Below are 57,671 nucleotides of genomic sequence, written 5' to 3'. Positions count from 1 at the left end.
CGTCAAGCTCGCCATAATACTTCCACCTGTACAACTTTCCACCGTCCCGACAGTTTCTCCTTTTTCCAGTAATAATTTACCTATCACTTCCGGCAATGACTCCTCATCTTCACCATACAGGTATGCAGGAATCATACGCTTCAATTCTTCACCATAAAATGCAACACGCGATTGATTTCCGGAACTGGAACTGATTCTCAACTTAACCATCCCTGGAGAAGGTAAATATGCCAAATCCAATCCCTCTTCACGCAATTGGTTTTCCCAATCAGTTAATCTATCAGCCAAAAATGACTCCCCGATTCCCTGGGTCAAATAGGTCTTCTGAATCAGTTTCTTTACAGGATACCGTTCAATCAATCGAGGAATAACATAGGTTTCCACCAGGTATTTCATTTCATAAGGAACTCCGGGCATCGAGACGAAGATAACGCCCTCCTTTTCGAACCACATCCCCGGAGCCGTTCCCTGCTCATTGAACAACACTTCACAAGCTTCGGGAACCATTGCCTGCAGCTTATTCACCTCCAGCATCGGACGGTTCCTTTTGATGAAGAACGATTCCACATGGTTCAGCACATTTTGATCCAATACCAACTTCGTATTGAAATAAGAACACAGAACCTGTTTCGTGATATCGTCCTTTGTCGGTCCCAAGCCTCCGGTAATCAAAACCACCTGACTTCGTTTGCCGGCATCTTCCAAAGCAGTAGTAATTGCTTCCCAGGTATCCGATATCGTTACAACATGAGAAACCTTGATTCCATTACCGGCTAACTGAGCCCCCATCCATGAAGCATTCGTATTAATCGTCTGTCCAATTAAGAGTTCATCTCCGATAGAAATAATTTCAACATTAATCATGGTACTGTTTTTGAACTATGGACAAAATTATTCTTAAGTTTGAACATAAAAAATAATCCCATGAGAAAATTCACTACAATATTGGCTTTAAGTAGTTTTATAATCGTTTTATCCGGATGTGACACGATAAAAGAAGCTGCAAGTACGATCAATAACGGTGGCACGAGTACAACTCCGTCTTTAACGAACACGGAAGTGATTTCAGGTTTGAAGGAAGCATTGACAGTTGGAATTCAGAACTCAGTGAATTTAACCTCTATAACAGATGGTTTCTTGAAAAATGATGCAATCCGTTTACCTTTCCCTCCGGATGCTTTAAAAGTTCGTGAGAAAGCCATGGATTGGGGATTGGGATCACAAGTTGAAAAATTTGAGACAACTTTGAACAGAGCCGCTGAAGAGGCAACAAAAGAAGCTTTACCGATTTTCAAAGATGCAATCCTGAATATGAGTATTTCAGATGGATTCAGTATACTGAATGGTGGAGACGGAGCTGCAACACGCTTTCTAAAGGACAACACTACCTCCAAATTAGTTACAGCATTCTCACCAAAAGTGAAAGAGGCTATTTCAAAAGTAAAACTGACTGAATACTGGAACCCTATCATCACGAAATACAATAATGCAATGAGTCTGACGGGAGGAGCAAAAATCAATCCTGACCTGAACCAATATGTTACTGAAAGAGCCGTTGCCGGTTTATTTCAGATGGTTGAAAAGGAAGAAAACAAAATTCGCAAGGACCCTGCAGCACGTGTAACGGATTTATTATCCAAAGTATTCGGAAGTATCGGGAAATAATTGAAAGGGACTTCGACTCCACACAGTCACCTTATCGATTTTGAATTTTGCAATTTGAATTTTGAATTATTATGAAGTATCCTGCATCAGAATTGGTATTAGATTCAAAGGGACATGTCTATCATTTAGGTATTTCCCCGGATGATCTGGCGCACACCGTTTTATTGGTTGGGGATCAGGATCGCGTTGCTGCAATTTCAGCTTTTTTTGACGAGATCACCCATAAATCAAAGCACCGTGAATTTGTTTGTCACACCGGAACTTATCGCGGAAAACGGATCACAGCGCTCTCAACAGGCATTGGAACAGATAATATCGACATTGTCATCAATGAACTGGACGCACTGGTGAACATCGATTTGAAAAATCGGGAAAACAAGACCATTACGACTTCCCTAAATTTAATTCGTATCGGAACCTGTGGAATTCTTCAAGCGGATATTGATGTTCACAGTTACATCTTATCGAGTCATGCCGTTGGAATTGATAACGTAGCTCATTTCTATCCCATCGAATTCAATGCAGAGGAAAAATCCATCGCAGATTCCCTGGATTCCTTTGTCGGATTTCCAACCGAAATAACCCCTTATTGTTCTGCAGGTTCGGATGCCCTGTTAGAAAAGCTGGACGGTGAAAAAGTGCATAAAGGCATTACAGTAACAAGCTCGGGCTTCTATGCTCCGCAAGGAAGATCACTTAGATTGGGGACGAAAACACCCGAAATCAATGAGAAACTCGAACAATTCTCATTCGGAGAAACCCGCATCGTCAATTTTGAAATGGAAAGTTCCGCCCTTTTCGCTCTGGGAAAAGCAATGGGGCATGAGTGTATCACCATCTGTTTGGGAATTGCAAACAGACCACGAATGGAATTCAGTAAGGGATATGAAAAAGAAATGAATGCGCTGATTCAATACGTCCTGGACAGAGTCTGAACATTATTTAACCGGATTCTTCTCTTGATAATCCTCCGGGCTTAAATTTTCACCACTCTCGTCATCGCGTATCAGCACTTTGAACGTCTTCTCATGCACTGTAATATTCATCTTCACTATCGTAGAGTTCCCTACATGTTGAACAACCTGAAACCAGTAGAATCCATTTCCCTTATTTAGCAAATCCTTACTCAGTTTCAACGAAATCGATTGATTCTTCGCCTCCGCACTCGCCTGAAGGTCTTTTACTATTTTCAGATTCTGAACCAAATCATATGCTTTGTACTCAGGTTTCTTTTGATCCACTTCAGTTTTCGCTTTCTCTTCCTTAGCACCACAAGAAACAGCACTCCCAATCAACAATACACCAACCGCAATTCCAATTAGACTCTTCATCTTTTCATTATTTGATTACAAAATAGGGAATAAATTTCAAATGAAACGGGCTTCAACTGTTATCAAAAACTAAAAAAGGCTTCCGTCAATTGACAGAAGCCTTCCTTGATTATTCAAATTTGTCTTTATTGTTTTACCAACGAATACACTTTGGAGCCATTCTTAACCAGATAAACTCCGGATCGCAATGAAGAAATATCCAAAACCAATGTTCCATCCCCTTGTTTGTAAGAAGTTACATTCAAGCGAACATCCTGTCCCATTGCATTCAGTAACTTGAAGGTACTTAAGGAAACCAGATCTCCTTTCACAGTTACCAAGTCCGTTGCAGGATTCGGGAACAACACCAAATCCCCCACTCCTGCAATGTCAATGTAAACAGACTCCATTTCATGAACCCGCTCCTGACCATTGTAATCCGTTTGTTTCAATCGGTAGTAAGAAACACCGCTCAATGGCAGATTATCCATCATTGAATAGTCCTTCGGTGTTTCAGAATTTCCTGCCCCACTAACAATCCCGATTGCTTCCCAGCCATCAGATCCGCTTAATGATCTTTCAATTGTGAAGTAATCATTGTCTTGTTCTGAGCTTGTTTCCCAGTTCAATCTTACCGAGTTATTATCCAAAGCAATCGCTTCGAAACTAACCAATCCGATTGGAAGTGAAGTTCCACAGTTCACGGTAATACATTGAGGTTGTGTATAAGTACACCCGAAATTATCCGTAACACTGTAAGTGAAACAAGGAGTTCCTTGATTGGTCGGAGTCACGTTTGCGTTTGTAGCATTCACGTTAGAAAGCGTTGGCGCAGCAACCCATCCTTGTGAAACAATGGTCGGTGTAAAGGAAGATGCAGATAATAATGCCGCACTGAAATTGATATCCCAGTTAAAGATATATCCGTTATCGGATGCCAAATTATCAGTTACCGAAATCGTCCAGCTCCCGTTGAGCGGACAACCGATCAAACCGGCAAAACTTTGCATTGGAGCATAGTTTCCTGCAGGCATATAAGAATCGGTATAGGTTGAAGGACCATTACCACTTAAAAAAGTCCCTCCTGTTAGTGCTCCGGTAGCCCAGGATGCACCCCCGGTCGTAAAACAGTAAGTTGCTCCTACTCCCGGTGTGGTCGTTGATGAACTTCCATCTACAGTAGCCGTTGCCCAAGGAGTTCCTAGATTAGCCGACGACGTCCCGGCCGGGTAAGTAATCAAACTGACACTTTGTCCATTCGGACAGATAATCTGCATGGATAAATCACCGGAATAGGAATGCTCCATATTCAAACAAATGTTTGTGATATCTGTCTCAGCAGTAACTGTTGCCGTCGGACTATAACAATTGGTTGTAATTGAAGTGGAATAAGAAGCTCCTGAACCATCCGGTAAGAAAGTAGTTCCTGAAACCGGCGGTGTACAATTGACCGTATAAGGATTCATTGTAACCGTAGCTGCTAAGGCCGAGGTCTGATTCGTACAAAGTGTAGATGGTGTTGCAGAAGTCGTAATGGTTGGTGTCGTAGAAACTTGAATATTTCTGTTGATGGAATTCGTATTTGTACATCCATTTGGATCCGTAATAACCAAGTTCGCTAAGTAACTTCCAACAGCCGGATAAGTGTAATTGATATTTGCACCGCTCACGGTCACACCGTTCCCCATTGTCCAGGAATAGGTTGCTCCTGTTGCAGAAGTACCGAAAGTTCCACTACCAACCAAATTGACACTTTGTCCCTGACAAATACGGATCACACCGTCTCCCATTGGTGCCTCATTTGAACTCACCCAGTTGGAGGTGATTGTCTGACAAGGTATTATACATGAAATTGCTGCAACCCAACCAGAATAAACTATTGAAACATCTGAGGTAAATCGGAAAGTTAAACAACCACTCGCATTACTTGGTGTAGCCTGAACCGTACCCGGACTGGTTGTTCCCGAAAAAGTTCCCAAAGATGGCGCTGCAACCGAGTTCCCATCAAAAATTTCCAAATAATCCACACTTTCCGTTTGGAAAGCACTAAAGACCAATTGCAATTTTGCTCCGGCAGTTGAAGGACAAATGGTGAAAACACGCGTATCTGAATTGGAATAATCAGATAATCCTCCACCATCGTAAAAGTTTCCACTGCATGCAGTTGTACTTCCAGATGTTGGCATTACAATGGATCCCGGAGGCATTACAGCCGGAGCGGTTAAGCACATACTAAATGTTCCTGTTGCAGATCCTCCATAAGCCCAAACTCTTATGTAATAAGTAGTTCCCGCAGTTAACGAGGTTGTGATCATAGACATCAAACCATTGGGTGAACTGTCATCATCACACGAAATCTCAGTTAGTGAGTTACAAGCCGCACCACCATAAATTCCCATACCACTATCCGTAATACCTCCCGTATTCAAATCAATGGTGTAATTCCCTGTCGCAGCTGCGGTAAACACAAACCAAACATCGGGTGCACCCGGACTACCGCATGAAGGAGTCCCTCCATTATTCGCATTCGTCTGATAGGTTGCACCAACTGTTGTTCCACTAATACTATATGAGCATGATGCAGACTCAGTTATTGCAGTTGCCGTACAAGGTGTGTTTCCACCTTGTGACCAACCCATATTACCAAGAACAACCAATCCAACAAAAAGAACCAGTTTAACTCGCAAGGCTCTGAAGTTATTTAATGTATTTCTCATGGCTAGTTTCTTGTGATAGGTTTAATGATCATGATGTAGTTCGTATTATCAATACGCATTACTTGGATCTTATCTGAAAAGAATTCAAGATTGTACACCAATGGATTGAATGTACCCAGATTGAAATTGGCAAAATTCGCCCCTTGAATTGCCGGATTAGCTTTTGCCATCAGCGGAAAAGAAGAAAGCAAAGGATACTTCTCATCTTGCGTTTGAGGAGAGATACTATATTCAATGCGATGTCTCATCACATCTCCCAATGCAGTAACAAGTGTCGGATTATTCAGAACAAAATCATTTCCGTGCACATACGCAACCCGATTTGCAATTTCTTCTGAATTCAATTGTTGGGAGACAGTTTGCCCGAAGGACAGAAAACTCATCTTTACCAACAGGAAGGTGAGAGCTCCCTTTAGTAGTAGTAATTTCATAAGTAAATAGTTCTATAACGAGTTAAATATAAATGAAATAAACTGTAAAGAACTATAACTAAAATGTTAAAATTAAGAACTCATTTTGATCTAATTTTGAACATAAAGAAATAATCGACCAATGTTATAAAACAATCATCAAAAAGCTAATTATAAAAAAAATCAACAACTTTGTTCCTAAAATTAACAGGTAAAATAAATTCAAAATAATTTCCTGATCAATCAATTTTGATCCAAAAAAGGGTTAATCTGCCATCACAGATCAACCTTTTATATGAAGTTATTTCTATTGCTTTATTAAGGAATATACTTTTGAGCCGTTTTTAACCATGTAGACACCAGATCTTAACGAAGAAATGTCCAATACCAAAGTTCCATCCCCTTGTTTATAGGATGTCACATTTAATCGAATATCCTGTCCCATGGAATTCATCAATTTGAAAGTGCTTAAGGAAACCAAATCTCCTTTCACGGTTACCAAGTCCGTTGCCGGATTCGGGAACAACACCAAATCACCCACTCCTGCAATATCAATGTAAACAGATTCCATCTCATGGATGCGTTCCTGACCATTGTAATCCGTTTGTTTCAATCGGTAGTAAGAAACACCGCTCAATGGCAGATGATCCATCATTGAATAGTACTTCGGTGTTTCAGAATTACCTGCTCCGCTGACAATCCCGATTGCTTCCCAACCGTCAGATCCGCTCAATGATCTTTCAACAGTGAAATAATCATTGTCTTGCTCAGAACTTGTTTCCCAGTTCAATCTTACCGAGTTATTATCCAAAGCGGTCGCTTCGAAATTGACCAAGCCAACTGGTAAAGAAGCACCACAGTTCACCGTAATACATTGAGGTTGTGTATAAGTACATCCGAAATTATCCGTGACGCTATAAGTAAAACAAGGAGTCCCTTGATTGGTCGGAGTCACGTTAGCTGTTGTTGCACCCGTATTGGAAAGTGTTGGAGCGGCCACCCAGCCTTGAGAAACAATTGTTGGTGTAAAGGATGCTGCAGATAAAAGAGATGCATTGAAATTGATATCCCAGTTAAAGATATAACCGTTATCGGCTGCAAGGTGATCCGTTACCTGGATGGTCCAATTCCCATTTAGCGGACAACCGATCAAATTGGCAAATGAGTTAACCGGCATATAATTTCCAGGAGTTATGGAATTCCAGGCGGGATTACCTGCTGTCACGGTTCCACCACTTACCAATAACACACTAGCTGATGGAGTAAAACAATAAGTAGCTCCGACTCCCGGTCCTGTTCCTCCATCATCCAAAGCACTACCGAGGTAAGTACCACCTCCTCCGGGATAATCTTTTAAACTGATAGATTGTCCGTTCGGGCAAATCAAACGGATATCCAAATCTCCCATATACGAATGTTCAATATTCAAACATACGTTCGTAATATCTGCTGCTGCAGTTACCGTTGCGGTCGGACTATAACAATTGGTAGTGATTGCAGTCGTGTAAGAAACCCCCGATCCATCGGGTAAAAATGTAGTACCGGAAACCGGTGGTGAACAATTCACATTATAAGGTGTCATCGTGACATTGGCGGCCAAACTAGCCGTCTGATTGGTGCACAATGTTGATGGTGTTGCAGAAGTTGATATAGTGGGCGTGGTGGAAATCTCAATATTTCGATTGATGGAATTGTTATTCACACATCCTGAAGGGTCCGTAATAACTAAGTTAGCCAAGTAGCTTCCTACTGCAGGATAAGTGTAATTGATATTGGCACCGCTCACAGTCACACCGTTCCCCATCGTCCATGCATAAGTGGCTCCTGTTCCGGAAGAGCTAAATGTTCCGCTCCCCTCCAAGTTTACACTTTGACCTTGACAAAGCCGGATAATACCATCCGGTTCCGGAGCCTCATTCGAACTTACCCAGTTAGATGTGATCGTTTGACATGGGACAATGCAACTGATCGTTCCTAACCAACCTGCATAAGTAGATGTAAAAATAAAGTTTCCATCAGAAGTGAATCGGAAGGTTAAGCAACCGGAAGCATTACTCGGTGTGGCTTGTACAATACCCGGACCGGATGTTCCGGAATAGGTACCAAGAGAGGGGGCAGAAGTATTTGCACCGTCATAGATATACAAAAAATCATATCCGTTCTCTGTGACAAATGATGTAAAATTCACCCGGACTTTATTTCCGGCAACACCCGGACAGATGGTATATGTACGGTTCTGTCCATAACCATAATTAGATCCGGAACCTCCGGAATCATAGAATGTTCCATTACAGGTACTCACCGTATTGGTACCTGAAGGCATATTGTAGACCTGTGAGAATGAACTCGCTAAAGTGGATGAAAATCCCAAAATGAGTAGTAGCTTTTTCATGATTAGTGTTTTGTGAGGATAGGGTCAATGACAATAATGTAATCCGTTCCATCCACTCGAATGACTTGTTTTTGGTCACTGAAAAATGGAAGATTGTACGTAATCGGAATAAATGTTTCCGGGTTGAACTGGCTATAGTTAATAGCCACAATCGTTGGATTGTATCGGTTCATTAAAGGAAACGATGAAAGCAAAGGATACTTGTCATTTACTGTCAAAGGTTCGATTTGATACTTCATCCGATTGGTGAAACAATTCTCCAGAGCAATCACCGCTTCGGAATTGTTCGCAACCCACGTATCTCCATAAACCGAGGTTATTGCAGGAAGATAAGATGGGACATTTGCTAATTGTGGAGGAACCATTTGATCCTGAGCGGACGCTTTGGTCCACGCGAAAGCCCAAAATAGGCACGCAAGAGTAGTAAGTAAGTTCATGTTTTAGTGTTTGAAACAAAAGTATGTGAAACTATTGTTCCAAAAAACACCTCAAAATGAGCTAGTTAAATTCTCAACTAACTAACCTTTTAGTAAATTATACATATTCAGCAGACGATTATAAATATTCGTCAGGTTGTACAAAATTTTAAACCTTCACAGATTTATCAAAAAAATGAACCGTTAAATAAATTACTTAAAACTATTAATTAACAATTATTCCAAACAAAAATCCCTTCCTCTAACAGTGCAGAAGAAGGGATTAAATTACTTAAAGTGAATAAATTACATGTTTCGTCTGTATTGTCCACCAACTTCAAATAACGATTTCGTTATCTGACCAAGCGAAGCATATTTACATACTTCCATCAATTGTTCGAACAAATTCTTATTCTGAATAGCCGATCGTTGAAGTTCATTCAACAACTCATCCAATTTATCCTTGTGGCTTGTATGAAGGATCTCCAACATCGTGATCTGATACTGTTTCTCCTCTTCTGACGCACGAATAACCTCTTTGGGTTCAACTGTTGGTGAGCCTTTCGAACTCAGGAAGGTATTCACACCAATGATCGGGAATTCGCCATTGTGTTTCAACGTTTCATAATACAAGGATTCTTCCTGGATTTTGGATCGTTGGTACATTGTTTCCATTGCACCTAAAACTCCTCCACGTTCTGTAATGCGATCGAACTCTGTCAGTACCGCAGCCTCAACCAAATCCGTCAATTCTTCGATAATGAAGGAACCTTGCAATGGATTTTCATTTTTAGCCAACCCTAACTCCCGGTTAATGATCAACTGAATGGCCATTGCTCTGCGAACAGATTCTTCCGTAGGAGTCGTAATTGCTTCATCGTATGCATTGGTATGCAATGAATTACAGTTATCATAGATCGCATACAATGCTTGCAAAGTTGTACGGATATCATTGAAATCAATTTCTTGAGCATGCAATGAGCGCCCGGATGTCTGAATGTGATACTTCAGCATTTGTGCACGCGGATTCGCCCCGTATTTCTTAGCCAATGCCTTTGCCCAGATTCTTCTGGCAACACGACCGATTACGGCATATTCAGGATCAATTCCATTGGAGAAGAAGAACGATAGGTTCGGTCCGAAATCGTTGATATCCATTCCACGACTCAAATAGTATTCTACATATGTGAACCCATTTGCCAATGTGAATGCCAACTGCGTAATCGGATTTGCTCCTGCTTCCGCAATGTGATAACCTGAAATGGAAACAGAATAGAAATTACGTACTTGTTTCTCAATAAAGTACTGCTGAACATCACCCATCAAGCGCAATGCAAACTCAGTGGAGAAAATACAGGTGTTTTGAGCCTGATCTTCTTTCAAAATATCCGCTTGAACCGTTCCACGAACCTGTTTCAGGGTTTCCACTTTGATTTCATTATAAATATCCGCAGGAAGTACCTGGTCACCTGTTACTCCTAACAAGAATAATCCCAGACCGTTATTTCCTTCCGGAAGCGGTCCTTGATAACTTGGTCGCTCTACTCCTTTTGACTTATAAATAGCTGCAATCTTTGCCTCCACTTCTTTCTCCAGGTCGTTTGCCTTGATGTATTTCTCACAATTCTGATCAATCGCAGCATTCATGAAAAAGCCCAATAACATGGGTGCAGGTCCGTTGATCGTCATCGAAACGGAAGTAGCCGGGTGCGACAGATCGAAACCTGAATACAGTTTTTTCGCATCATCCAAACAGCAGATCGACACTCCGGAATTTCCTACTTTACCGTAGATATCCGGTCTCAAATCCGGATCATTTCCGTATAAAGTAACGGAGTCAAATGCCGTAGACAAGCGTTTTGCCGGCATTCCCAAACTCACGTAATGGAAACGACGATTGGTTCTCTCAGGACCTCCTTCACCGGCAAACATACGTGTCGGATCTTCCCCTTCCCTTTTAAAGGGGAACAAACCGGAAGTATATGGGAATTCTCCCGGAACATTTTCTTGCAATGACCAACGTAAAATATCTCCCCAGGATTTATACTTAGGCAAAGCAACTTTCGGGATTTGTGAATGCGACAACGATTCTGTATGCGTCGCCATTCTCAATTCCTTATCTCGCACCTTAAAGATAAATTCAGGAGCTGTATACGTTGCTTTCTTAGCTTCCCAATTTTGGATAATATCCCAATTATGCGGATCCAAATTTCGTTTTTCATTTTCAAGCGCTTCTTGAACGCCCTTCACCAAACGATCCTTGTCATCCATGGAACTCGCCGAGATCGTTTCAATTGATTTTGTCAATCCATACAATCTTTCAGCAACTTCTACCTGTTTGTCAACCCATTTATCAAAACTTCGGTTATTCTCAGATATTTCAGAAAGATAACGGGTTCTATCCGGTGGAATCACAAAGATTTTTTCAGACATTTCCTTGGTGATCTCAAATTTAGAATCCAATGGAGCCTTTGTCTTCTCCTTCACTTTATCCATGATCACTTTATACAAAGTATTCATTCCCGGATCGTTGAACTGGGAAGCGATCGTACCGAAAACCGGCATTGAATCTACTGGTTCCTCCCAAAGATTGTGGTTGCGTTGGTATTGTTTACGCACATCTCTCAATGCGTCCAATGCTCCTCTTTTGTCGAATTTATTCAATGCAATAACATCTGCAAAATCCAACATGTCAATTTTTTCCAACTGTGTTGCAGCTCCGTATTCCGGAGTCATCACGTATAAAGAAACATCCGAGTGATCCAGGATCTCCGTATCGGATTGACCGATTCCGGAAGTCTCCAAAATAATCAAATCATAATTAGCTGCTTTCAAGATTTGGATCGCTTCAGCCACATGTTTGGACAAAGCCAGATTCGATTGACGTGTAGCCAACGAACGCATGTAAACGCGGCTGTTTTTAATGGCATTCATTCGAATTCTGTCTCCCAACAAAGCACCACCTGTCTTGCGTTTCGATGGATCGACAGAAACCACCGCGATTTGCTTATCTGTAAAATCCATCAGGAATCGACGAACCAACTCATCGACCAAAGATGATTTACCGGCACCACCGGTACCTGTAATTCCTAATACAGGAACCTGATTTTTCGCAGCCATCTGGTGCACTTGCTCCATAACCGGAGCAGCCATCTGCGGATAATTCTCCGCAGCAGAAATCAAACGAGCAATCGATGGAACATGCTTTTCTGCCAAATGGTTGATTTCCCCATTCAATACATCCCCAACAGGATAATCGGAACGCTCCACCAAATCATTGATCATTCCTTGAAGTCCAAGTGAACGACCATCATCCGGGTGATACAAACGTGTGATTCCGTAATTTTGTAATTCTTCGATCTCAGAAAGGAGAATCGTTCCTCCTCCTCCACCGAAAATCTTGATATGCGGCGCACCTTTTTCCTTCAATAAATCGTGCATGTATTTGAAGTATTCCGTATGCCCACCTTGATAAGATGTCATCGCAATTGCCTGTGCATCTTCCTGAATTGCCGTATCAACAACCTCTTCCACAGAACGGTCATGTCCCAAATGAATCACCTCACAACCCGTAGATTGAATAATTCGGCGCATGATATTGATTGCCGCATCATGTCCGTCAAACAACGACGCTGCTGTTACAATTCGGATATTATTTTTTGATTTGTAGGGTGCTTGTTGTTCCATCTAATCGCTTTTTGTTTTTTATAACCCTTCAAAGATAATCCAAATTAAAAATTCTCTTGTCCGGATTTGATGGAATACACTAAAAAAAATCATAGAAACGAGCTAAATGGTCATTTCATTCATTAAATGGTCATTTTAAAACCAGAGGATGTAGTCTATTTGTGACATCAAAAGGTGAATCAATTATACCTCTACATAAATACCTTCATTCACTTTCAAAGAACCACTACCTAAATCAAACGCAAGAGACGATAAAAACTATCGTCTCTTTTTAGTAATCTTGTATGGTGAAATTAATCTATCTCATAATTCTATTCTTTCTGCTTGTTCGCCCCGCAAAAGGGCAAGAATTGTATGGAAAATTTCTAGATCAGGAACAAGGATTATTATCCAATGAATGTTATGACATCAATTACGATGAAAAAGGCTATTTGATTGTCGGAACACAATACGGTCCGATGAAATACGACGGGGAAAAGTTCATTCCTATTTGTACCAACCTTCCCATAGAAAGACGAATCATGTATGATTTTGAAAAAGATCCACATGGAAACACCTATCTTCTTAATTCGCAAAATGAACTCTTCAAATTGCAAAATGACAAAGCGATTTGGATCGGACCAAAAAATTTATCCGAATTCAAATCACCGGAACTCCGTTTTGCCAAGTTAAATTGGACTCCTAATGGTATCTACATTTGCACCTTCTCCGATTTTTTAAAATATTCTTTTAAGAGCAAAAAGATTCTGCATTACTATGAATTCGAGTATTCAAAAACCGGTCCATTCAAATTTGTATACAATTCAAAAAAAAGCTTCCCATTTACCAGATATCAAGGAAGCAGATTCGCAAAAAACTCCAATGATATAAACATTGAATTCCCTGAAAGTAAGCAAGCCTTTCATTTCAAAAAAATATTTACTCCCGATTCAAGAGAAAGTCAAATAAAGGTCGGAAACAAAACCTACCTGCTGATTTGCATGAAACTGTTCAAAAAAGAGGACAACCATTTAACCGCTTTAGACTTTAGCCGTGTTTTGTTCTTCGAATGTTTTCATAACCGATTATGGCTTTGCACATTTAATGGTTTGATGGAATTAGATTTGGAAGGCAATCTTATTCATCATCATTTCAAAGGTGAGATCATAGGAGGTGTCGCTCCGTTAAGATCTGGCGGAATTGCGGTTTCATTTAACAGCAAAGGTGTTTTTATCTCTTCAAACATTCATGATCGGATTCACTATAACTTCACCGCCACATCCACTGCCCATATCCTCAAGAAGGATCTTGTTGGAAATATGAACGGAGGAGTCTTCAGATATCAGGATTACATGCTTACCAAGATCGCGCAAAGTGATACGTTAAACACAAAAATAAGAGTGCCCTATCAAGACGGGATCTATAGTATTTCACTTTATAAAAATTCTCTGCTTTTTAACTCATCCAACGGGTTATCCATTTTCACTTCCGATTTTAAAAAAATCAAAACGATTAAACACTTCAGAAACATCTTTTTCGAATCGTTTATAGATCATGATAATATGTACTTTATTTCCAGAGTTTCTCTTACCAAAACCACCTGGAAGAACCTGGTTTCACTTCCCCATCCCTATAAATCACTTAGAATCCCGATAAGTTACATCAAATGTCATATCCGTCTAAACGATTCCACCGTTTTATTCGGAACGAATACCGGACTTTTAAAATACAACCTTAAAACAAATGCTTATTCGAAATTCGGACCATTCAAGAAAGATCTTCAAATAGTTGCAATCCATTTTATGGATAAGAACAACATGCTCGTCTGCACCAGATTTGATGGAATCTATATTATCCGAAAAAACAAAATTATACGGAAGATCAAATCACCATGCATTTCGATTTCCAAAGCTTTGATATTTCATGACCAACTTATTTTGGAGGGAAATGATGGTATTTATATACAGAAATTCAATAACTCATCCGACCTTCCCTGGATCTATTTTTTCAGTGGTGAAACCAAAAACATGTGTATTCTGCGTAACTGCCTATTCATATCCTACAGAAATAATCTGATCATTAAGAAATTAGCAGATTATAAATTACCCTTCAAACCAACTATCCGGTTAAATAAATTCCTGTTAAATAATCTCGGAATAGATTCATTTCCCAAATTAATTCCCCCTAACAAATCCATCTCAATTGATCTGGATATTCTTCAGTTTGATGCAAAAAAAATAGACCTGTATTACAAACTGAAAGGTGAAAATAGTATCAATAAGTTTATTCAAGGAACTAAAATTAATTTTGACGCATTAAAAAGTGGTCATTACCAATTGCAGATTTACCCAATTATTGATGGTAAAATTCAATTTCAAAACTCTAAAAAATTTCAATTTACCGTTGAAAAAACTTTTTGGGAAAGTACCATCTTTTACATTTTAATTGCTGTCATTCTTCTTTCAATCATTGTTTCCATTCTTCTTTTAATGAACCTGAGACGCAAGAAAAGAAGTGAAGAACGCTCCAAACTGGAAAGCAAATTGAATGAATACAAATTACTTGCTGTAAAAGCACAAGTGAATCCGCATTTCCTAAGTAACGGCCTCGCAGCCATTCAAGCATTGATCCTAAAAGGCGATAACGATAACGCTGCGCATTACTTGGCAAAATTCAGTTATCTCATGCGGAAAATTCTTTACTACAGCGAAACTCAGTTCATCTCTGTAAAACAAGAATTACAATTAATCGACGCTTATTTGGAATTGGAACTATTGCGTTTCCGAAACCGTTTCGAAATCCGAAAAGAAATTGATTTATCGGAAAGTCAACTCAATGAGTTTAATTTCCCCTCACTTTTACTTCAACCCATTTTTGAGAATGCCATTTGGCATGGCTTGAAGTTCCAGGAAAACAATCCGCAACTTCTGATCTCATTTAAGATCAATCAAAATCAGGAGCTAGTTGTTCAAATAAGCGACAATGGACCAGGATTCAACTCCTCCAACAAAAATGAAGAACATTTGTCAAAAGGAAATAACCTAATTTCCGAACGAATTGATGCGCTTAATAAGCAATTTCAAAAACAAGTGGCTTCAATGGAAGTTATTAGCTCCGATTCCGGAACAAAGGTGATTTTCATTTTCAGTCCCCAACTCTATAAATCCAATCCGATATGAATGTATATCTAATTGATGATGAGCAAGCCAATAGAGAGGTTCTTCAAATCCTGATTCAAAAATATTATCCGGAAATAAAGATTATCGGCGAATCTGACAATTTGAATACCTTTATTGAAAGCAGGGAGCTGCAACAAAAAACGGACTTGCTTTTTCTAGACATTCTAATGCCCGACAGTACCGGGTTCGATTTACTGAATCAACTGAGCAAACGAACTTTTGAAGTCATTCTAGTAACCGGATTTGAACAATTTGCAATCCAGGCATTTGAGCATTCCGTTATTGATTATGTTCTGAAACCAATTGATAAGGATCGTTTTTCTTCGGCAATAGAAAAGGCAAAGAAACGCATCTCTGAAAAAAGATTAATCGAATCTATTAAAAATCAATTAGATAACCACCATAAAATTGCGGTTATCAAAAACAAAAAAACACATTATATAGCCTGTTCGAGTGTTGCATACATGATTGGGCAATCCGGTGGTTACACTACCATTTTTTGTAAGGATGGCGAATCATATCTTCTATCGCGATCACTCAGTAACCTGGAAACGGATTGTTCCGATGTTTCCTATCTCCTTCGTGTAAGTCAATCAATTATTATAAACCTGCAAGATATTTTAACCTGCGACCAGGGAGGATCGGGTTATATCGGGCTAAAAACAAATGATTTTGAAGTGTTTCTGCCCAGAAGAAAAAAAAGGGATGTATTGCAGCAAGTGGAAGGTTACCTGAAATCAAAAGCTTAAAAGTCCATTATTCGGCAGAAAAACCTTCTTCGGTCGGCAACAAAAGTGCTTTCCCGTATTTTTCAATCCGAAGGGCGTGACGTTTTTTGATGTATTCTGCTATGGGCAAAGATTTCCCCTCTTCATCAATCCGCACAAAAGTCATATTGGTATGCGTCACCAAATCCTGATTCCCTGTATACACATTGTGCTTACGAATTTCCATGTACATTTCAATAGAAGAATTCCCAAAGCGTACCACCTTTCCATACACTTTTAAGATCGCACCCGATTTCACCGCTTTTTTGAATACCAATTCATCTACTTTGATGGTAACCATGTTGGGAGAATCGCAAATTTGGGAAGCAAAGGAACCCGCTGCATCATCAATCAACGACATCAGCTTTCCTCCAAACATATTGTTGTGAATGCCTATATCAAAGTCTTTACAGATATATGTGGTGATCAATTCCATTTCCATTGTGCTCAAAAGTGTTGCAACGCTTATGCAGAAGCTGCTTCAGCGAAGGCACAAAATTAACAAGACTTCCGCTATTAGCAGGCAAAATGAACGAAATGTTTTATTCTCTTTAACAAAGCTTATGAGTATAAATTGTATTATTGTGACGTGAAAAACCAGTTGCTCACTATTACTTTGATTCTATTGATTGTTCCTGCCTGGGGACAAACAAGTGGTATGGATTCCATTTACAAACTTGGGAAGGCAGAAAAAAACATCAAGAAGAAACTGCTTTTACTCAACGAATCCGTCGCTTACGGATGGTATTACGGCGATTATGATAAAGCCATCCGCTACGGAAATGAAGCACTTCAATTGGCACACAAATACAAACAGGATTCCATTGCCAGTTTGATCGACAACAACATCGGAATTGCTTTTGATTATAAAGGCGATTACTCCCAAGCTTTAGCACATTTCTTTAATGCCTTGCGCATCGCTGAACGAATCAAGGATAAAAACAATGAAGCATACATTTTAAGTAATATCGGACTGATTTATAACAATCAGAAACAATACGACAAAGCGCTCCAATACCATAAAGAATCACTTCGAATCCAACGTGAGCTTAAATTCAAAAAAGGAATTGCTGCATCCGTGAACAACATGGCAATCGTTTTCATGAACCAGAAGAAATACGAAAAAGCCATTTATCATTACCATGAATCCCTGTCCATTGATCTTGGATTAAATGACAGTACTGGAATTGCTGATGATTACAATAATCTGGGAGTTTGCTATCAGGAAACAAAAGATTTCGAAAAGTCAAAATTCTATCAGCTTAAATCGTTGGAAATCCGTGAAAAACTGCATCAGACTTTAGGCGTTGCAACTTCCAAATTAAACTTAGGGGTTTTAGCAGTTAAAGCAGGAAAATTGGATGAAGGTGAAAAATACCTTTCTGAAGCAAAAGAGTTGGCAAAAAAATTAGGGGCTAAAGAAATACTCAAATCTGTTTATGAAAGCCTTTCCGAATTAGGTAAAAAAAGAGGCGATTTTAAAACGGCTTACGAATACCTTTTTAAATTCAATGAAATAGAAAAAGAACTGGCCGACGAAAACAACATTCGCAAGCAGACGCAGGAAGAAATGAACTATCAATTTGACAAGGAACGTGAAACACAACGCCTGAATCAATTGAAGACCGCTTTGGAAAACAAGAAGAAACAGGAACAATCTCTCATCATCAATTGGGCAATTGCCGTTGTAGGGATATTAATCCTTGGTTTTTCATTCATCCTATATCGCCGCTGGAATGAGGTGAAGAAGCAAAAAGTGATCATTGAAGAGAAGAACCGACAGGTCGAGGAAAAGAATCACGAGATTCTGGATTCCATCAATTACGCCAAACGCATTCAGACCGCCATTCTTCCATCTGCACAATTGCGGGCAAAAGTTCTTCCGGACCATTTCGTTTTATACGAACCCAAAGACATCGTTGCAGGAGATTTTTACTGGCTGGAAGAAACAAAGGATTCCATCATTTTCGCAGTTGCGGATTGTACCGGACACGGTGTCCCCGGAGCTATGATGAGCGTAGTCTGTCACAATGCATTAAACCGTTCGGTGAAAGAATTCGGACTCAGAAAACCGGGAGAAATCCTGGATAAAACACGCGAAATCATTGTAGACGAGCTCTCTAAGAACCAACAGGATGTTTCGGATGGAATGGACATTTCCTTGTGTACCTGGAACAAAAGCACCAATGAGATTACCTGGGCAGGAGCGAATAATCCGCTGTGGATCTGGAAAAAAGAAAGCAACGAAATTGTCGAAATCAAACCCAATAAACAACCTATCGGAAAGCATTTCGACATGCAGCCCTTCACCAGCCATCCCGTGGAATTACAAAAAGGCGACCGCATCTATCTAATCACTGATGGTTATGCGGATCAATTCGGCGGACCGGAATCGAAGAAATTCAAAGCAAAAAACCTGAAGAATCTTCTGGTTCAGATTTCCACTGAAAAGATCCATCAGCAAATCGAGATCCTTAAATCCAATTTCTTCCAATGGAAAGGGGAATTGGAACAGATCGATGATGTTTGTATTATGGGGATTGAGATGGAGTGATTAATTCCTAATTACGAATGCCGTCCCGATAATTATCGGGATACGAATTACGAATTGTTTGATAATCGTTAAGGCGACGATTCGCACCTCTCAATCAATGATGGTTGAATCTTTAGAAGGTTTTCTTATTTTCAGATTATGAAATTGATTTTTAGCGTCTTCTTGATTCTTGCTTGCACTAACTGCTTTTCGCAAAAATTGGTCTCATCACAATTGCTTCCCTGTTATGCTTTTGGCGAAGTCATTTTTAAAGAACGTATTGCTTCACAGAGGTTCAGTTACGACACACTTTATTTGGAAATCAATCTGAGTGCCAATTGTGCTGCGCAATTTAAATCAACCCTTAAGTCAACTAATGATAGTCTTTTTATCGAACTCAAAAACATTTCAGAAATATATGATGCTTGCGACTGCTGCTATACGATGTTATTCACAATAACTGAAATGCAAGATTCCATATTTAAACTATTCATTGATCAACAAGAATTTAGATTTTCAAAGTCCAAATATATTGATGTTCCGCCAAGAAACATTCCAAAGGAACTGTTTAAAAACGAGCTCACAAAAGATGGATTAAAAGTCGGATATTGGAAAATTAAAGGACAAAACGGCAACTATTATAACGTTTTTTATGGAAATGATCCCAACCAAGATGACAATCCTTTATGGGTTAAATCATTCAACAAGAAAGGGGAATTGACCTCTATATCTGTAAGAGCAGGAAAGCCAACAGATCATTATTCGATTAACGTTAATCTAAGGAAATACGAAGAAATACTGAACGAGACTATCATGGAAGAACAAACAACTAAATAGGATACTGATGAAACACCTTTTCCTGATTCTATTTTTACTGCAATTCTTTTCTGCAAATGCACAGAAACTTGTCAATTTTGAAACCATTCAATGCAAAGATCCGATTGTTTACTTTCAAATCATTCACAACCGCCTTATTTCTCAAAAAATTCAGGGAGATACGCTTACCTTTTCAATAGGTTTTACACACAATTGTTCCTTTGATTCAAAAGAACCAGTTTTCAGTTTAAAAAACGATTCTCTTTACCTCCAAACAAATGGACTTTCAGAATCATACGCTGCGTGTGAATGCTATTTCACTATGAATTTTATACTTGCAGGGATGGCAGACACCATTAAAACCATGGTAGTTGACGAACGTCCTTTAATAAGGTCCAAATCCAAATACATCGATTTTCCAAAAGACGAACCGATTCCTAAAAAAGGAATTAAAAATAAAACGGACAAAGAAGGAAGGAAAGTTGGATACTGGATTTACCGAAATCAATACGGGGTTTATTCAATTGCCAATTATGGTGACGGAAGTAATTATAAGAATCACTTTCTATGGAAAAAAACATTTCTGGATACAACCAAGGAACTCATGAGCATCGATTTATATTGCCCAAAAGACACTCTGATTAGTATTAATAAACCGCAATACGTGAAAATTTTGAACGAGATAGCTAGTGAAAACAATTAACTTCCTGCCTTCTTTCTCAAAAACTGCTTCTTAACAACCTTCGGAACCAAGGGATCAACCAACTGTCCGAGATAATTCCGTGGAAACTCTTCCTTGATTCCAAATTGTTCCGGTTCATGATCCGGGCAAACATAGGTCCCGAAAAGAATGTCCATCAAGGGTGAGATATTCGCATAATTCCCACGGTCGCGGTCCAGATCATGATGCCAATGATGCAATGCCGGTGAACCGATGATCTTTTGCAGAAAACCAATATTCAAGCGCACGTTACTGTGAATGTAAATTGCCCAGATTCCTCTGAAGACAGCAATCATGACAATTGCTTCCAGGTCGAATCCCAATAAGAATGCCGGCAGATTAATAATTCCGACTGTATAAATCGAATCAATCGGATGTTCCCTGTGTGCAGCCAACCAATCCATTGTTTCCGCGGTGTGATGCACTTTATGAAAACGCCAAAGGAAATCCACTTTATGTTGGAACCTGTGTCCCCAATAAATCAAGAGATCACTTAAAACAAGAACCTCCAGACCTTGCAGCCAAATAGGTTGCTGATGAACCAATTGCAAATACGAAATAGAAAGTTGCTGCTGGATAAATTCATTCAAGTGGTAGAGAATCCAAATCACCAGGCTATTCCAAACCAGGTATTGCCCAAAGAAAAAACACAAATCCAGAAACCACTGTTTTCGGAAAAAAGCTTGATTTTTCTTTGCAGGAAATACGCGCTCCATAGGGACAAAGACGAAGACCAAAAACAAAAAGCTAATTCCAGTCGCAAAAAACAATTCCAACAACCACATATTATTTCTTTTTCAGTTGATGTTTTAATTGGGTTTTGAGAAATGATGAAACCAAATCAGTTTGAGGAGCCTTAAATTTGATAATCATCGATTTGGAACTACTGATGAAACGATCATTTCCGGGAGGTTCGATGTACATTGTATCAAAATTTTTCGGATCAAACCCACCAGACAGCTTTAGTTTTTGGAAAGTACTTAATCCATACTTTTCCCTAGAAACTGATTTCAATTCACTAGCCGTTCCTCCATTCGGATCTAAAATGTACTTCACCTTGTTTTCATTGGAAAAAAGATAACCACCTTGGTAAAGAGTAAACCCGGAAATCAATGCTACAAACAAGGTCAAGGTCAAAATTTTGATTGGTGTTTTTGTTTTCATCCTAAAAATTTAACGATATCTTGGTGATTCTATTGTAAGCCCGAAAGTTAAAAACGTTCAATTTGAGTTTAAAAAAATGAAAATCCTCGAAACACCACGCCTCTATTTACGCGAGATGACTCCCGAAGATGCAGAGGCAGCTTATATCCTCAATCTCGACCCGGAAGTGCTTCGCTATACGGGGGATGATCCATTTCAAAGTGTCGAGGAAGCCAAAACCTTTTTGGAAAACTACGCTTCTTATCGAACTTATGGTTTCGGTCGCTGGGGAATGATCCTCAAAGAAACGGGCGAATATTTAGGTTGGTGCGGATTGAAATACACTCCGGAACTGGACGAATTCGACATCGGATACCGCTTGATGAAAAAATTCTGGGGAAAGGGTTATGCTTCAGAAGCCGCTGAAGCTTGTATGAAGTTGGGATTCGAACAATTCGACATGAAAACAATCGTTGGAAGAGCTATGCCTACAAATTTAGCTTCGGTTCGCGTATTGGAAAAAATTGGTTTAACTTACCTTGAAAATCGTTTTACAGACGGAACAGAAGAAGTTATTTATATCAAACACAAACCTTAAACTATGAAAGATCCGAAGGTGGATGAATACATTTCGAACCTGGACTCGACTGAGCAGGAATTTGTTGATTATTTGAGGAATTCAGTACTCGCCATTGATCCGGAAATTCACGAGCAGATCAAATGGAATTCTGCCAGTTTTTTCTATGTCGGTGAAATGAAAGACTTTGACGCAAAGGAATACAAACGCGATCTATTAGTTTTGAATCTGCATCGCGGGAAATTTTTGTTAGTCTTCCCCACCGGGGCGAAAATCAGCGATTCCCTTTTAAAAGGAAAAAACTATCCGGATGGAAGAAAAATCATCACCATTGAAAACCTGGAAGACTTACAAAAAATCGAATCTTCCTTGAAAGCCGGAATTTTAGATTGGATGAATCAAATTGAGAAATAATACTTCGCTCAGTAGTCGAAATCACCTTTTGGATAAATTAAAAACAAGATAAAATGAAAAGATTAACACTTCTATCGTTACTGATTGGAACATCATTGACAATCTCTTCTTGTGGGGGCGATTCTTCAAAGAAAGAAACCGAAGAAGTTTCGACAGACAAGGAGATTAAAGAAGTAAAAGCGCCAAAAGAATCTTCTGAGACTCCTGAAAAATCAGATTTCCTGATTGAAAACAAGATCATGCATGCATTTTCAAACCCTTCAAAAAAGGACGAATTCCGCATCGTGATCACCGGGAAAAGTCTTCTAAAAGGAAAAGTACTTTTAACCATTACCAGTTCCGATGGAAAGAACCTGATACGGGAAGAATTTGATGCAAATTACTTGTTGGGATACGATTTCACAGGAAACATCAACTCCAAAAAGGAAACGGATGCTTTCATCCAAAAACGCATCCGAGAGTTTTTCTCCGAAGATCGATTCAGTACTCCGGCAATTGAAGAAAACATCACTTTTGAAGACCAAAGTTATTACATCGACAAGGAAACTTGGGAAGAAATACAAGCGGATAAACAGGCAATCGGATTTTACTATTTATTGGGATCAGAAGATGGCAGACACATCGCTTTTTCCAAGAAAAAAGGGAAAGTAGTGATGTTCTACAATTGTTGCTAGCTCTCTGAAAAACACTCTTTTTAGTTAAGAATTCATAAAGCCGCACACGAACAAAAATTAGTGGTATATTCGCTTAACTTTTAAACTAAAAAAAACATGATCGCTGGTATTATCATTGGAGTTGTTGTATTGATTTTAATCATCTGGTTAGTATCTATCAATAACCGCCTTGTTTCATTGAAAAACAATCGCGAAAGCGCTTTTGCGGATATCGATGTACAATTGAAACAACGTTACGACTTAATTCCACAATTACTTGGAGCTGTTAAAGGCTACATGAATCACGAAAGTGAAGTATTAACACGCGTTACGGAAGCTCGTTCGGGATATCTTCGTGCAGGAACTATTACTGAAAAGATCGAAGCAGAAAACAAAATGACTTCTGCAATGAACGGATTGAACATTCAAATTGAGGCTTACCCGGATTTGAAAGCAAACGCAAGTTTCATGAATTTACAACATGAGATCAGCGACCTGGAAAACAAGCTGGCTTCTGTACGTCGTTTCTTCAACTCTTCAACAAAGGAGTACAACAACGGAATCGAACAATTCCCAAGCAACATGATTGCTAAATCGAAAGGGTACAAAACAGAACCAATGTTTGACCTAGGAGTTGATCAACGTCAAACACTTGACAAAGCACCGGAAGTTAAATTCTAATCGGTTTTAATGGCAGCTTATATTGGTCTTCACGAGCAAATTCGAAGCAACAATTTAAAATCTACCTTGATATTGGCTGGATTCCCGTTAATTATTTTAGCGGGAGTTTATGCTTTTTTCTTCTTTATGATGGGAGGAAAAGAACATATCGAGCAGGTAAATCAACGCTTCATCGTAACCATTCCTTTTGTAATAGGCGGAGTGCTGATCTGGTTTTTGATTGCTTACTTTGCCAATTCTTCCATGATTCAATTAGCTTCCAATTCAAAATCGTTGGAACGCCGTGAAAACATGCGGGTGTATAACCTGACAGAAAACCTATGTATGTCGGTCGGCATGAAAATGCCCCAATTATTTGTCATCGAATCTTCTGCATTGAATGCCTTTGCAAGCGGAATCAATGAAAAAAGTTATGCCGTTACGCTTACAACCGGAATCATCGAACACTTGAACGATGAGGAGCTGGAAGGTGTAATCGCACATGAATTGACGCATATCCGGAACAAAGATGTCCGTTTGTTGATTGTTTCCATCATCTTCGTAGGAATCCTTTCTTTTGCTGTTGATATCTTACTACGCAATTTACTTTGGGGAGGAGGCAGAAGAGATAAGGACGATAATAAAGGAGCTTTGATTGCCTTGGCTATTTCAGCTGTCGCACTCTTGTTATCCATACTCTTCAAATTTGCTTTATCTCGTAAAAGAGAATACCTGGCAGATGCCGGAGCGGTTCAAATGACACGGAATTCGAAAGCCATGGCTTCTGCACTTCGCAAGATTTCCGGTCATTCGGAAGTTTCCAACGTGAGAAGCGAAGATGTAAAGCAAATGTTCATCGAACATAAAGCATTGGATGGAGCAGGATTTGCCGGTTTGTTTGCAACACATCCTCCAATCGAAAAACGCATTGCTGTTTTGGAGCAGATGTGATCCGTCTTCCACTTCCACTTCCACTTCCACTTCCACTCATCAAATAGACACATGTCTATGCGTATTTTTGAAAATTTGAAGTGCGTGACGAAGATGGTTTTCCGAAAGGCAAGGTTAGCCACTAGAAACTCCACTCCAACTGAGTAAATAGACACATGTCTATCCATATTTTTTTGGTAAATCGCTTGTTTGAAATGATGTTTTACACTAACTTAAATAGAAAACGTAAAATTATTTCATCATGGGAGCTATCAAACTCACACTTTATCCACGCACTCAAATTCGAAAATCCGATGTTGCTCGAGCAGTATCCGTACCAGCCAGAATAACTATTCTAAAAAAAATTATTGCTGAAGGTAGGACAAATGGATTGTACTTAGCTGAAGTTCTAAAACTAAGCCAACCTACTATCCATCATCATTTAATGATACTTAAATCCAGCGGTTTAATAAAAGGGGATTTTTTTAATGAGAGTTATTACTGGACCTTAAACCATGAGTGCGAAGATGAGCTTAATGCTTTGAAATGGTTTTTGGAAGATTGATTTCTCGCTGAAACCAGCATTATCCCTAACTAAATAGACACATGTCTATGCGTATTTTGGAGTTGAGAATTTGGGGAGCCAACTGAGTTTAAGCCGAAGAAGCAAAAAGTCTTAACCTCCCGCATCCACTGATCAAATAGACACATATCTATCCATATTTTTGAGTTGAGAATTTGGGATTTTGTTCGTGCTTCTAAACCGGAAAAGTTGAAAATTTCTAATCCACTCGCCCCCTCAACTTCTTAATCTCAGCCCGTTTCTTCTTTACCAAAAGACGACGTTCTCTCACTCCTCTCGGAACTTTGGTTTCCTTCCGATTCTTGACAATCTTGAATGCATATGCAAGCAATTCATCCAGTTTTTCCAAAACCAATTGTTTGTTACCCAATTGTGAGCGGTCTGCTTGCGAGATAATTTGAAGCACTCCTTCTTTTGTAAGCTTATGAGATAGTTTATTCAATAAGATCTCACGTTGCTCCTCAGAAATAAGTGATGAAGTTTGGATGTTCCAGTTCAGCTCAACTTTCGAAGAAACCTTATTGACATTTTGACCACCTTTTCCTCCACTCCTACTAGTCTTGAAAGAAATCTCAGAAAGGATCTGATGTGCTGAGATTGCCATGAGCTAGATCCTGACTATCAGTTTCACGTTGAACCGGCGTTGAGTCAAGTAATTCGGGATGGAGTAATACTTTCCGGAAACATCCTGAACCCATTGTTTCGAAAGTACATTATTCACACCCAAGAGGTTAAATACCTCAAAGGAAATGATGGCACTTTCCATCTTCTTGAGGAAATTGCGCGTTTTACCAGGTTTACGGTACAAAATATCATAAGACATTCCCATATCCACCCGAAAGTAAGCTTTCATCGTCAAGGTATCCTTGTAACGTGAGTGATCCGGCGGACCATAAGGCAAACGTGAACCATAAGTAATTCCAACCTGACAAGTCAACTGTTGCAATCCCGGCATGTGATCCTGGAACAATACTCCCACCGTAACATGCTGATCCGTTGGTCTGCGGATGTATCCCGGATTTACGCGCGCCGAATCAACAATATTCTGATCCTCGCTGTAACCGAAAATGATCTTTTCACCAGCTGCGTTATAGTAATTGTAATAATAATCGTCCTTGATATCTTCTTTCGTAGAAAGGAATCCGAGTTTGAAGAAAGACATCAATCCCGGAACAAATTCACCATTCAGATTCAAATCCAATCCTGCTGCATAAGCCACAGCATCGTTATTAGCAAAATAGCGTGTGCGTACATTATCTACCTCGTAAGGGTTTACGTCCCACAAATACTTGTAGTAAGCTTCTGCAGAAAATTTGAAAGGGGATTCGCGCTTCCACATAAAGAAACTGTAATCCATTCCCAATACAAAGTGAGCGGATTTTTGGGATTTCACGTTCTTATTGATCTGTCCGTCAAATGTTCTGAACTCCCTGTAAAATGGCGGTTGGTAATACAATCCGGAAGAAAAACGATACCGAACTCCTCTTCGAACAAACTTCCCGTTTTGGTAAACATACTTTACAGGAAAATAAGTCAATGTCAATCGTGGTGTGATGAATCCATCGCTATTGAAAGTGGTGTAAGTTCCCCTTAAACCATAATCCAGGCTCAATCCGGATTTTGATTCTGCAATGGTGTCTCTTTTGTGATACTCATGAGTAATTCCCAGAGAATCCTTATAGGTGAATTTCTTTGAAACAGGAATATTCTTGCGAATCTTCTTCCATTCCCAATGATCCTGGACGTAGGCATTGTAATGCTGATTATCCAATTCGAGTTTACTTTTGATCGTTTCGTATAAATCAACTTTTTCCGTTGGTTCATCTACCTGGGAATAACCGGCAGAATCAACATATTTCCATTCACTCAGGACATCATTGAAATGATCGATCTGAATTCCTGCACCAACCTTTAATTGATGTTTCGCATTTTCATTCTTCGGGTTGAAATTGACCGTTCCATCGTGATAAACACTGATGATATCCGCTTTCAATTTGTTCCGGGCATGATTTAAGAACCCTCCGACACCAAGAACAGCGATCGAATCTCCATAATTTTCTTTGGACGGGTCAGTTTCCAACTCATTGATAAAATACTCGCCCAGGATGTCGAAATTTTCGCGCTCATCACTTCGGAAGTAGGTGAAAAATGTTTTCCCCTCATATTTTTTCGAGGTATAATTCAAGGATGTTCCAACGGTCGATGTCAAAAACTTGGTCTTTTCCTGTCCTTCAAAATAAATATTGAAAGCATAAGCCTGATTCGCCGTTCCAAAATCCGTTTGACTGGTTTGTGGTGCAAATTGATAGGTATTGGAGGATACATGAGCAAGCGTCGTCCAAGTCCAATGCTCGTTAATGGTGTAGCTTGTTAGAGCTTGTGCATCCCAGAATACGGGATTGTAATTTCCTTTTGTCGGAAGTGAATTCAATAAATATCCGTTGGCACGATACCTTGCACCAAACAAGTACCGAAAACGATCGTGTTTTCCAATCTTATCTTCCACATGAGCCTCCACACCAAGTAATGAAGCCATAGCAGAAATACGAAGTGAATCCGGGCGCTTGTATCGAATGTCTAGAACAGAACTCAACTTATCGCCATACATAGACTGAAAACCACCCGAAGAAAAATAAATATCTTCAACTAAAGCTGTATTGATAAAATTTAATCCTTCCTGCTGACCTGAACGGGTCAAAAATGGACGATTAATCAAATATCCGTTGACATAAACCAGGTTCTCATCATAATTCCCTCCACGAACATTGTAATTGGAAGTCAATTCGTTATTTGAATTAAAACCAGGAGCCGTGAGTACCAATGTACGACCGACATCATTGAAAATTTGTTTCTGCAAATCAATTTTCGGAAGTTTTACCAAGCCGTCTTCGTAGTCTTTACTCTTATTAATCACCACCCCATCAATGATTCCAAAATCAAAAAGAATCGGATCCAAAACAAATGAATTTACGTCAGGGATCTGAACATTCTTCCGGAAGTCATTTTCCGCATCATACTGAGCAATCATCCCATATTTATTGGGAGTAAGCTGCACGTTAAAATGACCATTGACATCTGTTCGTGTAGAAATGGTATCTGTTCCAAGAATGAAGCGAACCATTACATTCGGTAATGCTATTTTGCGGTTATCCAGTACACTTCCGGTTACCTGAACTTGAGACCAAAGGGCGGTCAAAGGCATAAAAACAAGAAGAAATACTGCTAGAAATCGGTTTCGCATGTTCGCTTAAACGTTGAAAAAACGAAATTAGTGTAAATGTTTCTATTTCGTTGGAACAAGCACGCTTTTTTTAAGTTTCCCACGGAACGCTTACGCCCAAGCTTCAGCGTTGGCGCATGAGCACAGAGGAACACAGATTTAATTATTCTGTTTCTCTGTAAATAGAAATGAATGTACCAAGTATTATAAGACAGGATCCGAAAACTGAAAGATCCCTTCCTATTTCGCTACTTCTACCACATGGTGTGGCACCCCAGCTTGGAGGATCCCAAGTGAAAAACAGATATAATAATAGCATAGATGAAAAAGTATACAACAATGCTTTATTGACTATATCATGATAGAAATAACCGGAAACAAAGGAAGCTATCGTAAATACAAAATGCATCCAAAACACTCTGGATGAATATCCAAAAATTAAAACCGAAACAGTTCCAGATTCGTCCGAATTCCATTTGCAACTGCCATAATACGGAAGAAAAACAGATATAGCAAGCAATAGTAATAGTAATCCTACTTACAACAAAGCCCATTCTCAAATATTTGATCGAAGTATAAATCATAGTTTGGCAATCTAATTCAACCTATTCTTCCAATAAAAATCTGCGAAATCCGCGAAATCTGCGTGAGCTTATTTAGCCAAATCAACCACGATCAACTCCGCTTCAAACGGATCGATTTCCTGATGAATCTGGTTTAAAAGCTCCTGATATGCCCCGCTCGGCGCAAATTGCAACCAATGAAAATGACGTTCTTGCAAAGTGTTTTCCGGGATGATCCGTTCTGAAATAAAATCGATGGATTGAAGTACCTGCTCGTGGCGTTGTTTCAGTTGCTTCACCAAACGTTGTTCAAACGACTCCAATTGCTTTTTCATACGGACACTTTCTGCCTCCGCAAAAGATTCCAGGGTCGCTTCAATGGATTTCGCTTTTTCAATCATCGTTGTACGCAAAGTCTCAAACTCCGAATAAAGGGTAGAAAGATCCAAGTCATCCCCATCATTTTCTTTCAGGAATAACTTCTTCAAATCATCCTTCGACTCAAAATAGCGTTCTCCGGACCAATTCAACTTATCCATTCGTTTCTTCAATGCTCCATCCACCAACTGCACGGATACGCGCTGCTGGATCAAAGGAAACAAGGTGTGATGCACCTCAAATACGCCTTTCAATTGAATCCAATACGCCATTTCTCCACCACCACCAACATAAACCAGATTCGGTAAAATGGTTTCCTGATAAACGGGTCGCAAGATCACATTGGGCGAAAAATTCTCCGGTTCTTCCTGAACCAACCTGCTCAATTCTTCTATGGAATAAACTTGTCCATCAACAGCCAATCCATTTGCCACAGGCTCGATACGTAAACGTTCTCCTGCTTTCAAATAGAACAAATTGCAATCCCTTGCATGTGCCTGCGGTTTATATCCGGCAGATTCGATCAGTTTATTCGTATTCTGAACAGCATGATTCGCCAGGTCACTTGAAATCTCTCTTAGAACAACCGGAACAAATTCACGTTTCAAATCGCGATTATCCGGTTGAAGGACCAAAACTCCGAATTCTGAGAACAGTTTACTGATGAATTCCTGCTGGTATGAAGCATAATCCGCTTTTTCCGAAATGGCAATCAATTCATTGATTTCAGTCTCTTTTCCTTCGAAGAACGATTTAAAGGAAGACAAGACTTCCTGGAAGTCATCCATCTTGAATCGACCAACCGGACCGGTTTGTGCGGATTCCCACGTCAACTTCTGATTGAACAGATGAGTCGATTTAACTTCATCAAAATCATGGTCCTCGGAAGCCATCCAAAAAACAGGAACCGCTTTGAAATCCTTTTGACTCTGATTAAAATCTTCTGCCAGACGAACCACATGCAATACTTTATAGATAAGATAAAGCGGTCCGGCAAAAAGTGTCAATTGATGTCCCGTGGTAATGGTAAACGTATTTTCGCTTTCCAAAGATTTCAGGTTTTCCAATTGACTTTTCGACGCGTAAGAACCGATTTGTCTGTTCCAGACCTGCACCAGGTTTTGACGTGTTTCAGAAGAATAAATGACCTTCTTTTTTTGTGCTTGCACTTGCAAATCCGAAATGGAATTCAATGGTGCTGTAAGAAATTGCCCGAATGTTGATTGTTTCCCAAATGCTTGGGAAAATGATGAAAATTGTCTGATTTTATCTCGAGCGATCGTTGTATGACTCATGGAGCAAATTTACACATCATTTTCAGTTGAAGCAGTTACCATGGAAGCCAAACTGTTAAAAACCTTAAAAGAATTCCGAGTTCCGAATTACGAATTGCGAATTACGAATCCAAGAATCATTGGTTTAATTGCACTTTTTGACTTCAAATCTGAACAGTGAGCTTGCTGAACAACCCAAATTTTCAATTCGGCATTCGGCATTCGTAATTCGTAATTTTTAAAGTACTTTTGTAAAAAATACTTTAAATAAAATGGAAGCTATCATTCGCACTGAAAAGGGAGATATGCGTGTAACCTTCTTCCAGGAAGATGCACCGAATACAGTTGCTAACTTTGTAAAGTTGGCCAAAGAAGGGTTTTACGACGGATTGACATTTCACCGTGTTTTACCTGATTTCGTAATTCAGGGAGGATGCCCGAATTCACGTGAAGGAGCAAGTGGGATGCCTGGAACAGGTGGACCTGGTTACAAGATCGATTGTGAATTGACAGGTGGAAACCAACACCATGATCGTGGAGTACTTTCCATGGCTCATGCAGGAAGAAATACAGGTGGATCTCAATTCTTTGTTTGTCACAGCAGAAACAATACAGCGCATTTGGATCGCCAACATACGTGTTTTGGAAAAGTAATTGATGGTTTGGATATCATTGATGAAATCAGACAAGGTGACCGTATTATCGCAATAGAGGTTCAAGACTAACTATTGATAAAAAAAGTAGGGGCGCGATTAATCGCGCCCCTACTTTTTTTATGTCATTTCTTTCTTAGTTTGTCTTTGGAGCATCAGTTGCTGCTTCCTGAGGCAATACCTTACCAGTAATTGTCAGGATAATTGGCTCTGTAGAAGCATTTGTCGTTACTGTAATTGTTTTTGTAAACTGACCAACACGTTTCGTATCGTAATTCACCACAATTTTAGATGACTTCCCTTTTGCAATCGGTTCAGTTGGTTTCTCAGCTGCAGTACAACCACAAGAAGTCTGAACATTTGTAATGATCAAAGGAGTTTTTCCATTGTTTTTGAATTCAAAAATAAACGGCTCTTTCGAATCATAAGGAATCTCTGCTCTTTCTATTTTCAATGTTTTAAAAGCGATCGGTGACTTTGTTTCAGTCTTCACTTCTTTTTTTGCTTTCTCTGTTGTTTGTGCGAATGTTCCAAATGAGATCAATGAAACCGCAAGAATTGCTATTACTTTCATGTGTTTTAGTTTTGTCTATACAAGAATACGAACTCTTTTCATAATGGTTGTTTAATTAACAAAAAATTAGCCAAATTTTCTGAGTATCGAATTCCGAATGTATCCCCCAACCCAGTTCGACAAGTTCACATTACAATTCCCCATACAAACACTTCATTTTCATCTAAATCAGAAAAGAAAATCTATCACAAAAGAAGCCCACCTTTCAATTCGTAATTCGGAATTACCGTCACCAGTCTTCAGCCATTCGAAGCACCTCCAGGATCGAATCATAGGTATTACTGCGGATCAATTCCCATTCATCCTTTTCAATCCAGATAGCCTGAGTAATGGACTCTTCTTCCTGCGGCTGAACATCCATTGAACCGGAATAGCTTAGCGCATACCACCAATTTTTCTTGATCGTCAGCCTTCCCATATAAGAATAGGTATGAAAAGTGATTCCAAGAAAATGGTCAATTACCGGACCTTTGATGCCACATTCTTCTTCAACTTCCCGCACAGCAGCCTCCCAGGGTTGCTCATTTGAATCCAATTTTCCCTTGGGAATATCCCACATTCCATGTCGTTCAATAAATAAATACCGCCGATTACACTTTACTATCCCTCCGGCTGCATCCATAAACTCGTATGCATGAAAAACCTGATTGAAAGCCAATTCGAAATCATCGTAAATCACTAATAAACAAACTCTTGAAAGCGAGAAATCAAACTGATCCAAAAGTGTTGACAAATCATTTTCCCTGGAATTGACAACCAAATCATACCCTTTCGAAGGTGTCTTTTGATCCGAATCCAAAAAATCTATAACTGAATTATCAATAAAAACTTTGTACATTTGCACCATGATTTTAAATAAAGATCGAGCACTAAAAGTAGCTGAATTTTTGCTACAAATTAAAGCAGTAAAGTTACAACCAAATTCTCCATTCACATGGGCTTCCGGTTGGAAATCGCCTATATATTGTGATAATAGAATCACTCTTTCCTTTCCTGCGATTAGAACATACATCCGTCAGGGATATGCAGATGCCATTTTGGAGCACTTCGGGAAACCGGATATCATTGCTGGTGTTGCAACCGGTGGAATTGCTCAAGGAGCTTTAGTTGCCCAAGAGTTGGGTATTCCTTTCGTATATGTTCGCAGCTCAGCGAAAGCACATGGGATGGGTAACCAAATCGAAGGTCATTTTGAAAAAGGACAACGAGTGGTAGTTATCGAAGATTTGATTTCTACAGGCGGAAGTAGTTTAAAAGCTGTTAAAGACTTGAAAGAAGCAGGATTAGAAGTAAAAGGGTTGGTAGCAATCTTTACTTATGGTTTTGATATTTCCATTAAAAGTTTCGCCAATGCGGAATGTCCGTTTGTAACATTGACCGATTATGATCATTTAATTGATCAGGCATTGAAATCAGATTATGTTACAGATTCTGATCTTGATTCGTTACGCGAGTGGAAGATTAATCCTGAAAACTGGAAAAACTGAGACCATGCTTTTAAAGACTGACTCTTCACCCGTAAATGCTTCAGCACAAAAGGTATTTGAATTTCTTTCAGATGCCAAGAATATTGAACATTTACTTCCAACTGATAAAATCTCGGATTTTCAATCAGATGAACAAGGTTGTTCCTTCAAAGCACAGGGCGGAATTGTAATTCCGTTGATCTATGTTTCGAAAGAAGCAAACACCAAGATTTTAATGGAGTCGGGAGATAAAGCTCCGTTCAGCTATACCTTATCGATCATCTTAAAGGAAACAAGCGAAACAACTTGTGAGGGACATATTGAATTTGAAGCAAAGATCAATATGTTTATGAAAATGATGGTTGAAAAACCACTTACCAGCCTCTTTGGTGTAATGACAAAAAATCTTCAGAAACAATTTGACTAGAGTGACTTCGACTCCGCTCAGTCACCAAAATTGAATTTATAGCATTTCTCCCTAATCGTGAAAAGGTCGTTGAGCGCAGTCGAAACGCACTTTTCACTTCTACATTTTAACTTTGCCATAATTCGCCTCGAAATTCAATTCCTGGTTGTGATAAACTGTGATAACCCCATCTTTTTCAACCAATAAATTTCCAATTTGATCCACACCCCGGATAATTCCTTGAAATGGAATTGGATTTTGCCGTTCTTCCAAGGTAATATCCTCGTCCTTCTTCCATAAGAATGATTCGTAAGTACTTTTCAAATACTCGAAATCAGACCGTTGGATATGCTGATAGAATTCAGTCAGGTTTTCGTTCAATACATCCAGAATAGTCAACACGTCGGGAGCTTTTCCGGAAAGCTCTTCAAGCGATGTCGCGTAACCCACACTTTGAACAGGCGATATATTGACCCCGATTCCTACAATTGCTCCTTCCACCCGACCATTTTTCCAATTCGTTTCAATCAGGATACCGGCAATTTTGTGATTCTCAATGAAAATGTCGTTCGGCCATTTGATGGAAACTTTCTTGCGTGTGAAGCTTTGAACCATTCCGCGAACCGAGAGTGCTATGCTCATATTCAGATAACACAAGTGGTCGACTGACAAAAAATCAGTTTTTAAAAAAAAGGTTCCGGTGAACTGTTTAGAGCCCACAGACTGCCAACTTCTACCTCTTTGCCCCCTTCCGGCGGTCTGATGCTCTGCCAAAATTACAGTTCCATGCGCCAATTTACCCTCTGAAAGTAACTTGGCAGCATAATTGTTGGTAGAGTCCACCTCATGTAATTGGATAATTTGTTGACCAATCATGTTTAATTAACAAGTATTTGCATTTAACAATCACACAAATCAAGCTAATAAATGCTTAGATTTGTACTTACAAATTTACGAATGTATAAATTAAAAAACGACATAGATTCTAAAGTACTTTGCGACGCTATCGTTGAAGGTATGCAAGAAAACAAAGCGAAAGACATCGTTGTATTAGACCTACGAAACATTTCAAGTGCAGTTACAGACTTTTTTGTCATTTGCTCCGGTGAATCCAGTGTGCAGGTAGATGGTATTGCTTCTACAGTAACAAGACACACACGAAAAGAATTGCAAGAGAAACCATGGCATCAGGAAGGAAAGACAACTTCCGAATGGGTTCTGCTTGACTACGTGAGTGTTGTAGCACATATTTTCTACAAGGATGCAAGACATTTTTATGAATTGGAAGATTTATGGTCTGATGCTATCAGAACAGATATTCCAAATTTGAATTAACTCTATTATGGCTGAAAATAACAATTCATCAAACAAACCGAAAAAGAATCCTTACGCGATATATTGGATTTATGCAGTGATCGTCTTAGGAATTATCGTTGCGGCTTATTACAACAATTCTTCTGACGCGAAACTGCGCAACATCAGTACATTCTATGCATTGGCAGATTCAAGTATGATCGCTGATGCAGCGATTGTAAACCGTTCGCGTGTTGACTTCAAATTAAATGAAAAGGGAGAAAAATTTGTTACGACAACTCCGAATCCGAAGGGTGAACTAAAATACCTGAAGCAGGCGTTGCAAAAGAAAGGAAATGGAATCACTCAAAAAAGTGCCCCTGTTTTCTCTATTGACATTGTAGATGCCGGAAATTTCGAAACGAAGTTAGACGAGATCAATGACCGATTGGTTGCGAAAGGAAAATCTGCTTTATCCGCTCCTCCTATTGAGGAAGTGAATTACTTCAGTTCGATTATCGGGTTCCTTTTACCGATTCTGATCATCATTTTGATCTGGGTATTTGTTATGCGTCGTATGTCCGGCGGTGGCGGAGGTGGCGGAGGTCAAATCTTCAACATCGGAAAATCACGCGCTCAGGTATACGAAAAAGGAAAATCTACCAACATCACATTCAAGGATGTGGCCGGTTTGGAAGGTGCAAAAGAAGAAATTCAAGAGATTGTGGAATTCTTAAGAAGTCCGCAACGTTACACAGAACTGGGAGCGAAAATTCCGAAAGGTGCCTTATTGGTAGGTCCTCCGGGAACGGGTAAGACCTTATTGGCAAAAGCTGTTGCCGGTGAAGCAAAAGTTCCTTTCTTCTCTCTTTCAGGATCTGATTTCGTGGAAATGTTTGTTGGAGTTGGAGCGTCACGTGTTCGTGATTTGTTCCGTCAGGCAAAAGAGAAAGCTCCTGCAATCATCTTTATTGATGAGATTGATGCAATTGGTCGTGCAAGAGGAAAAAACAACGGTTTCAACTCGAATGACGAACGTGAGAATACATTGAACCAGTTATTGACAGAGATGGATGGGTTCGGAACAAACTCCGGAGTTATCATTCTGGCAGCGACAAACCGTGCAGATGTATTGGATGCAGCATTAATGCGTGCAGGTCGTTTTGACCGTCAGATCTATGTAGATATGCCGGATTTAAATGAGCGTAAGGAAATTTTCCAGGTGCATTTGAAACCATTGAAGCTTGACAAAAACATGGATGTTGACTTCTTAAGTAAACAAACACCTGGTTTCTCAGGAGCCGATATCGCAAACTTATGTAACGAAGCTGCCTTAATTGCTGCACGTAAAAACAAAAAGTTTGTTGAAAAACAAGATTTCTTAGATGCAGTTGACCGTATTATCGGTGGATTGGAAAAGAAAAATAAGATCATTACTAAAGGAGAAAAACGTGCAATTGCATTCCATGAAGCTGGTCACGCTACAACCTCTTGGTTATTGGAACATGCACATCCTTTGGTGAAAGTGACTATTGTTCCTCGTGGACGTTCACTGGGAGCAGCTTGGTATTTGCCGGAAGAACGACAAATCACCACTACGGAACAAATCCTGGATGATATGTGTTCTGCATTGGGTGGTCGTGCTGCTGAGCAATTGATGTTCGGACAAATTTCCACAGGTGCTTTGAGTGACTTGGAAAAAGTAACCAAACAAGCTTACGCAATGGTTTCTATCTACGGATTGAATGAACGTGTTGGGAATGTTTCATTCTACGATTCACAAGGTCGTGATTCTTTTACAAAACCGTATTCGGAAGATACAGCACGTATCATTGACGAGGAGGCAAGTAAATTGATTGAAGCGCAATACCAAAGAGCGTTGAAAATCCTTTCTGAAAACAAGGATAAACTAACTGCTTTGGCAGACAAGTTGTTGGATAAAGAGGTGATTTTCAAGGAAGACCTGGAGGAAATCTTTGGAAAACGTTTGTGGATTTCGGAAGAAGAGGTCAATACAGCAATCAATACTGCTCCGGCAGAAGATTCCATGCCAGATTTCAATCCGGGAGAGCCTAAAAATGACGAAACGAGTACTGATTCAAATGTGATCAATCCAACTATCGAACCGTTGGACAACTCAATCAAATCAGAAGAATAATAACTTTTAAATATGATCCCGAAGCCAATTTATTTTGTGCTTCGGGATTTTTTTTAGGATGAAAGATGTATTGATACGCTCCGTTTTCGGGGCTTTATTTTTGATGGTTGTTTTCACTCCGTTTGTATACGATGTGCGAAATGGAGGAAATATCCTGAACCTGGTTTTCTATGTATTCACGATGTTGGGAACCCATGAGTTGTTCGAAATGAGCAAAAAAAGCTCCTTCAAAAATAGTCTGAAATTACCTGCTCTTTTATTGGTGACGGCTTTCTTCATGCCACTTCTGATCCAAACAGCAGCACAGTTCTACCCCTTACTTTTCAATCCGGTTTGGGACTTCATTATCCAAACACCACTCATTTTTGTCCTTTGGGGAATTTTGATTATCAGCATTTTGGTAATGAGTTATTGGATTTTCAAGAAAGAAAAAATTGATTTTGTCTTTAAAAACACCTTCCTCTTCAATTTCTTCTACCCGCTTTTACCGATGTGGGTTCTGGCTTGCGCTTACACCTTCTCCAACGGGGAGACAAAAACCTTGTTGCTGATTGTTCTTTTACCGATTTACCTGAATGATACCCTGGCTTATGTTTTCGGACGCTTGTTCGGAAAAACCCCATTGATTCCAAGTGTTTCACCGAAGAAAACCCGCGAAGGATTCCTGGGTGGAATGATCGGAGCAGCAATCGTGATGCTGGTCATCCTTTATTTTGTAAACGAATTCACGAAGGAAAATGCCATTGCTATTGTCGGAGTATCTGTTCTAGCAAGCATTCTGGCCACATTAGGCGACTTATTTGAGAGTAAATTAAAACGTTCAATCGACATTAAAGACTCCGGAAATATTCTTCCTGGTCATGGTGGAATTCTGGACCGAATTGACGCGATGCTTTTCGTAGCTCCCGTTTTATATGTACTTTTGGCGCTCATCATCAGTTAAAATCAGAACATGACACTTCACAGGGAAGGAACAACTACGATCATTATTGCAGTAATTATTTTGGGATTGATCCAATGGGGAAATTACTGGTTGTACACGAAAATAGACTGGCTTTGGTTATTCTTGTTACTGTCTGCCGGAGCATTGGTAATGCTTTATTTGGTGGTTCAGTTCTTCCGGATTCCAAAACGCACTTTTTCTTTCACTGATTCGGATATCTTATGTCCGGCGGATGGAAAAGTGGTTGTAATTGAAGAAGTGGAGGAAACGGAATATTTCAAAGATCGCCGCATCCAGGTATCCATTTTCATGTCTCCATTGAATGTGCACGCAAATTACTTCCCGATCAGTGGATTGGTGAAATATGTGAAATACCACAAAGGATTATTTTTAGTTGCCTGGCATCCGAAAAGTTCTACGGATAACGAACGAAGCACCGTAGTAGTTCAACATTCATCCGGACAGGAAGTTTTGTTTAGACAGATTGCCGGAGCTGTAGCCAGAAGAATCTGTTATTATACAAAAGAAGGTCAGACTGCGGAAACAGGACAGGAATTCGGCTTTATCAAATTCGGATCTCGTGTGGATGTATTTTTGCCTCTTGGCACGAAACTAGATGTTAAAATTGATCAAGATGTTAAAGCTAAGTTAACGAAGCTTGGCTCATTCTAATATAAATTGTATTTTTAAGCAAATTAAAACGTTGAATCATGAAAAAAGCATTTGTTGCATTGACTTTATTAATGTTCGTAGGTTCTGTAAGTGCTACAGTTTACGCTGCTTCTAATAACACTACTGTTTCTATCGTTAAACATGACGATAAAAAAGGTAAAAAGAAAAAAAGCAAAAAAGGTACTTGCGCTGGTGAGAAATCCGGAGGTACTTGTTGCCAAAAGAAAGCAGCTTAATACATTAAACGAAAATAAAAAAGTCGGGGTGGAAAATTTTCCACCCCGACTTTTTTTGTATCCAATAATGATCTTTCGATCTAGTCTTTACTTTTCACCCAGGTTTGAGTGCGGTAAAATGGTCCGACATAACCTCTTACATGTAATTTGGTATAATCATCCTTATCAATCCAAATCGCACAAGTATAAACTTTTCCATTTTCAGGATCCACAATCGTTCCGTCTTCCCATTCTCCACCGTCCCATTTCAGTCCGCGAACAATTTGCAAACCAACCAAAGGCTGATCTTTTCGGTCGTCTGTACATTTCTTACATTTCGGATTGTCTTCTCTTCCCTCTCTGGGATACAAGTAAGTGACTTTTCCATACAGCTTTTCATCTTTCTTGTAAAGCTCCACTTTAGATTTTTTCTTGCCTGTCTTATCGTCAATTGTAACCCAAACACCCACGCAGGATTGTGCTTTGGCAGCTACAAAAAACAACAGAAATAACGTTGTGGTGATCCATTTCATAGTTTCGAATTTTACCCCAATATACAACTTTTTACTATGATCGCATAAGAATTTTGGCCTACAAGTGAAATTCTAATGTCATTTTAATCTTATGAGCATCAATAAAACATAATAATTTATGTAAGCAGTCAATGCAGTTCCAATCCCAACGGTTTGCCATATATTTCCGATAGTTTTAAACACGGCGCTATTTTTCAGAATAAATGTGTATTATTGAATACTAATAATGTAATGAGAACTATTCACAAAAAACCATTCAAAATCCATTATTAATCATGACTGCAAAGTCAGTAATACACTTTAAAACAAGCTATTACAAATCATTATGTAATTATTGAAAAATCGAAACTGAAAATACTATATTGTAATGGATTTAAATAAATTTTCTAAAATAGCGGAATCACTAAGACAATATCAAAGAGCGGAATTAAAGGATTTTGAAGGTGATATTGGTGCAAAACCAATTGACCAACTTTATGTAGATCCTCTTCCTGGAGATGCTGTATTAAAGTCAATTCTATCAAGTAATACTACCTTTCTTCTCGGTCGAAAAGGAACAGGAAAAAGTACTGTTTTTGCCAAGGCTCAATCCATATTTAGAGAAAAAAAGGATGTCGTATCTATTTATATTGATGTTAAATCACTTTACGATGTTTTGGACGGAAATGATATCCCCGATATAGAATTAGAAGAACTTGGAATCTCTAATGTAGCCTATAGATCACACATGCTCAGAAAAGCTTTACTTGGAAAGGTTATAGCTGAACTTTTAAAAGAAATCAATAGCAGTTGTGACAAATTGACCCTTTTAGAAAGATGGCGTGGAGCAAAGAAACAATATGATGAATTAAAAGAGTCGCTGCGATTAATCGGCGAGAATATTAAAAATGCAAAATTGGAAAAACTAGAAATTCCAGTTCTTCAGAAAATTACCAACCAACTAAGGATAAAGAAGCAACAAGAGAATTCAAAAACTGGAGAAGTTTCTGGAAAAATTGCAGGAAAAATTTCTTTCGTTAACGCCAGCGCTAGTGCAGAATCTGTTGGTTCATTAAAAGACTTCGATAAGACATTAGATGATACCGAAACTTACAACGAATATTCTGATGTTGTTTTAAAATCTTTTCCTTTCAGCAGGATTTTGGAAGAAATTCAGACACTTTTATTAGAGTCCGGTATGACAAGAGTTGTGGCATTCTTTGATGACTTTTCCGAACTAAATTTTATTGATCAGCGTCTTTTCGTTGATGTAGTGCTTTCTCCATTAAACAATTCTAGTAATGAATCTGTCAAACTAAAAATAGCGGCATATCCAGGCAGGGTTTATTATGGTAAAATTGATCCTGGGAAAACTGACACAATTGGGTTAGATTTTTCCGATCTTTATGAGGCAACTGAAGTACAAGAAATGGAAAGATCTGCATCAAACTATGCTCATAGACTTCTAACAAAAAGATTTGATGCTTTTGGTATTAAACTAGAGGACTATTTTGAACTTACGACAACTGCAAGTATCGAAGATTATATGGACTTAATTTTTCAAGCTTCCTTCAATGTTCCAAGAATAATGGGACATCTGTTACACATATTATATTTAGATAAAATTTCAAGAACTCAAAAAATCACTATTGCCTCATTGAGACTTGCTTCAAAAAAGTACTATGAAAATACTATAGTTAAATACTTCGACAGACTGAATCGATATGCTCTTGAACCCTTCGAAAACAAGTTGGACAGATATAATCAGAAACAACTATTAACTTGTCTAACTAATGAAGCTAGAAAAGTTCGAAAAAGGATTATTGATAAAGAAGTTGGAGGTAGTTATTTTGATGATCTAGGAGCTAATCCTCAGACCAGTCATTTTATTGTTAGCCCTGATTTAGAACTGATATTTTCATCCTTAGAATCAAACTTTTTTCTTTCTAGATATAAAAAAACAAGAGATAAGGCTGGAAAAGACGTAATTGTATATGCTTTATTCATGGGTTTATGTGAAAGCGAACGCATGAATTGGGGCTATCCAAAAGGACGAGATTTTAGAAACTATTTTGTTCAACGTTGCTTTGAATACACAAGAAGTGTACAATTATTTTTATCGCAAAAACAGACTATTAAATGTGGATCATGTGGTCATTGTCATCCTTTAGAACTCAAAGAAAGTATTGAACTTTTTAAATGGAAATGTCCTGAATGCTCGGATGGAATTTGTTCTGTTGTAAATATCTCTGATGATTTCAAAGAAGAGGTAGAAAGGCTTAATAAAGATGTTATGCTAGAACCCATCGAATTAGAAATAATCAATACCCTTGGTGAAGAAAGGCGGAAAATGAGAGCAGGAGAAATTTCTGCTTTAATTGATACTACTCATCAAATGGTAGGAAGGCGAACTAGTAAATTACAGGAAATGGGATTAATTTCAAAAGAGAGGGATGAGACGGATGGTAGAATGAAAAATGAATTAACTGAAATGAGTGAGAGTATTTATTTTGCTAATTAAACACTATGATTTCTTCACGATCTCCACAAAATTCGCAATCATCTTCAATCCCATCGGGGTCAAAATGCTTTCCGGGTGAAACTGAACCGCATAGATCTTTCTCTTCGGGAGTTCCATCGACATCAATACTTCGCTTTCGGAGTACGCAGTTGGAAGATAAGGTGATTTTTCATTCAACTTCACTGCCCAGGAATGGTACAAACCCACTTCAAAGATTTCCGGGATTCCATCGTAAAAAAGCGACTCCTTCTCTACCCTTCTGATTTCTTCGCTCAATCCGTGTTTCACCACTTCCTGGTTATACAAGGTATCTCCGGCGTGAATGGCCAAAGCCTGCATCCCCAAACAAACTCCCAAAATCGGAATCCGTTTTTCAAATGCGGTCGCCACCACTTCCATCAATTTCCCTGCCTCCGGAGGCAAACCCGGTCCGGGAGAAAGGACAACAGCCTCGTAGTTCCCAAGCAAAGAACAATCGACGTCCACGTTGGTAAGCACATCAACAGTCACATTGCACTGTTCCAGGTAATGAACAATGTTATAGGTAAAGGAATCGAAGTTATCTACTAATAAAAACCGCATGTGCACCAAATTTAGTAAACTTGCAAAAAAGAAACGATGAAAAAGGCAATTCAAATCCCGGGAGCTCCTGCTCCGATCGGACCATATAGTCAGGCAATTGTTAGTGGAGACACTGTTTACGTGAGTGGTCAGATTCCATTGAATCCGTTTACAGGAGAATTGGAGGTCGGATCCATTGAAGAAGCTACCCATCGCATCCTGAAAAACATTGAAACACTCTTGAAAGAGGCGGATTTGACATTGAACCACATTGTGAAATGCAGCATTTTCATGACCGACTTAGGACAATTTTCTGAAATGAATGCCGTTTATGGATCATACTTTCAGGATGTGCCTCCGGCAAGAGAAACCGTACAAGTTTCCAAATTGCCCATGAATGTGCCGATTGAAATATCTTGTATTGCCGTAAAATAAATTAAAACACACGCATTATTGTGACTCATCCTGCTCCAAAAATTGCCGTTATTATAGTCAACTACAACGTTGTCTTTTTTCTGGAGCAATGTCTCAATTCTGTTTCTGAAGCAATGAAACAGGAGCCGGCAGAAGTTTGGGTCGTCGATAATAACTCCGTGGATGGTTCTGTGGAAATGGTCCGGGAGAAATTTCCGTGGGTTCACGTCATCGCCAATAAAGACAATAAAGGATTTTCCAAAGCAAACAATCAAGCAATGGAAATCTCCCAATGCGATTACCAACTGCTTTTGAATCCGGATACCGTTATTGAAGAGGATACACTTTTCAAGGTGGTCAAATACATGGATGAACACCCGAAAGTGGGTGGATTGGGAGTTCGGATGGTAGATGGGAAAGGAGTTTTCCTTCCTGAATCGAAAAGAGGATTGCCTACTCCAGCCGTTGCATTTTACAAGATCTTCGGTATTTCACGCATTTTCCCCAAATCCAAACTCTTTGGAAAATACCATTTGGGTTATTTATCCGAATTTGAAACCAATGAAATAGAGATCCTTTCCGGTGCATTTATGCTCATGCGGAAGGAAGCTTTGGATAAGGTCGGTTTGCTGGACGAGGAATTCTTCATGTATGGGGAAGATATCGATCTTTCCTACCGGATCATCAAAGGAGGTTACACCAATGTGTATTTCCCGGAAACGCGAATCATTCATTATAAAGGAGAAAGCACCAAAAAAAGTTCAGTAAACTACGTTTTCGTCTTTTACCGTGCGATGGTCATTTTCGCCCGAAAGCATTTTTCACAGAAGAATGCCCGTTTATTTTCATTTTTGATTAATTCCGCCATTTACTTCCGGGCTGGATTGGCAATCGGGATGCGCTTCATACGAAAGATCACCCTTCCGGTTTTCGATACGGTGTATCTGCTATTGGGATTATTTGCTTTGACAAATTACTGGCAACAGGCTCAAATTGATTTCCCGGAGCAAAGCACCAATATCCTGATCCTTTTCTACACCATGATCTGGATGTCTTCCGTGGCGCTCCAAGGTGGATACGATCAGCCGATCACGTTCCGGAAATTCTTTTTCGGCGGAGCAATCGGAACTGCGTTCATCCTGATATTGTATGCCTTATTTCCAAAGGAATGGCAATTCTCCAGACTCTTTATTCTTCTGGGTGCCGTTTGGATCATTGCGTATTACATTCTTTCACGCTCTATCCTGCATCTGGCGATTGGAAAACGGTTCACGATCAATGGGCGGAAACATGCCAATTTCGCCATTATCGGTTCACAGGAAGAATTCGAACGCGTTTCACACTTATTGTATCAAACTCAGCCCAAAATAGCACGGATCATTTCCGTTTCTCTTAACGAGGAGCATGGAAAAGATGCCCTGGGTTCCATCAATCAGTTGGAACAAATTGTGCGGGTTCACAACATCGACGAAATCATTTTTTGTGCGAAAGATCTAAGCGCAGCCGAAATTATCCATTGGATGACTGCCATTCCGGATGTTTCCGTTGATTACAAGATCGCACAACCGGACAGTCAATACCTGATCGGATCGAATTCCATTGAAACTGCAGGTGATTTATACATTCTGGAAATCAATGCGATCAGTCAGCCTGCAAAAAGACGTCAAAAAAGATTGTTTGATTTCATTGTCGGATTGGTCTTATTGCTCACTTCTCCCCTGATTTGTTGGTTTTACCAAAATAAGCTTCAATTCTTAGGAACTATTTTAAAATTGATCAGTGGAAGAAAAACGCTTGTTTCATATAATGAGCAAAGCAATTTATCCAACAAGCAATTACCCAAAATCAAGAAGGGAATCCTCACTCCAACCGACCATTTAAGCGGTTTGGATGAGAATCTGAAATCCAAACTGGATTTGCTCTATGCACGGGAATATTCGGTCTTCCGTGACATTCAGATTTTATGGAAAGCGTGGAAAAAATTAGATCAATAAAAACCATTGATGAAAATCCTATTTTTTCCGTTATTTTTGTACGAAAATTAATCGAGAATTCTTAGTCGTTATATGGCACAAATTGAAATTCGTCTTCCAAAAATGGGAGAAAGCGTTACAGAAGCTACCATTACCAATTGGTTAAAAGAAGTTGGTGATTCCGTAGCAATGGATGAACCTTTGGTAGAAGTTGCAACTGACAAGGTTGATAACGAATTACCTTCAGAAGCTGCTGGAGTTTTGGTTCAAAAACTATTTGAAAAGGATCAAGTTGCTCAAGTGGGTGATGTCATTGCGATTATCTCTACAGATGGAGATGCTGCACCCAGTGCTCCAAAAGCTGAACCTGCGGCTGTAGCGGCAGTTGCTGACACAGTGACTCAGGCACAAGCAGTTGTTTCAAACGGAGGAGTTACTTTGGAGAAAAGCAGTGGGAATGGAAAATTCATTTCTCCGCTTGTAAGAAGCATCGCACAAAAAGAAAATATTTCCATGCCAGAAATCGACGCACTTAGCGGAACTGGTATGGGTGGAAGAGTGACTAAGAAAGACATTCTTTCATACATTGAAACACGTGGAGACGGAGCTGTGGCTGTAACACCAGTTGCTCAACCAACACCGGCTGTTTCTGCACCGGCTGCATCCAATGGTGCTGCTCCTGCAGTTGTTTCAGGTGGATCTTCATTCCTGAGCAACATCAAGGAACCGATTGTGCTTCCTATGCCGGGAGACGAAATCATTGAGATGGATCGTATGCGTAAGCTGATAGCTGAGCACATGGTTATGTCGAAACACGTTTCTCCTCACGTGACTTCATTTGTTGAAGCAGATGTTACGAATATCGTAAACTGGAGAAACAAAATGAAAAAGGAATTCGAAAAACGCGAAGGTGAAAACTTAACGTTCACTCCTATCTTCATGGAAGCGATCGTGAAAGCAATCAAGGATTTCCCAATGGTGAATGTTTCCTTATCCGGAACTCAGATCATCAAACGCAAGGATATCAATATCGGAATGGCAACTGCACTTCCTTCAGGAAACCTGATTGTTCCAGTTATCAAGAATGCAGACCGCATGAACTTAACCGGAATTGCGAAATCTGTCAATGAATTGGCGAGAGCTGCACGCGATAACAAATTGAAGCCGGAAGATATCCAAGGTGGAACATATACTGTAACAAACGTGGGAACATTTGGAAACGTGATGGGAACTCCTATCATCAACCAACCACAAGTTGCGATCCTTGCTTTAGGAGCGATCCGCAAGATGCCGGCAGTAATTGAAACACCGGAAGGAGACTTTATCGGGATCCGTCACAAAATGTTCTTATCCCATTCGTATGACCACCGTGTAGTCGATGGTTCATTGGGAGGTCAGTTTGTAAAACGGGTAGCTGACTACTTAGAACAATTTGATGTCAACAGAGAACTTTAATGACATTAGTTGTAACTAAAAAATAAAACACACGTAAGACCCACCAACTTAAACAGAAAGAGGTGGGTCTTTCTTAATTTATACTACAATGAAATTACTGAAATCTACTATTTTACTAACTCTCTTGTGTCCGTTTGTGTCCTTTGGCCAATACGACAGTAAGCGCGTTATGGAATTGATTAACAGCGGTTCTGAATCCGAACTGGTAATGGAAAGTGCCATTATGATCCAGGAGGGTTATTTCTATCAAGCCGGAATGATCGTAGACAAACTACTCGAATTCCAACCAACAAGTTCCAATTACAATTACCGACGTGGTTTCATCTATTTGGAGATGTCAACCGATTTCGTGAAAGCCACTCCTTATTTGGAAAAAGCGGTATTGAAGACTGACAAGAAATACGACCCGTTCAATACCAAAGAAACAGCGGCTCCTATTGATTCCTATTTTGAAATGGGAAAATGTTACCATGCAGCTGGAAACATCGATAAGGCGGAAGAATTTTACAACAAGTTCCTGACCAATTCCATTGCAAAGTCAAACAATGTATTCTTTGCAAAACTGTATTTGGAGCAATGTAAGATTGCACGTGCTGAAATGGCAAGCCCGAAAAATGTATTTTTGAAAAACATGGGTAGCTCGGTCAATACGGCTAACCCTGAATTTTCTCCGGTGATTTCATTGGATGGTTCGGCCTTGTACTACACTTCCCGCAGAAGATGGCCTACAGGAGCTTCTGATAAAGGATTAGACTCAAGAAACAACCAATACCCGGAAGATATTTATGTTTCATACCGCGATTTCGATTCGACCTGGATGGACCCGATCAAATTGGAATTCTGCGATTCATTGCAAAACGAAGCAACTCTGGCAGTAAGCCCGGATGAGCGTCGTGTTTACGTTTACCAGGATACCAAAGGAAACGGGGATATCTTCTATTCCGATTTCTCTACAAATAAATTCCAGGAGGTTTCACACTTAGATGATAAGAAGATCAACACCAACGATTGGGAAACGCATGCAACAGTTACTCCAGACGGACAACGCATGTATTTCGTATCGAACCGCAAAGGTGGTTACGGAGGTCGTGATATTTATTACAGCATCAAACAAAAAGACGGTTCCTGGGGAGATCCTGTAAATGCAGGACCAAACATCAACGGACCGATGGAAGATGAATCTCCATTTGTTTCCATCGATAACAGTACACTTTACTTTTCCAGCAACGGAAATAAAAGTATGGGAGGTTTTGACATCTTCATGTCAACAATCGACAGTAAAGGTCAATGGGGACCGGCAATGAACCTGGGTTCTCCGATCAACTCCACGTGTGACGATATTTTCTACACGACTACAGTGGACGGTTTGACAGGATATATGACATCTCTTCGTGCCGACGGTAAAGGAGAAAAAGATATCTACGAGATCAAGAACAACTATTTAGGAGTTAAAAACATCGCTGTATTGAACGGAAAGATCAACGTGATCGGCAACAAGCCACTTCCGGAAGATGTATCTGTGACTTTGAGATGTCTGAACTGCGACAATCCGTATGACCGTAAATTATTCCCACGTTTGCGTGACGGAGTATTCATGAATTCTTTGGAGCCTTGTAAGGAATACGACCTGACATTCTCTTATGAGAAAGGCGGAAAGAAAAACTTCTACAACGAGAAATTCAAAACAGAATGTAACAAGGAATACTCGGAAGTTTACCGCGAATTCTGGTTAGACCTGGATAATCAAATGATGGTGAAACCTTACTACGTGGTTGGAACAATTACGGATAGTAAGACCAAGGAGAAATTATCCGATGTTGCCATTACTTTAGTGAATAAGAAAACAGGAGAAAAACTATCTCAATCCGTAACGAAAGCTGCCGGAGCATACAAAACAGATACATTGGGTGGTATGAAGAAAGGCGACAATGTGGAATTTGCATTGACCTTGGAAAAAGTGGGATACATTACCATGACTTACGATTCTCCTATCACATTGGACGACAATTCCGAAATCCGAATTGACCGCTCATTGGCTAAAAATGAAGTTGGAACAGATATCGGGTTGAACGTGAATCCAATCTACTTCGATTACAACAAATGGGATATTCGCCCGGATGCTGCGGAAGAATTGGATAAGATTGTCGATATCATGAAGAAAAATCCGGGAATCAAAATCGAATTGGGTTCTCACACGGATAGCCGTGGTAAGGATGATTACAACATCAAATTATCCGATCAACGTGCGAAAGCTTCTGCCCGCTACATCGTTTCCAAAGGAATTGCTGCTAACCGCATTTCAGGAAAAGGATATGGTGAAACGAAACTGAAAGTATCTGATGCACAGATCAACAACATGCCAACTGTGGATGAGAAAGAAAAAGGACATCAGCTGAATCGTAGAACTGAGTTCATTATTGTGAAGTAATAGAACAATCAAATAAAAAAGTTTAAATAAAAAGTCGGGGCGGAAAATTTTCCGCCCCGACTTTTTTCCGCATCTTTGAGGAATAACTTTTTGCACTATGAATTTATCACTCACTCGGAATTTTGTCATGCTGGATCTGGAAACAACAGGACTGGATGTAGCGAAAGACCGAATTATTGAAATTGCTTTGATCAAGATCACTCCAACCGGAGAACAGAGTGAATATTGCAAACGCGTGAATCCTACGATTCCAATCACAAAAGAATCAGCTGAGATTACAGGGATTACGGACGAGATGGTTGCCGGAGAACCCACCTTTGGTGAATTAGCTGATGAGATCGCTGCATTCATCGGAGATGCGGATCTGGGAGGATACAACTCCAACAAGTTCGACATTCCGGTTTTGGCAGAAGAATTCCTTCGCATCAGTCATGGGTTCAAAGTTAATGAGCGCCGGTTCATCGATGTACAAAACATCTTCCACAAGATGGAACAACGCACCCTGGCTGCAGCTTACCAGTTCTACTGCAAAGAATCCATGGAAAATGCGCACAACGCTTTGTATGATACGCGAGTGACTCTGGACGTTTTCAAGGCACAATTGGAGCGCTATCCCGATTTGGCTAAATCCATCCCTGAATTATCCGACTTTTCACGTCAGGGAAACCAGGAATGGCATGATTTCGCCGGAAGACTAGGAAAAACAAAAAACGGTCAGGTAACCTATAACTTTGGAAAACACAAGGGAAAAACGGTGGAAGAAGTCGCAGAATCGGAACCGGGATACTTTGGCTGGATGATGGATGCCGACTTCCCCCTATTCACCAAGCAACTCTTGCGCGAAGAAATGGAACGCATCAAACAGAAACGCAAAGAAAAACGCGAAGGCGAAAACTCCAATTTGAGTATTGAAGACAAGTTGGCGGCATTGCAAAACAAGTTTAAAAAGTAACACTTCGACTACGCTCAGTGTCCTTTTGATTCGGTGACTGAGCGTAGTCGAAGGCACAGTATCATAAAATCAAAAAAATGAAAATCATTTGTATCGGGAGAAACTATGCAGATCACGCGAAGGAGTTGAACAATCCACTTCCGAGTGAACCCGTTTTTTTCATGAAACCGGATACAGCATATTTGCCGGCAGGAAACGACTTTTACATCCCTGACTTCACGAAGGACTTACATTACGAATGTGAGATCGTGGTGAAGATTAAAAAAGTGGGAAAAAACATCCAGGAGAAATTCGCCAAGGATTACTACGACGAGATCTCATTGGGAATCGACTTCACAGCCCGCGATTTGCAGGAACAATGCAAAGCGAAAAGCCTTCCGTGGGAAAAAGCAAAGGCATTTGACAACAGTGCCCCGATGGGAACGCATTTCATCCCGGTGAGTTCCGTGAACCTCGCTGATTTCCATTTCAACCTGAACAAGAATGGAGAAACGGTTCAAAAAGGACATTCCGCCGACATGATCTTCTCCATCGACCAGATCATTGCATTTGTTTCCCAATATGTTACCCTCAAAACCGGCGACCTGATCTTCACCGGAACACCCGCAGGAGTTGGCCCGGTAGCAATCGGAGATCACTTGGAAGCGTTTATCGGGGAAGAGAAAATTTTGGATTTGAAAATCAAGTAGTCGCTTCGGAAAGCTGAAAAAGTACTATATTCGCAAGCGTTTAACGCATAAATACCGCGCATGTGGTGATCCCGATAGCTATCGGGATGGTAGACACGCGTAAAAGTAAAATAAGCATACCGCGCATGTGGTGAAATTGGTAGACACGCCATCTTGAGGGGGTGGTTTCCTATGGATGTGCTGGTTCGAGTCCAGTCATGCGCACAAAAAGAAAAAGCGAATTGCGGTAGCAGTTCGCTTTTTCTTTTTCCCTCTATACTCGCACTCTCCCTCACACTGACCCTATCGGCTTTTTCTTTTTGCAGTAGTGAGTGTGGAGTTTTGAGTGTGAGGAGAATATGGCTTCGAAAATTTTCATTTCTCCTTCCGAATAATTATATTCAAGTAAGCAAATAACTTTAACCATTATTCATGTTCGATTTTGAGAAATTAGAAGTCTACAAAAAAGCCAAAGCATTTAATAAAGAGGTCTTAGGGTTGATGAAAAACACTAAATCTATTGATGTTGTTACGAAGAATCAATTACGCAGAGCATCATTAAGCATCGTATTAAATATTGCAGAAGGTACCGGTCGTTTTAGTAAAGCCGACAAACGTCACTTTTACATTATGTCAAGAGGATCAGCTTTTGAATGCGTTGCTCTTTTCGATGTGATGAAAGACGAAACCATTTTAAACGAAGAAGAGTTCTCCCAATTTTATTCCAAAGCAGATGAATTGTCGCGAATGTTGTTTAAGATGATTGGGAATTTAAATTAGCTAATCTGTATCTTGTTTGTCATAAATCAAGTTATTGTGAAAAAAGATGAAAAGGATTTTGGTAGGCTTACTCAAGAACAAGTGAATGAAATAGCGGAAACGCTTGAAATGGGAATGAAATGTTTTTGGTGTAGAACAACTAATGAGTTGGTCTTTGTTCCCGAGACAGATGAATTTTCCGATGGGGAAGAATTTTATGCTAATGAATTCGAAAAGTTAGAAAACAACCCTGAGATGTTTGTTGAAATTGAAGCCATGCGTTCTTATGATGCATTTAAAGTCATGAAAGATTTTACCGAACGGTTAAAGGACAACGGATTAAAATTCCAACTGGAGGATGTGTTATCAAGCAAAAAACCATTCCAAAAATTCAAGTTCATTATTGACAATTCTGGGGATTACAGGGAACAATGGTTTGCATTTAAATCCGAAAAATATCGGGAATGGGTAATGCTCCAAGTTGATAAGTTCTAGGGGAATGTATTATATTGAATCAGGGGTAGTGAAGAGAATTTGGTTCGACCTTTGAACTGACTTGCGCACAAAAGGAAGTCTGACACGTAGTGTCGGGCTTTTTTATTTAATGGTATTTTAAACTTGTTTGGAAAATGGCTGAAATGAAAAATTCCGAATTAGGCATTTTCCAGGTTCCCGTGTAATCTGCAAAGGTGACGGGCGTATCTTCCTGCCAGTTTTTAGGATGGTGTTTGATCAATGTTCCATTGGATTTGAACTCGTAACCAGCTGTTCTTTCTTTGACTTCGGGCGTTTTATCCCAATGAAAACCTTCGTTGAACTCACTGAAAGACCAACAGCAGATCAACTCTGATGATTCGATTCTTGCTTTACCAAAAGAACTGAGAATAGCTGAAAATAAAATCCCAAAAATGAAAACACTCTTTTTAATAAATTTCTTTTTACCAAGCTCAAATATAGCCTGATTTACAATCTTTTCGGCATAATCCCCTTCTCAATCGTAAACACCAAATTACCGCGTTTGATCTTTACCACAACCGGTCCTTCTCCTTTACTCAAAGTTCTCGTCCATTGATGGAACTCACAGAAATCAGTAAAGGCGGACAGTTTTTCGTTATTAACTGCTATAACAGTATCCCCTAAAAGAAGTCCGGCTTTGGCTGCCCCGGAACCTTCATACATATTTGCTACCGTAAAAAGGTTGCTTTTGGAATCGTAATGGATGTAGAAGCCGAATCCTTTTTCATCACTTTCCTTCTTCTCCGCACGAGTTGGTTTCAGATACAGGTCGTTCTTTCGGAAATCGAAAAACAGGTTGTAATCGGATAAAATTCCCATTCCCAAAAGTGAGTTATTTCGTTTGTAAATGTCGATTGAAGGATTGGAAATGTGAACTTTTCCCATCTCAACATCAACCCTATTGTAGCCATAAGTTGTATCCATGCTTCCACCCAACAATCCGAAACTCGAATATCCCCACAAAACTGTTTTCTGTTCATTCTTAAAAACCGAATCTGTTTTCTCATCCTTCGGCATAGTAAGTGATCCTGCAGATCCTGTATCGATATAGACATCCTTGAACTTTTTTCCTTTTATTTCCAGATCTACCGTGAGCCCGGGAACAACCGTCAGCCAGGGCATTCTGTTAGATGGAGAGCGTTTTGAGCACTTAACCTTCTGGTAACTTTCCAGGTTCGGTTTCCCGGATTTAAAATCCGTCAGAATGATCTTTTGGTTCTCCATGTCAATCTCCCAATTGGCAGTTTGCAGCAGGTCTGCTCCAATGATTCCATCCAGGGCAATGCACCGTACAATCTCACTTGGTTCTGCGGCATAAACGGTGAAGATATCTTTGAATTTGCTGGTCCCGAGTGTCATATCGAGCATCACATACACGCTTTTTACTGAATTTCCGCGCGAGTCACTCACATTGTAAATCATCACCGTATCTGCTTTTGCTGCTTCGAAAGCTTCTTTGTAGATCACAGAAACCGGTGCGCCGGTATCCACCATAAACTCATATTCCTTGTCCGAATCATCGAGTTTCACTTTGATCACTATCAGTTTATTGTGGATTTCGAAAGGAATTTCTGTGCGGAAAGTTCCTTTAGGTGCTTTCCCTTTTGACATGTAGCGAAATTGCTTGGTGGTGGAGCAGCTAGCCAATAAAATAAATAAGAGCGAGATCAATGTCATTTTTTTCATAGCGTGAAGATAATTGAATTAACTAATTCCGAAACGCTTTTATCTCCTTCTGCCTTTTCCAACTAATTTTTCTTTGTCAGAAGCATCCCAATATTCCTGGAAATCCATGTTGACCTTGACCACTTTAATCTTACAATTTTTATTGTTTTTCGCCAGATCTTCCCAAATTTTCACATGGTCCTTATTGAGTTTTCCAGTCCAAACCGCCCAGTAGATAAAGACATAAAAATCAGCAGGATCTGCATTTTTCAGCTTGTTTCCTTTCAGATCACGGAATTTCACCCATTCAGTTTGCAGGTTTGCACTGTCCGGTTTATGATAGGAAGCATCCGTATTCAAATCGGGAATGAACTGGAATAAACCTGCGTTACAAGAGGTATCAGTCTGACGGTATTCAATGTATTTGCCCTGACTGTCAAATATTGCAGCATCCGGAATAGCTTTCGATTTCATCATTTTTAGATAATCACTGCTATTTACAGTGACGATATTCGTCGTATCCAATTCGTACTTCAGTGCACGTTTTTTGATGGTTCGTTCATTTTCCAGTTCGGGGTCCTTTATTCCATATATTTTCATCATGATGGGATTACAGCTCATTAAAAAGAAGAAGACTGCGATAAATGGAAAGCTTTTTTTCATGGTAGTGTTATTGAGTATGAATTACGATTTTCAGGGAGTAAACCAATATATTTCTTAATTTTTTCGGTTCAAACAGCCCTCAAATCTTAGACCGTCTATCGAGTGAATAGTTACACTTGCACCTCAATAAATGAGGTGTGAAAAACAATTTTCTTCCTATTAAAAATCGCTCTAAACTGAAAATCATGTCTTTAAACAGTCAAAAAAATTCTCCCATTTTTTTGTCACAAAATTACTTCTGCCCAGTCTTTGGTACAAAAACGTTTATGGAAACTCCTTTTTTAGCCCCGATCGAGAAGCCGAAAAGTCGTCTTTGGAAAAAAATTTATTTTATGGTCCGCAAACGATTCTGCAAAGTCATTACCCCTTTAAAAGTGTCGGCAGTGCGAATGCCCATCGCTTTTGGTAGTTTTTCGGGAAAAATCGTTAAATCCGTTAATTTCAGCTCATCAGGGAACGGATGTTATCCTTTACGGAAATTCACTTTTGGAATATTGGGAAAAAGAGTTTGAGTTATAAATTCGGTTCTACTTCTTTACCGATTTCCTTTCCCCCTCCTCTCTCACCCTCTTCCAAATTCAATGATTCCATTGATCAATCGGTAGTAACCAACTATTTTACTAGTAACATTTATCCGGTGTTTTATGGTATTATTGATTCATTAAAACTCCTGCTTATGAAACACCACCACACTTTATTTGTGTCCCGGATTTATTTGCGGCTCATTATTGCGGTTCTATTATCCTCTCCGTTTTCGGTATCAGCGCAGGAAGAAACTGCCTTTCCCAATGAATATGCAACCTGGGAAGTCGGATATATCTGGATGAATTTTCCTCCTGATGGTCCTTGGTCAACTTATATCGAACATTTTGAAGCGTTTCCACTTAATACGGATACACTTATAATGCTATTCGACGACGGAGTTTGGCTGGGAAATTACTATTCTACAGCTGATAAAGTGTATTTCAACTTTGTATCTAATAACAGACCATTTAATTTTCAGTCTGAAGTGGTGGATACAGGAGTTTATCACCTGCTTTATGATTTTACACTTGAGGTAGATGATACAGCATACACGGATCAAGTTGGTAGTTATGTATACTATATTACCGTCGACAGCATCACGATGGAAGATGTTGACGGGGACATGTTGAAACACTTCCACCTTTCAAATTCGGACATAATTGTTGAGAAGATAGGCAGTCTTCAGGGTTTATTTCGCCCCTATTCCCGTTCATTCGAAATAAATCAAAGTTTATGCTCTTACAACGGCAGTTCTGTTACTGAAAATCTAGGCACAGCATATAGCTATAGTATTGAGAACTGTCTGCCATCAGTTCTAGGTCTCGAAACAAATGAAATGAATGCAGTAATTGCATACCCGAATCCCGCTAATGACAAACTGACTATTACCACCGAGCTTCCTGTATGGGAATATCACCTTTATTCGGCAGCTGGAACGGTTGTTGAAATACCCCATGTAATGCAGGAAAACAAACTGGAATTAGTCGTGTCCGGATTACCTTCCGGTATTTATTTCCTCGAATTAAAAGACCACAGCGGGAATTCGAAAATGTTACACTTTATACGAAATTAATCCAGTCGCTTTTTCTTTTCCCTCTATACTCACAACTTGTCCCGATACTTCGGGGCCCTGCCTCACACTGTCTATCGACGCTCCTATTTTTTTGTAGGATTAAGTGTGAGGAGATTCCGGCTTCGGATTGTTTCGTTTTAGTTTCAAAATGCGCATATTCAGTAAGAAATTTATCAACAATTAGGATATTGCCTGTAACCTAAAACCACAATCGTCGCTATAGACAAATACTCTCCAAAATGTGCTTATGAAATCAATCTTCACACTCTTTGTATTTTTCCTTTTTAAGGGTTTCTGTCTTTTCGCACAGGAAACTGTTTTTACGCTTCGTTTAAAAGACACTCAGAATAAGCCCATTCCGAATATTGTTGTAACCGGCGAACATACTGACGGGAAAATTGTTCTGAAGTCGACAACCAACGCTGCCGGCGAAGCGATTTTTAAGTTGTCTGAGCCAGGTTTTTATAGCTTCAGCTATCTGGAAATGAAAAATGTAATAAAGAAGGAAGTAAAGGAGGGATTCTATGGGACTTTTACCCAATCGGTAACCTACGATCCGAAAGGTATATTTGCGGAAAAACCAAAAGCTGATCGCAGCGGAATAAACTTCAGAGATGTTTCCCCGCTGCAGTTAAGGAACGATATAAAGGCCGCTGAAGTCACCATTCTCGTTAAAAAACAGGATGGGACACTTGTGACCAATGTTCCTGTAAAGATGGTCTCTGTGGCAGATAAAGCCAGATATGCTTCGACCAGCAATTCTCAGGGCAAAGCCATTTTTTACGTGCCGGCGGGAAAAGACTACGAAATTGATATGGATCAGACAATAGCATTTAAAACACTGGCTGTTCCCAATCACGAGGGACTGCAAATGACAGAAGTTGTGTTTTATGAAAAAGCTAACATCCGCGAAACGATCAAAGGCGACACGATTATTCAGCCTTTGATAACCAACACGAACGGTACTTCTACGCATGTGCTTTTTACGCTGACGCTGAGTAACTACGACAACAAACCTTTAGAGAATGAACCGATTTTTATGAGTGCACTAAAAGGAAAACGGGTTTATCAGGGAGTTACAAACAAGAATGGCGTCTGCGTTTTTCTGCTCGAAAAAGGAACCGATTACGTGATGAACTTCAAATACGAGCAAAATGTTCATTTGGTGGAAGCGACGTCAACGCAGGGATTTAAAATGGCTTCGGCTTCAAGACGATACCGCGGTTCAGCAGAAATTGAGGCAATTCTGGCCGCTCAAAAGGAGGAAATGCGCAGAGCGGAAGAAAGCCGAAAGCTCGCGGAAGCTGAAAGACTCAAACAAATCGAAGAGAACAAAAAGTTAATCGCGCAGTACAAAAAAACAGCGCTTATTCCTGTTCCACCTGTTGCGATCACTCCAACATACAAGGAAACTCCTGTTAAGTCCATTCCGGCACCTCCAGACTACCTGAAGAAAACACCAGAGGGCTACACACTCGACTTTGGCACAAGTTCCGGCGCTACCGGCACACCGACAGTCATGGAGAACAGATTGTATTCCCAGCAGGGTGCGTATTCGTCTAATTATTTCTGCGTCCAGTCAGGAACAGGAAGCTTTCTCTGGGGACTTGAGTTAGGCGA

The 57,671-nt window shown here is 39.7% G+C and carries 53 protein-coding genes and 1 tRNA gene (2 of these 54 running past the window's edge); 33 read left to right on the top strand and 21 right to left on the bottom strand.

Going from position 1 to position 57,671, the window contains the following annotated elements; all coding sequences use genetic code 11:
• Window positions 1–864 carry the 5' portion of a competence/damage-inducible protein A gene (locus AAG807_RS13845; protein ID WP_341905041.1) on the bottom strand. The gene continues 393 nt to the left of window position 1, outside the view, so only the first 864 of its 1,257 coding nucleotides appear in the window; it begins with the start codon at window positions 862–864; its stop codon lies off the left edge, out of view.
• Between the two features lie 60 nt (window positions 865–924).
• Between AAG807_RS13845 and AAG807_RS13840 the strand changes: the two genes are divergently transcribed.
• Window positions 925–1,665 carry a DUF4197 domain-containing protein gene (locus tag AAG807_RS13840; RefSeq protein ID WP_341905039.1) on the top strand — a complete coding sequence of 247 codons (741 nt, stop codon included), beginning with the start codon at window positions 925–927 and terminating at the stop codon, window positions 1,663–1,665.
• A 71-nt stretch (window positions 1,666–1,736) separates the two neighbouring features.
• A complete protein-coding gene (locus AAG807_RS13835; protein WP_341905035.1) occupies window positions 1,737–2,600 on the top strand; it encodes a nucleoside phosphorylase in 864 nt (287 codons plus the stop codon).
• A 3-nt stretch (window positions 2,601–2,603) separates the two neighbouring features.
• Here AAG807_RS13835 and AAG807_RS13830 read toward each other — a convergent pair whose 3' ends face one another.
• From AAG807_RS13830 to AAG807_RS13805, 6 genes are all read right to left on the bottom strand, one after another.
• Window positions 2,604–2,996, bottom strand: coding sequence for a hypothetical protein (locus AAG807_RS13830; RefSeq protein WP_341905032.1), 393 nt, complete (start codon window positions 2,994–2,996; stop codon window positions 2,604–2,606).
• 125 nt (window positions 2,997–3,121) lie between these two features.
• Window positions 3,122–5,692, bottom strand: coding sequence for a PKD domain-containing protein (locus tag AAG807_RS13825; protein ID WP_341905031.1), 2,571 nt, complete (start codon window positions 5,690–5,692; stop codon window positions 3,122–3,124).
• A gap of 2 nt (window positions 5,693–5,694) precedes the next feature.
• Window positions 5,695–6,123 carry a hypothetical protein gene (locus AAG807_RS13820; RefSeq protein WP_341905028.1) on the bottom strand — a complete coding sequence of 143 codons (429 nt, stop codon included), beginning with the start codon at window positions 6,121–6,123 and terminating at the stop codon, window positions 5,695–5,697.
• A 286-nt stretch (window positions 6,124–6,409) separates the two neighbouring features.
• On the bottom strand, window positions 6,410–8,494 hold the full coding sequence (locus tag AAG807_RS13815) for a PKD domain-containing protein (protein ID WP_341905025.1): 2,085 nt from the start codon (window positions 8,492–8,494) through the stop codon (window positions 6,410–6,412).
• A 2-nt stretch (window positions 8,495–8,496) separates the two neighbouring features.
• Window positions 8,497–8,931 carry a hypothetical protein gene (locus AAG807_RS13810; RefSeq protein ID WP_341905022.1) on the bottom strand — a complete coding sequence of 145 codons (435 nt, stop codon included), beginning with the start codon at window positions 8,929–8,931 and terminating at the stop codon, window positions 8,497–8,499.
• A 285-nt stretch (window positions 8,932–9,216) separates the two neighbouring features.
• Window positions 9,217–12,597 carry a methylmalonyl-CoA mutase family protein gene (locus tag AAG807_RS13805; protein ID WP_341905020.1) on the bottom strand — a complete coding sequence of 1,127 codons (3,381 nt, stop codon included), beginning with the start codon at window positions 12,595–12,597 and terminating at the stop codon, window positions 9,217–9,219.
• Window positions 12,598–12,881: 284 nt separating this feature from the next.
• Between AAG807_RS13805 and AAG807_RS13800 the strand changes: the two genes are divergently transcribed.
• The gene (locus tag AAG807_RS13800; protein ID WP_341905019.1) at window positions 12,882–15,755 is read left to right on the top strand and encodes a histidine kinase; all 2,874 of its coding nucleotides are present in this window, start codon (window positions 12,882–12,884) and stop codon (window positions 15,753–15,755) included.
• Window positions 15,752–16,504, top strand: a complete 753-nt coding sequence (locus tag AAG807_RS13795; protein WP_341905016.1) for a LytTR family DNA-binding domain-containing protein — start codon at window positions 15,752–15,754, stop codon at window positions 16,502–16,504. Before AAG807_RS13800 ends, AAG807_RS13795 begins: the two co-directional genes overlap by 4 nt.
• A gap of 7 nt (window positions 16,505–16,511) precedes the next feature.
• On the opposite strand, the gene AAG807_RS13790 is transcribed toward AAG807_RS13795, so the two are convergent.
• Entirely contained in the window at window positions 16,512–16,964 is a 453-nt protein-coding gene (locus tag AAG807_RS13790) for a hotdog domain-containing protein (protein WP_341905013.1), read from the bottom strand.
• Window positions 16,965–17,111: 147 nt separating this feature from the next.
• On the opposite strand from AAG807_RS13790, the gene AAG807_RS13785 reads away from it, so the two are divergent.
• From AAG807_RS13785 to AAG807_RS13775, 3 genes are all read left to right on the top strand, one after another.
• The gene (locus AAG807_RS13785; RefSeq protein WP_341905010.1) at window positions 17,112–19,076 is read left to right on the top strand and encodes a tetratricopeptide repeat protein; all 1,965 of its coding nucleotides are present in this window, start codon (window positions 17,112–17,114) and stop codon (window positions 19,074–19,076) included.
• A gap of 138 nt (window positions 19,077–19,214) precedes the next feature.
• Window positions 19,215–19,892 carry a hypothetical protein gene (locus tag AAG807_RS13780; RefSeq protein ID WP_341905006.1) on the top strand — a complete coding sequence of 226 codons (678 nt, stop codon included), beginning with the start codon at window positions 19,215–19,217 and terminating at the stop codon, window positions 19,890–19,892.
• Between the two features lie 7 nt (window positions 19,893–19,899).
• Complete coding sequence (locus tag AAG807_RS13775; RefSeq protein WP_341905003.1) at window positions 19,900–20,574, top strand: hypothetical protein; 675 nt, start codon at window positions 19,900–19,902, stop codon at window positions 20,572–20,574.
• On the opposite strand, the gene AAG807_RS13770 is transcribed toward AAG807_RS13775, so the two are convergent.
• Together AAG807_RS13770 and AAG807_RS13765 are read right to left on the bottom strand one after the other, a co-directional pair.
• Window positions 20,571–21,377: a sterol desaturase family protein gene (locus tag AAG807_RS13770; protein ID WP_341905001.1), complete on the bottom strand. Its 807-nt coding sequence runs from the start codon at window positions 21,375–21,377 to the stop codon at window positions 20,571–20,573. The genes AAG807_RS13775 and AAG807_RS13770 overlap by 4 nt on opposite strands.
• A 1-nt stretch (window position 21,378) precedes the next feature.
• Entirely contained in the window at window positions 21,379–21,756 is a 378-nt protein-coding gene (locus tag AAG807_RS13765) for a hypothetical protein (RefSeq protein WP_341904999.1), read from the bottom strand.
• A gap of 76 nt (window positions 21,757–21,832) precedes the next feature.
• Here AAG807_RS13765 and AAG807_RS13760 point away from each other — a divergent pair, with 76 nt between their 5' ends.
• The 6 genes from AAG807_RS13760 (at window position 21,833) to AAG807_RS13735 (ending at window position 25,534) form a co-directional block, all read left to right on the top strand.
• Complete coding sequence (locus AAG807_RS13760) at window positions 21,833–22,333, top strand: GNAT family N-acetyltransferase (protein ID WP_341904996.1); 501 nt, start codon at window positions 21,833–21,835, stop codon at window positions 22,331–22,333.
• A gap of 3 nt (window positions 22,334–22,336) precedes the next feature.
• Window positions 22,337–22,726 carry a DUF1801 domain-containing protein gene (locus AAG807_RS13755; protein WP_341904993.1) on the top strand — a complete coding sequence of 130 codons (390 nt, stop codon included), beginning with the start codon at window positions 22,337–22,339 and terminating at the stop codon, window positions 22,724–22,726.
• 53 nt (window positions 22,727–22,779) lie between these two features.
• On the top strand, window positions 22,780–23,400 hold the full coding sequence (locus AAG807_RS13750; RefSeq protein WP_341904990.1) for a hypothetical protein: 621 nt from the start codon (window positions 22,780–22,782) through the stop codon (window positions 23,398–23,400).
• A 96-nt stretch (window positions 23,401–23,496) separates the two neighbouring features.
• Window positions 23,497–24,060 carry a LemA family protein gene (locus AAG807_RS13745; RefSeq protein ID WP_341904987.1) on the top strand — a complete coding sequence of 188 codons (564 nt, stop codon included), beginning with the start codon at window positions 23,497–23,499 and terminating at the stop codon, window positions 24,058–24,060.
• Window positions 24,061–24,069: 9 nt separating this feature from the next.
• Window positions 24,070–24,990: a M48 family metallopeptidase gene (locus AAG807_RS13740; RefSeq protein WP_341904984.1), complete on the top strand. Its 921-nt coding sequence runs from the start codon at window positions 24,070–24,072 to the stop codon at window positions 24,988–24,990.
• A gap of 241 nt (window positions 24,991–25,231) precedes the next feature.
• Window positions 25,232–25,534, top strand: coding sequence for an ArsR family transcriptional regulator (locus AAG807_RS13735; RefSeq protein ID WP_341904981.1), 303 nt, complete (start codon window positions 25,232–25,234; stop codon window positions 25,532–25,534).
• A 217-nt stretch (window positions 25,535–25,751) separates the two neighbouring features.
• Here the strand turns inward: AAG807_RS13735 and arfB are convergent, their stop codons facing one another.
• From arfB to bshC, 3 genes are all read right to left on the bottom strand, one after another.
• Entirely contained in the window at window positions 25,752–26,156 is a 405-nt protein-coding gene (gene arfB / locus AAG807_RS13730; RefSeq protein ID WP_341904979.1) for an alternative ribosome rescue aminoacyl-tRNA hydrolase ArfB, read from the bottom strand.
• 3 nt (window positions 26,157–26,159) lie between these two features.
• Complete coding sequence (locus AAG807_RS13725; protein ID WP_341904978.1) at window positions 26,160–28,793, bottom strand: TonB-dependent receptor plug domain-containing protein; 2,634 nt, start codon at window positions 28,791–28,793, stop codon at window positions 26,160–26,162.
• A 631-nt stretch (window positions 28,794–29,424) separates the two neighbouring features.
• Window positions 29,425–31,008, bottom strand: a complete 1,584-nt coding sequence (gene bshC / locus AAG807_RS13720) for a bacillithiol biosynthesis cysteine-adding enzyme BshC (protein ID WP_341904976.1) — start codon at window positions 31,006–31,008, stop codon at window positions 29,425–29,427.
• A gap of 251 nt (window positions 31,009–31,259) precedes the next feature.
• Between bshC and AAG807_RS13715 the strand changes: the two genes are divergently transcribed.
• Window positions 31,260–31,712, top strand: a complete 453-nt coding sequence (locus AAG807_RS13715; protein ID WP_341904973.1) for a peptidylprolyl isomerase — start codon at window positions 31,260–31,262, stop codon at window positions 31,710–31,712.
• A 64-nt stretch (window positions 31,713–31,776) separates the two neighbouring features.
• On the opposite strand, the gene AAG807_RS13710 is transcribed toward AAG807_RS13715, so the two are convergent.
• Together AAG807_RS13710 and AAG807_RS13705 are read right to left on the bottom strand one after the other, a co-directional pair.
• On the bottom strand, window positions 31,777–32,214 hold the full coding sequence (locus tag AAG807_RS13710) for a DUF1573 domain-containing protein (protein ID WP_341904970.1): 438 nt from the start codon (window positions 32,212–32,214) through the stop codon (window positions 31,777–31,779).
• 229 nt (window positions 32,215–32,443) lie between these two features.
• Complete coding sequence (locus AAG807_RS13705) at window positions 32,444–33,052, bottom strand: NUDIX domain-containing protein (RefSeq protein ID WP_341904967.1); 609 nt, start codon at window positions 33,050–33,052, stop codon at window positions 32,444–32,446.
• Between the two features lie 7 nt (window positions 33,053–33,059).
• On the opposite strand from AAG807_RS13705, the gene pyrE reads away from it, so the two are divergent.
• Both pyrE and AAG807_RS13695 read left to right on the top strand, forming a co-directional pair.
• Window positions 33,060–33,701, top strand: a complete 642-nt coding sequence (gene pyrE, locus AAG807_RS13700) for an orotate phosphoribosyltransferase (RefSeq protein WP_341904965.1) — start codon at window positions 33,060–33,062, stop codon at window positions 33,699–33,701.
• Window positions 33,702–33,705: 4 nt separating this feature from the next.
• Window positions 33,706–34,107, top strand: coding sequence for a hypothetical protein (locus AAG807_RS13695; protein ID WP_341904963.1), 402 nt, complete (start codon window positions 33,706–33,708; stop codon window positions 34,105–34,107).
• Between the two features lie 99 nt (window positions 34,108–34,206).
• On the opposite strand, the gene AAG807_RS13690 is transcribed toward AAG807_RS13695, so the two are convergent.
• The gene (locus AAG807_RS13690) at window positions 34,207–34,962 is read right to left on the bottom strand and encodes a biotin--[acetyl-CoA-carboxylase] ligase (protein WP_341904960.1); all 756 of its coding nucleotides are present in this window, start codon (window positions 34,960–34,962) and stop codon (window positions 34,207–34,209) included.
• Window positions 34,963–35,043: 81 nt separating this feature from the next.
• Between AAG807_RS13690 and rsfS the strand changes: the two genes are divergently transcribed.
• Genes rsfS through AAG807_RS13665 form a run of 5 tightly spaced genes read left to right on the top strand, consistent with a single transcriptional unit; the run spans window position 35,044 to window position 39,388 of the window.
• Entirely contained in the window at window positions 35,044–35,421 is a 378-nt protein-coding gene (rsfS, locus tag AAG807_RS13685; RefSeq protein ID WP_294860734.1) for a ribosome silencing factor, read from the top strand.
• Window positions 35,422–35,428: 7 nt separating this feature from the next.
• Window positions 35,429–37,537 carry an ATP-dependent zinc metalloprotease FtsH gene (gene ftsH / locus AAG807_RS13680; protein ID WP_341904957.1) on the top strand — a complete coding sequence of 703 codons (2,109 nt, stop codon included), beginning with the start codon at window positions 35,429–35,431 and terminating at the stop codon, window positions 37,535–37,537.
• Between the two features lie 58 nt (window positions 37,538–37,595).
• The gene (locus AAG807_RS13675; RefSeq protein WP_341904955.1) at window positions 37,596–38,480 is read left to right on the top strand and encodes a phosphatidate cytidylyltransferase; all 885 of its coding nucleotides are present in this window, start codon (window positions 37,596–37,598) and stop codon (window positions 38,478–38,480) included.
• A 9-nt stretch (window positions 38,481–38,489) separates the two neighbouring features.
• A complete protein-coding gene (locus tag AAG807_RS13670) occupies window positions 38,490–39,152 on the top strand; it encodes a phosphatidylserine decarboxylase family protein (RefSeq protein WP_341904953.1) in 663 nt (220 codons plus the stop codon).
• A gap of 38 nt (window positions 39,153–39,190) precedes the next feature.
• Window positions 39,191–39,388: a hypothetical protein gene (locus tag AAG807_RS13665; RefSeq protein WP_341904950.1), complete on the top strand. Its 198-nt coding sequence runs from the start codon at window positions 39,191–39,193 to the stop codon at window positions 39,386–39,388.
• 80 nt (window positions 39,389–39,468) lie between these two features.
• Here AAG807_RS13665 and AAG807_RS13660 read toward each other — a convergent pair whose 3' ends face one another.
• Window positions 39,469–39,900, bottom strand: a complete 432-nt coding sequence (locus AAG807_RS13660) for a DUF2147 domain-containing protein (RefSeq protein WP_341904947.1) — start codon at window positions 39,898–39,900, stop codon at window positions 39,469–39,471.
• A gap of 367 nt (window positions 39,901–40,267) precedes the next feature.
• Between AAG807_RS13660 and AAG807_RS13655 the strand changes: the two genes are divergently transcribed.
• Window positions 40,268–42,400 carry a hypothetical protein gene (locus AAG807_RS13655; RefSeq protein ID WP_341904944.1) on the top strand — a complete coding sequence of 711 codons (2,133 nt, stop codon included), beginning with the start codon at window positions 40,268–40,270 and terminating at the stop codon, window positions 42,398–42,400.
• Window positions 42,401–42,403: 3 nt separating this feature from the next.
• Here the strand turns inward: AAG807_RS13655 and AAG807_RS13650 are convergent, their stop codons facing one another.
• Window positions 42,404–42,982: an aminodeoxychorismate/anthranilate synthase component II gene (locus AAG807_RS13650; protein ID WP_341904939.1), complete on the bottom strand. Its 579-nt coding sequence runs from the start codon at window positions 42,980–42,982 to the stop codon at window positions 42,404–42,406.
• A 36-nt stretch (window positions 42,983–43,018) separates the two neighbouring features.
• Here AAG807_RS13650 and AAG807_RS13645 point away from each other — a divergent pair, with 36 nt between their 5' ends.
• The 9 genes from AAG807_RS13645 to AAG807_RS13605 all read left to right on the top strand — a co-directional run bounded on the left by AAG807_RS13645 (window position 43,019) and on the right by AAG807_RS13605 (window position 52,105).
• Window positions 43,019–43,396, top strand: a complete 378-nt coding sequence (locus AAG807_RS13645; protein WP_341904936.1) for a RidA family protein — start codon at window positions 43,019–43,021, stop codon at window positions 43,394–43,396.
• A 20-nt stretch (window positions 43,397–43,416) separates the two neighbouring features.
• Window positions 43,417–45,369: a glycosyltransferase gene (locus tag AAG807_RS13640; RefSeq protein ID WP_341904933.1), complete on the top strand. Its 1,953-nt coding sequence runs from the start codon at window positions 43,417–43,419 to the stop codon at window positions 45,367–45,369.
• 72 nt (window positions 45,370–45,441) lie between these two features.
• Window positions 45,442–46,803 carry a dihydrolipoamide acetyltransferase family protein gene (locus AAG807_RS13635; RefSeq protein WP_341904930.1) on the top strand — a complete coding sequence of 454 codons (1,362 nt, stop codon included), beginning with the start codon at window positions 45,442–45,444 and terminating at the stop codon, window positions 46,801–46,803.
• A gap of 88 nt (window positions 46,804–46,891) precedes the next feature.
• Window positions 46,892–49,231: an OmpA family protein gene (locus tag AAG807_RS13630; RefSeq protein ID WP_341904927.1), complete on the top strand. Its 2,340-nt coding sequence runs from the start codon at window positions 46,892–46,894 to the stop codon at window positions 49,229–49,231.
• 97 nt (window positions 49,232–49,328) lie between these two features.
• Complete coding sequence (locus AAG807_RS13625) at window positions 49,329–50,183, top strand: 3'-5' exonuclease (RefSeq protein ID WP_341904924.1); 855 nt, start codon at window positions 49,329–49,331, stop codon at window positions 50,181–50,183.
• A 77-nt stretch (window positions 50,184–50,260) separates the two neighbouring features.
• Window positions 50,261–50,872: a fumarylacetoacetate hydrolase family protein gene (locus AAG807_RS13620; RefSeq protein WP_341904922.1), complete on the top strand. Its 612-nt coding sequence runs from the start codon at window positions 50,261–50,263 to the stop codon at window positions 50,870–50,872.
• A 121-nt stretch (window positions 50,873–50,993) separates the two neighbouring features.
• Window positions 50,994–51,076: transfer RNA gene (locus AAG807_RS13615), tRNA-Leu, on the top strand.
• 207 nt (window positions 51,077–51,283) lie between these two features.
• Window positions 51,284–51,631, top strand: a complete 348-nt coding sequence (locus AAG807_RS13610) for a four helix bundle protein (RefSeq protein WP_341904920.1) — start codon at window positions 51,284–51,286, stop codon at window positions 51,629–51,631.
• 36 nt (window positions 51,632–51,667) lie between these two features.
• Complete coding sequence (locus AAG807_RS13605; protein ID WP_341904918.1) at window positions 51,668–52,105, top strand: UPF0158 family protein; 438 nt, start codon at window positions 51,668–51,670, stop codon at window positions 52,103–52,105.
• A gap of 106 nt (window positions 52,106–52,211) precedes the next feature.
• Here the strand turns inward: AAG807_RS13605 and AAG807_RS13600 are convergent, their stop codons facing one another.
• The 3 genes from AAG807_RS13600 to AAG807_RS13590 all read right to left on the bottom strand — a co-directional run bounded on the left by AAG807_RS13600 (window position 52,212) and on the right by AAG807_RS13590 (window position 54,454).
• Entirely contained in the window at window positions 52,212–52,454 is a 243-nt protein-coding gene (locus tag AAG807_RS13600) for a hypothetical protein (protein WP_341904916.1), read from the bottom strand.
• Between the two features lie 119 nt (window positions 52,455–52,573).
• Complete coding sequence (locus AAG807_RS13595; protein ID WP_341904913.1) at window positions 52,574–53,812, bottom strand: aspartyl protease family protein; 1,239 nt, start codon at window positions 53,810–53,812, stop codon at window positions 52,574–52,576.
• Between the two features lie 39 nt (window positions 53,813–53,851).
• Window positions 53,852–54,454, bottom strand: a complete 603-nt coding sequence (locus tag AAG807_RS13590) for a hypothetical protein (RefSeq protein WP_341904911.1) — start codon at window positions 54,452–54,454, stop codon at window positions 53,852–53,854.
• Between the two features lie 676 nt (window positions 54,455–55,130).
• Here AAG807_RS13590 and AAG807_RS13585 point away from each other — a divergent pair.
• Window positions 55,131–56,051 (top strand): T9SS type A sorting domain-containing protein, encoded by a 921-nt coding sequence (locus tag AAG807_RS13585; protein WP_341904908.1) that lies wholly within the window; start codon window positions 55,131–55,133, stop codon window positions 56,049–56,051.
• Window positions 56,052–56,298: 247 nt separating this feature from the next.
• Window positions 56,299–57,671, top strand: partial view of a PQQ-binding-like beta-propeller repeat protein gene (locus AAG807_RS13580; protein ID WP_341904907.1) — the 5' portion only. It continues 922 nt past the right edge of the window; only the first 1,373 of its 2,295 coding nucleotides appear in the window; the start codon lies at window positions 56,299–56,301; its stop codon lies beyond the right edge, outside the window.

The sequence above is a fragment of the Fluviicola taffensis DSM 16823 genome (genome assembly GCF_943372375.1).
GTDB lineage: Bacteria > Bacteroidota > Bacteroidia > Flavobacteriales_D > Crocinitomicaceae > Fluviicola > Fluviicola taffensis_A.
Note: the sequence above shows the minus strand (reverse complement) of the source record. Positions and strands in the feature narration are given on the sequence as shown.

What these genes read in the sequence shown, in the direction of transcription:
- AAG807_RS13705 (WP_341904967.1), bottom strand. Translation starts at nt 33,052, where the DNA reads ATGTACAAAGTTTTTATTGATAATTCAGTTATAGATTTTTTGGATTCG.
- AAG807_RS13715 (WP_341904973.1), top strand. Translation starts at nt 31,260, where the DNA reads ATGGAAGCTATCATTCGCACTGAAAAGGGAGATATGCGTGTAACCTTC.
- AAG807_RS13655 (WP_341904944.1), top strand. Translation starts at nt 40,268, where the DNA reads ATGGATTTAAATAAATTTTCTAAAATAGCGGAATCACTAAGACAATAT.
- AAG807_RS13645 (WP_341904936.1), top strand. Translation starts at nt 43,019, where the DNA reads ATGAAAAAGGCAATTCAAATCCCGGGAGCTCCTGCTCCGATCGGACCA.
- AAG807_RS13765 (WP_341904999.1), bottom strand. Translation starts at nt 21,756, where the DNA reads ATGAAAACAAAAACACCAATCAAAATTTTGACCTTGACCTTGTTTGTA.
- AAG807_RS13825 (WP_341905031.1), bottom strand. Translation starts at nt 5,692, where the DNA reads ATGAGAAATACATTAAATAACTTCAGAGCCTTGCGAGTTAAACTGGTT.
- AAG807_RS13625 (WP_341904924.1), top strand. Translation starts at nt 49,329, where the DNA reads ATGAATTTATCACTCACTCGGAATTTTGTCATGCTGGATCTGGAAACA.
- AAG807_RS13710 (WP_341904970.1), bottom strand. Translation starts at nt 32,214, where the DNA reads ATGAAAGTAATAGCAATTCTTGCGGTTTCATTGATCTCATTTGGAACA.
- AAG807_RS13770 (WP_341905001.1), bottom strand. Translation starts at nt 21,377, where the DNA reads ATGTGGTTGTTGGAATTGTTTTTTGCGACTGGAATTAGCTTTTTGTTT.
- AAG807_RS13805 (WP_341905020.1), bottom strand. Translation starts at nt 12,597, where the DNA reads ATGGAACAACAAGCACCCTACAAATCAAAAAATAATATCCGAATTGTA.
- AAG807_RS13810 (WP_341905022.1), bottom strand. Translation starts at nt 8,931, where the DNA reads ATGAACTTACTTACTACTCTTGCGTGCCTATTTTGGGCTTTCGCGTGG.
- AAG807_RS13775 (WP_341905003.1), top strand. Translation starts at nt 19,900, where the DNA reads ATGAAACACCTTTTCCTGATTCTATTTTTACTGCAATTCTTTTCTGCA.
- AAG807_RS13620 (WP_341904922.1), top strand. Translation starts at nt 50,261, where the DNA reads ATGAAAATCATTTGTATCGGGAGAAACTATGCAGATCACGCGAAGGAG.
- AAG807_RS13780 (WP_341905006.1), top strand. Translation starts at nt 19,215, where the DNA reads ATGAAATTGATTTTTAGCGTCTTCTTGATTCTTGCTTGCACTAACTGC.
- rsfS (WP_294860734.1), top strand. Translation starts at nt 35,044, where the DNA reads ATGTATAAATTAAAAAACGACATAGATTCTAAAGTACTTTGCGACGCT.
- AAG807_RS13695 (WP_341904963.1), top strand. Translation starts at nt 33,706, where the DNA reads ATGCTTTTAAAGACTGACTCTTCACCCGTAAATGCTTCAGCACAAAAG.
- bshC (WP_341904976.1), bottom strand. Translation starts at nt 31,008, where the DNA reads ATGAGTCATACAACGATCGCTCGAGATAAAATCAGACAATTTTCATCA.
- AAG807_RS13800 (WP_341905019.1), top strand. Translation starts at nt 12,882, where the DNA reads ATGGTGAAATTAATCTATCTCATAATTCTATTCTTTCTGCTTGTTCGC.
- AAG807_RS13760 (WP_341904996.1), top strand. Translation starts at nt 21,833, where the DNA reads ATGAAAATCCTCGAAACACCACGCCTCTATTTACGCGAGATGACTCCC.
- AAG807_RS13755 (WP_341904993.1), top strand. Translation starts at nt 22,337, where the DNA reads ATGAAAGATCCGAAGGTGGATGAATACATTTCGAACCTGGACTCGACT.
- AAG807_RS13665 (WP_341904950.1), top strand. Translation starts at nt 39,191, where the DNA reads ATGAAAAAAGCATTTGTTGCATTGACTTTATTAATGTTCGTAGGTTCT.
- AAG807_RS13660 (WP_341904947.1), bottom strand. Translation starts at nt 39,900, where the DNA reads ATGAAATGGATCACCACAACGTTATTTCTGTTGTTTTTTGTAGCTGCC.
- arfB (WP_341904979.1), bottom strand. Translation starts at nt 26,156, where the DNA reads ATGGCAATCTCAGCACATCAGATCCTTTCTGAGATTTCTTTCAAGACT.
- AAG807_RS13735 (WP_341904981.1), top strand. Translation starts at nt 25,232, where the DNA reads ATGGGAGCTATCAAACTCACACTTTATCCACGCACTCAAATTCGAAAA.
- AAG807_RS13745 (WP_341904987.1), top strand. Translation starts at nt 23,497, where the DNA reads ATGATCGCTGGTATTATCATTGGAGTTGTTGTATTGATTTTAATCATC.
- AAG807_RS13690 (WP_341904960.1), bottom strand. Translation starts at nt 34,962, where the DNA reads ATGATTGGTCAACAAATTATCCAATTACATGAGGTGGACTCTACCAAC.
- AAG807_RS13630 (WP_341904927.1), top strand. Translation starts at nt 46,892, where the DNA reads ATGAAATTACTGAAATCTACTATTTTACTAACTCTCTTGTGTCCGTTT.
- AAG807_RS13790 (WP_341905013.1), bottom strand. Translation starts at nt 16,964, where the DNA reads ATGGAAATGGAATTGATCACCACATATATCTGTAAAGACTTTGATATA.
- AAG807_RS13650 (WP_341904939.1), bottom strand. Translation starts at nt 42,982, where the DNA reads ATGCGGTTTTTATTAGTAGATAACTTCGATTCCTTTACCTATAACATT.
- AAG807_RS13835 (WP_341905035.1), top strand. Translation starts at nt 1,737, where the DNA reads ATGAAGTATCCTGCATCAGAATTGGTATTAGATTCAAAGGGACATGTC.
- AAG807_RS13585 (WP_341904908.1), top strand. Translation starts at nt 55,131, where the DNA reads ATGAAACACCACCACACTTTATTTGTGTCCCGGATTTATTTGCGGCTC.
- pyrE (WP_341904965.1), top strand. Translation starts at nt 33,060, where the DNA reads ATGATTTTAAATAAAGATCGAGCACTAAAAGTAGCTGAATTTTTGCTA.
- AAG807_RS13725 (WP_341904978.1), bottom strand. Translation starts at nt 28,793, where the DNA reads ATGCGAAACCGATTTCTAGCAGTATTTCTTCTTGTTTTTATGCCTTTG.
- AAG807_RS13635 (WP_341904930.1), top strand. Translation starts at nt 45,442, where the DNA reads ATGGCACAAATTGAAATTCGTCTTCCAAAAATGGGAGAAAGCGTTACA.
- AAG807_RS13670 (WP_341904953.1), top strand. Translation starts at nt 38,490, where the DNA reads ATGACACTTCACAGGGAAGGAACAACTACGATCATTATTGCAGTAATT.
- AAG807_RS13590 (WP_341904911.1), bottom strand. Translation starts at nt 54,454, where the DNA reads ATGAAAAAAAGCTTTCCATTTATCGCAGTCTTCTTCTTTTTAATGAGC.
- AAG807_RS13595 (WP_341904913.1), bottom strand. Translation starts at nt 53,812, where the DNA reads ATGAAAAAAATGACATTGATCTCGCTCTTATTTATTTTATTGGCTAGC.
- AAG807_RS13675 (WP_341904955.1), top strand. Translation starts at nt 37,596, where the DNA reads ATGAAAGATGTATTGATACGCTCCGTTTTCGGGGCTTTATTTTTGATG.
- AAG807_RS13750 (WP_341904990.1), top strand. Translation starts at nt 22,780, where the DNA reads ATGAAAAGATTAACACTTCTATCGTTACTGATTGGAACATCATTGACA.
- AAG807_RS13815 (WP_341905025.1), bottom strand. Translation starts at nt 8,494, where the DNA reads ATGAAAAAGCTACTACTCATTTTGGGATTTTCATCCACTTTAGCGAGT.
- AAG807_RS13795 (WP_341905016.1), top strand. Translation starts at nt 15,752, where the DNA reads ATGAATGTATATCTAATTGATGATGAGCAAGCCAATAGAGAGGTTCTT.
- AAG807_RS13840 (WP_341905039.1), top strand. Translation starts at nt 925, where the DNA reads ATGAGAAAATTCACTACAATATTGGCTTTAAGTAGTTTTATAATCGTT.
- AAG807_RS13610 (WP_341904920.1), top strand. Translation starts at nt 51,284, where the DNA reads ATGTTCGATTTTGAGAAATTAGAAGTCTACAAAAAAGCCAAAGCATTT.
- ftsH (WP_341904957.1), top strand. Translation starts at nt 35,429, where the DNA reads ATGGCTGAAAATAACAATTCATCAAACAAACCGAAAAAGAATCCTTAC.
- AAG807_RS13830 (WP_341905032.1), bottom strand. Translation starts at nt 2,996, where the DNA reads ATGAAGAGTCTAATTGGAATTGCGGTTGGTGTATTGTTGATTGGGAGT.
- AAG807_RS13740 (WP_341904984.1), top strand. Translation starts at nt 24,070, where the DNA reads ATGGCAGCTTATATTGGTCTTCACGAGCAAATTCGAAGCAACAATTTA.
- AAG807_RS13820 (WP_341905028.1), bottom strand. Translation starts at nt 6,123, where the DNA reads ATGAAATTACTACTACTAAAGGGAGCTCTCACCTTCCTGTTGGTAAAG.